The organism is Allobosea sp. TAF32, from assembly GCF_052113585.1.
Classification (GTDB): Bacteria; Pseudomonadota; Alphaproteobacteria; order Rhizobiales; family Beijerinckiaceae; genus Allobosea.
Genome location: NZ_JBFRDM010000011.1, coordinates 110,762 through 159,420 on the forward strand (window position 1 = coordinate 110,762; position 48,659 = coordinate 159,420).

Sequence of the window (48,659 nt, forward strand, 5' to 3'; positions counted from 1 at the left end):
GCGGCCATGTCGAGGGCTTCCGGCGGGTCGTCAAAAACGGCGCGGGCTACGAGCTGATCCCGGCCTGATCGCCGTCAGCCGCGCAGTCCGGCCGCCTGCAGCAGGCGTCCCGCCGCGGCTCGCGCCTCCTCGGTGATCGAGGCGCCGGCCAGCATCCGCGCGATCTCCTCGCGCCGGGACTGCTCGGCAAGCGCCGTGACGCGCGTTACGGTGCGCGCGGCTTCGCCCTCAGCCGATTTGGCGATCAGGAAATGCTGCCCGGCCTTGGCCGCAACCTGCGGCGCATGCGTGACCGAGATCACCTGCACTTGGCCCGCGAGCCGCGCCAGCCGCTCGCCGATCGCATCGGCGACAGCCCCGCCGACGCCCGTGTCGATCTCATCGAAGACCAGCGTCGGGGCCGAGCCGCGCTCCGCCAGCACCACCTTCAGCGCCAGCATGAAGCGCGAGAGCTCGCCGCCCGAGGCAACCTTCATCATCGGCCCAGGCCGTGTGCCCGGATTGGTCTCGACCCAGAACTCGACCCGGTCGAAGCCCTCCGGCCCGCGCGCGGCCTCGTCGCTCTCGACCCGGGTGATGAAGCGCGCCCGCTCGAGCTTGAGCGGCGGCAATTCGGCCTTCACGGCGGCATCGAGCCGCGCCGCAGCGGCTTTGCGCGCCTCCGACAAGGCCTGCGCCCGCGCGACGAAAGCACCTTCCGCCTCGTTCAGATCAGCCTCCAGCCGCGCCAGCGACGATTCGCTCTCGTCGAGCGCCGCGAGATCGCTCGCCATCGTGGCGGCCAGGACTGGCAGGCCATCGACCGGCACGTCGTATTTGCGTCCGGCCGCGCGCAACGCGAAGAGCCGTTCCTCGATGCGCTCCTGCTCGCGCGGATCGTATTCGGCAGCGCGCATCGCGGCAGAAAGCGTCTCCCCCGCCTCCTCCAGCGCGACGATGGCCGTGTTGAGCGCGGCGATCGAGGGATCGACCAGCTCAGGCGCCTGCCCGGCCCGGCGCTCCAGCCGGCGCAGCACTGCTGCGAGCGTCGCGACCGGCGATGCCTGGCCGCCGACGGCCTCATGCGCATCGATCAGGTCGCGCGCGACCTTCTCGGCCTGCATCATCGACTGGCGCGTGGCGGCGAGCGCATCTTCCTCGCCCGGTTGCGGCGCGAGCTTGCCGAGCTCCTCGACAGAATGGCGCAGGAAATCCGCTTCCTTGCGTGCGGCCTCGACGCGCATGCGCTGGGACTGCAACGCCTGCCTCGCCCGCTTCAGCGTCTCGCTGGCTTCGGCGACGGCTTCCGCCTGCCTCTCCAATCCGCCGAAGCCGTCGAGGATCGCGCGGTGCTGAGCCGGATCGGTCAGCGCGCGGTCATCATGCTGGCCGTGGATCTCGACGATCGCTGCGCCAACCATGCGCAGGATCTGCACCGAAACCGGCTGGTCGTTGATGAAGGCGCGTGTGCGCCCATCGGCATATTGCACCCGGCGGAGAATCAGGTCGCCATCGGTGTCGATTTCCTGGGCATGGGCCAGCTTGCGCGCGGCGTGGTCGAGCGGCAGATCGAAAACGGCACTGACCTGCCCCTGCGCCTCGCCATGGCGGACGAGCGAACCGTCGCCCCGCCCACCGAGCGCCAGCGCGAAGCCGTCGAGCAGAATGGATTTGCCGGCGCCGGTCTCGCCCGTGAGGACGCTCAAGCCCTCACGGAAGCCGAGATCGAGCCGGTCGATCAGAACGATGTCACGAATGGAGAGCTGCGCCAGCATCGATGCTCAGCTCGGTCTGCGGTGCCGGCAGGGTCGCCCGAGGCCCGTCATGCCGGCCTCGTCAGCGACCGCCGAACCCGAGGAGGCCGCCGACCGTGCGCTGGAAGCCGTCGAAGGCGCGGCTGATATAGGAGCCGCGATCCTCCCGCGGTTCCAGGCCGCCGCTCTGCAGCAGCTTGTAGGCGTCCTTGTACCAGGGGCTGTCCGGGAAGTTGTGACCCAGCACGGCGGCGGCGGTCTGGGCCTCGTTGGTGATGCCCATCGCCATATAGGCTTCGGTCAGGCGCATCAGCGCCTCCTCGACATGGCGCGTCGTCTGATACTTGATGATCACCTCGCGGAAGCGGTTCACCGCGCCGGTGTAGTTGCGCTTCTCGAGATAGTAGCGCCCCGCATTCATCTCCTTGCCGGCAAGCTGGTCGCGCGCCACCAGGAGCTTCTCCTTGGCGTCCAGCACGTATTCCGACTTCGGATAATTGGCGATGAGCTGTTCGAAAGCCTGGATCGCCTGAACCGTCCGCTCCTGGTCACGGGTCGTGTCCGGGATTTGGTTATAATACGACATCGCCATGATGTACTGCGCATAGGCAGCATCGGGGCTGGCCGGGTTCTGGGCGATGAAGCGCTTGGAGGCGGTGATCGCCTCCTCCCACTTCGAGGCCTGGAAATTGGTGTAGGCCGTCATCAGCAGGCCCTTGCGGGCGTAGGGCGAGAACGGCGCCGCCTTGTCGATACCCTCGAACTTCTTGGTCGCGCCTTCGCTGTCGCCGTTCTGCAGGCGTGCGAGGCCTTCGTTGTAGAGCTTGTCGGCGGGCTCGGGCGGCGTGAGGTCCGGCTTGTAGACCTCGGGCTTGTCGAAGGGATTGAGTGACGACAGCGTATCGCAGCCGCCGAGCAGCATGGCGGCCCCCAGCGCCAGGGCGATGCCCTTGCGCGGATACTGGCCGCGATGGATTGCCGGAAGGCTATGCCGCGTCACGCTCACGTCGTCCGTCCTCTTTCGATCGTCCCTGCTGGCGGGAAGCATGCCTTACCTCAGACGCTTCCACCGCGCCACTGCCGAAAACCGGTCAGGGCACGATTCCGCCACCCTGCGGCATCTGGGACAAAAACCCGGCGAAGGAAAGGCGAAAAGCGCCGGCCTGCGACTTTTCAGTGCAGATCTGGCGCGTAGGCAGCCGGTGCGGCTGCGGCCATCTGCACGGCGCGCGGTGTGGCGAAAACCGGCTGGGCCTCGATGATCGCGAAATTGGCGCGGTCGGCGAAGAGCGCCTCGAGAATGCGGACATTCATGCGATGGCCGCCGCAATAGGAGCGGAACTCGCCGATGATCGGATAGCCGGCAAGCGCGAGATCGCCGATCGCGTCGAGCACCTTGTGGCGCACGAATTCGTCGCTGTAGCGCAGCCCCTCGGGGTTGATGACCTTGTCCTCGCCGATCGCCACGGTGTTCTCGAGCGAGGCGCCCTGCGCGAAGCCGGCCTTCCAGAGCTGCTCGACATCGCGCATGAAGCCGAAGGTGCGGGCCTTCGAGATCTCGCGGGCATAGGTCTCGGCGTCGAGATCGAAGATCTTGCGCTGGCGGCCGATCACGGCGCTGTCGAAATCGATTTCGACATCGAGGCGGAAGCCCTGCTCGGCCGGCATCAGTTCGGCGAAGGCGCGGCCGTTCTCGATCCGCACCGGCTGGAGAACCTTGAGGTAGCGGCGCGGCGCGGTGAGAGCGACCGTCCCGGTCGTCTGGATCGCGGTGACGAAGGCGGTGGCGCTGCCGTCCATGATCGGCATTTCCGGACCGTCGATCTCGATCAGGACGTTGTCGAGGCCGAGGCCAGCGCAGGCCGACATCAGATGCTCGATCGTCGAGACCGAGGCCGGGCCACGATCGCCGATCACGGTGCACAGCTCGGTGGCGCTGACCTTGGTGTGCTTGGCGTGGATGAGCTGGGGCGGCATGCCCTCGATGCCGGTCCGCAGGAAGACGACGCCAGAATTCGCGCTGGAAGGCTTCAGGCAGATGCTCGCGGGGGCTCCGGAATGCACGCCGATTCCGGTCAGGGTCACTGCTGCCCGCAAAGTGGTCTGCCGATCGAAGCTCATTCCGCTATCCAATCCTGATCATCGAACCGCACCGAACCTGCTTAAGGCAGGGGCCGCCGCCGACGATGTCTTCCGAGGTTGCCGTCAGGTCAGACCTAACGCGCTATCCTCTTGATGCAGCTGCAACATAAGCTTTTCGAGCAACCTCTCAAAATCACGCTTTCTTTCGCTGTGTTACAACCGAAAGCCCGCGGACAGGCGTATATAACACGCTGAAAGATAACGATTTTCTAACAAGGAAAATCCCGCCGCGGAAGGCCGCGGCGGGATTTGTTGCAGAACCGTCAAGAACGGCTGGAGCTCAGTTCGCCTGGCGACGCAGGAATGCGGGAATCTCCAGGTGGTCTTCCTCGCTGTTGCGAGTCGGCGCGACTCGGCCATGCGGGTCGAGCTGGCCCTGGGCCGGCCGCGAGGCCGGCTGCGGAGCCGGACGGCGCATATACTCGGCATGAGCAGCGCTCGGCGCGGCCGCCTGCGGCATCGGGGCCTGCGGCGCTTGACGCACCGGGGCCGGTGCCGGCGCCGGCTCGGCATATTCCTCGTCTTTACGGCCGAAGCCGACCGAGGCCAGCCGCTGCATCAGCGACATCCGCTTCTGCTCGATGGCATTCGGCGGCAGCGGGGCCGGCTGGGCGCCGCGCTGGGCGTTGAGCTGAGCCTGCCCGGGAACCGGCAGGTCCTCGACGCGAGGCATGCGGGTCGGGCGGACGGCGCGCTCCGGCATCGGCGGAATGAAGCTGTCGTCGAGATGCAGGCTCGGCTCGGCATGCCGGACCGGCTCCGGAGCCGGGGCGACCATCACCGGACGGGGCTGGACGGGCTCGATATGAACGCCCTGCGCGATCGGGGCGGGCGGCGCCTGCTCCATGGCCGGGGCGATGCGGGTTGTGTCGATCGCCGGGATCGATGCCGGAGCCATCTGGGCGACGGGGCGCGGAGCAGCGGTGGGGTTGCTGCGCAGGCGCGCTTCCTGCTTCAGGCGTTCGGCGACCTGGGCGATGCGGGCTTCGGTCTCGTCGACCTCGCCATGCTGCGAGATCGGCTTGTCGATGCCGGTCGCGACCACCGAGACGCGGACCGTGCCCTCGAGCGATTCGTCGAAGGTGGCGCCAACGATGATGTTTGCCTCGGAATCGACCTCCTCGCGGATGCGGGTGGCGGCCTCGTCGACCTCGTAGAGCTTCATGTCGCGGCCGCCGGTGATCGAGATCAGCAGGCCGCGCGCGCCCTTCATCGAGACGTCGTCGAGCAGCGGGTTGTTGATCGCGGCCTGGGCAGCGGTCAGCGCGCGCTTCTCGCCCTGCGATTCGCCGGTGCCCATCATCGCCTTGCCCATGCCGCGCATCACGGCGCGAACGTCGGCGAAGTCGAGGTTGATCAGGCCGGGGCGGACCATCAGGTCGGTGATGCAGGCGACGCCGGAATAGAGCACCTGGTCGGCCATGCCGAAGGCGTCGGCGAAGCCGGTGGTCTCGTTGGCGACGCGGAACAAGTTCTGGTTCGGGATGACGATCAGGGTATCGACCGCCTCGTTCAGCTCGCCGATGCCCGCCTCGGCCATGCGCATGCGGCGCTGGCCTTCGAACTGGAACGGCTTGGTGACGACGCCGACGGTCAGGATGCCCATGTCGCGGGCGACGCGGGCGATGGCCGGAGCGGCGCCGGTGCCGGTGCCGCCGCCCATGCCGGCGGTGATGAAGACCATGTGTGCGCCCGCCAGGTGATCACGGATCTCGTCGATGACCTCCTCGGCCGCCGCGCGGCCGACTTCCGGCTGCGAGCCGGCGCCGAGGCCTTCCGTGACCTGCAGGCCCATCTGGATGATGCGCGGGGCGCGCGAGAGCGCCAGAGCCTGGGCATCGGTGTTGGCGCAGACGAAATCGACCCCGTCGAGGCCGGCCTCGATCATGTTGTTCACGGCGTTGCCGCCGGCTCCGCCGACGCCGAAGACCGTGATCCGGGGCTTCAGTTCCCGGATGTCCGGGGCTTGCAGATTCATCGCCATGGTTGCCTCTTTTGATCCTGTGTCCGGCGCCTGGCGGGAGCCGTCCCGATTGCTACGTTTGACGCCGTGGCCCGCCCCTTCGAACGAGCCGAACTCACTAGAAACTGTCCTTCAGCCACCGCCCGACACGCGAGAAGTAGCCATCCGTCCCGGTCGCGAAATAGCGCGCGCCGGCAGTACGCGGCTCGAAATGCTCGACATGGGCGACCTGCGGGTAGACCAGCAGGCCGACCGCCGCCGAGAAGGCCGGGCCCTTGCCCGCTTCCGGCAACCCTTTGATCCCGAGGGGGCGGCCCGTCCGAACCTGGCCGCCGAGAATGCGGCGGGCCACTTCCGGCAAGCCGGTGAGCTGGCAGGCGCCGCCGGTCAGCACGACGCGCCGCCCGGCCTGGGCCGAGAAGCCGGCATTGGTCAGCCGGTCGCGCACCAGTTCGAGGATCTCTTCGACGCGCGGCTTGATGATCCGCACGAGATGCGATTTGGCGAGGTGGTTCGGCATGTCGCGCTCGTCGTCGTCGACCTGCGGCACCGCGATCATGTCGCGCTCGTCGGAAGCGCTGGAGATGCAGGAGCCGTGCAGCGTCTTCAGCCGCTCGGCCGCCGAGACACGGGTGGAGAGGCCGCGCGCCACGTCCATGGTGATGTGGTTGCCGCCGACCGCGATCGCGTCGGCATGGACGAGATGTCCGCCGGAGAAGACGCCGAGGCTGGTGGTGCCGCCGCCGAGATCGACCACGACCACGCCCATCTCGGCCTCGTCGTCGACCAGAACCGAGAGGCCGGAGGCGTAGGGCGTCGCCACCACGGCCTCGACCTCGAGATGGCAGCGCTCGACCGCCAGCATGACGTTGCGCGCCGCCGCCGCCTCGCTGGCGACGACATGCATGTCGACCGAGAGCTTGCCGCCGATCAGCCCGCGCGGATCGAGCACGCCCGGCACGCCGTCGAGCGCATAGCCCGTCGGCAGCGCATGGAGAACGGCCTTGCCGGGGCGGATCGCATGGGTCGCGGCGGTGGCGAGCACGCGCTTGACGTCGCTGTCGCCGACCGACCCCGAGCGCAGATCGACGCTCGCGGCATAATGCTGCGAGCCGATGCGCCCGCCGGTCAGGTTGACGATGACCGACTGCACCTCGACTTTGGCCATGCGCTCGGCCGCGTCGACCGCGGCGCGGATCGCGCGCTCGGCGCTTTCGAGATCGATGATCGCGCCGCCCTTGAGGCCGAGTGAACGCTGATGCCCGATGCCGATGATGCGGGCGACATGGGTGCGCCCGCGCAGCCGCTCATTCGCCTCGGCCGGGTTCAATTCGGCGATCAGGCAGACGACCTTGCTCGTGCCGATGTCGAGAATCGACAAGGTCGCGCTCTTGCGCGACGACAGCGGACGCATGCGGGGGGTCAAACCCTGGGAGGTGACGTGGTTCATGCTTCGCCTCCCTTCTTCTTGGTCTTGCTCTTCAGCTGGTCGGCGCGGGCCGCAGCGGCTTCCTCGGAGAGGCGCATCACCACCCGGTCCGGCTGGCGCAGATCGATGGCGAGCACGTCCTTCTCGAGAACACGGAAGTCGCTTTCCAGCGAGACGAGGCGCTGCAGAGCCGCTTCCGGCTTGGTTTCCGGCAGGCGCACATCCATCCCGTTGTCGAGCTTGAGGTTCCAGCGGCGCCCGGAGATCAGGGTCGCGGCGCGGATATGCTGGGCGAAGGGACCCGCCTGGTTGCGCAGCGCCAGATATTCGCCGGCGCGGTTGTTGGCGTCCTTGCCGACGACCAGCGGCAGATAGGCGAAGCGGCCGTCATCCATCTTGTCGATCACCGTGCCGTCGGCCGCGATCACGAAAAGCTCCCCCTTGACCTGCCACAGCGCATAGGGATCGCGCTCGGTCAGCGCGATCGAGACTTCGCCCGGATAGAGCTTGCGCACCGCCGCCTCGCGAATCAGCGGCGTCGCCTCGAGCTGCTTGCGGGCTTCGTCGGCGTCGAAGAACACCAGCGAGGTCTTCGAATCGATGCCCGCGGCGACCAGCACCTCCTGCTCCGAGAGACCCGACAGGCCGGAGATGGTCACGCGGTCGATGCCGAAGCCGAGCACGCGGGCCAGCATGTGGCGCGGCTCGCCGTAATTGTCCTGGAGGTTCTGCCAGTGGCCACCCATGACAAAGCCGGCGCCGAGGCTGAGCGTCAGGAATCCCAGCGCGAGCCAGGTGCCGAGGCTGCTCGGCAGCCGCTGCGACAGCGGCACGGCGATGGCACTGCGGCGCGAGCGACGCATCCAGCGGCCCTGCCGCTCGCCGACGAGCAGCTGCGGCCCGGCATGCCGGACCGGCAGGCGCGCAGCCGGCACCGTTGCCGGGCTACGTCGCGTTGCGGAAACGGGTTTCGCCGTCATCGCTTTCACCGATCGAGGGAGGCGTCTGCCACCATCCATTTGACGAGCTCACCGAAATTCAGACCCGCATGGGCAGCCAGTTCGGGCACCAGGCTGGTTTCGGTCATCCCGGGCTGCGTGTTGACCTCCAGCCAGACGAGCGTGTCGGTCTCGTCGTCGTAGCGGAAGTCAGATCGGCTGACGCCCCGGCATCCGATTGCTTGATGCGCCGTTAACGCACACTCTTCGATCTGCTGGTAAATTTTCGGTAAAATTTGAGCCGGACAGATGTGGATCGAGCCGCCTTTCGCGTACTTCGCATCGTAGTCGTAGAAGTCGCCGGTCGCTGCCTTGATCTCGGTCACGCCGAGCGACCGCTCGCCCATCACGGCGCAGGTCAGCTCCCGTCCGGCGATGAAGGTTTCAGCCAGCATCATCTCGCCGCAGGGCCAGTCCGGCCGGGCGATTTCCTGCGGCGGATGTTCCCTGCCCTTCTTCACGATCACGACGCCGACTGAAGACCCTTCGTCGATCGGCTTGAGCACATAGGGCGGCGGCAGGACGTGGGCTTTCGCAGCCGCGAAGCGCGAGACGTTGACGCCGGCAGCGACCGGCACGCCCGCCGCCTTCACCACCGTCTTCGCCCGGTCCTTGCGGATCGCGAGCGCGGAAGCGAGCACGCCCGAATGGGTATAGGGAATGCGCAGGATCTCCAGCACGCCCTGAATCGTGCCGTCCTCGCCGAAGCGCCCATGCAGGGCGTTGAAGGCGACGTCCGGCTTCAGCTTCGCCAGGACTTCGGCGATGTCGCGCTGCACGTCGATGCGGGTGACGTGGAAGCCCTGTCCTTCCAGAGCCCGCGCGCAGGCCGCACCGCTGTTGAGGCTGACCTCCCGTTCAACGGACCATCCCCCCATCAGCACTGCAACGTGTTTGCTCATGCCGGCCCTCGTTCGACGCGATGGCCATACCTCAGCCGGAGATGGTTAACAGCGCGTTAACCATCAGCTCGCGGTCGTTAACGGGTTCGAAATCAACCGATTTTGGCAAGCAACTGTCGCAACTGTGCACGCTCGTCCGAAGAGAGTGCACTCACCAGTCGCTCCTCGGCCGCGACATGCGAAACGACGATTCGGTCCGCCAGCGCGAAGCCGGTGGCGGTCAGCACGATGCGCAACGCCCTGCGATCATCCGGGTCGGCCTGCCGCTCGATCAAACCGCGCTTCTGCAGCCGGTCGAGCCGGTTCGTCATCGCCGAAGTCGAGATCATCATATCCTGCGCGAGTTCGGATGGCGAAAGCGCCTGCCCCTTGCCTTGCCGCCGCAGGGTCAGCAGCACGTCGAAGCCGGCGAGATCGAGATCATCCGCTGCGACATTGGCGGCGACGCCCTCGCGGACCCGGTCGGCCGCCCGCCAGAGATCGCCACATACCGCCATGACGCTCGTGTCGAGGTCGGGTCGCTCCCGCCGCCACTGCGCCAAGATCGAATCCATCGGCCCGCCCTGAACGCCGGCTCGCTCCTGACTCATTCCTGCTCCTTGCAAATAATTCGATGCAAGATAATTCGATATCAAATTATCTTGCATCAAATCAGACTAGCATCCGCGCCTTGACGAGCCAAGGACGAGGCGCAGTAGGAGGCCGCCATGCCGCTGAACAAGGTCCTGCTGACCACGATTCTCGTGCCCTGCATCTGGGGCACCACCTACATCATCTTCACCCAGACGCTGCCGGTGGATCACCCGCTGCTCGTCGGCGCGTTGAGGGCTCTGCCCGCCGGCCTCCTGCTGATGGCGCTCGGCCCGGGCCTGCCGCCGCGGGACAAGCTCTTGCCGCTCGCAGCCCTCGGCCTCGCCAATATCGGCGTGTTCTTCGCTCTGCTCTTCGTCAGCGCCGCACGCCTGCCCGGTGGCCTCGCCGCCACGGTCGGCTCGACCCAGCCTCTGATCGTCGGCCTGCTGGCTTGGCCGCTGCTCGGCCGGCGCCCGGGCCGCGGGCAGATCATCGCGGCGCTCGCCGGCCTCGTCGGCGTCGCGTTGCTGGTGCTGGACCCGCATGCGAAACCCGATGCCATCGGCATCATCGCCGGGCTCGCCAGCGCCGCCTCGATGGCGACCGGAACCGTTCTGATCGAGCGCTGGGGCAAGATGGGTTCGCCGCTGGCGATCGCGGCCTGGCAGCTCACGCTCGGCGGGCTGATCCTGCTGCCGGTCGCACTGCTGGTCGAGGGCCTGCCGCCCCTGCCGACCGCCCTGAACGGGCTCGGGCTCGGCTATCTCGTCCTGATCGGCACCGCCCTCACCTATTGGCTCTGGGTCAGGGGCATCACCACGCTCGGTGCCAGCGTCGCGTTTCTTGGGCTGCTCAGCCCGACGGTCGCGACCATCCTCGGCGCCGTCCTGCTCGGCCAATGGCTGGGCGGTGTCCAGCTCCTCGGCATCGCGATCATCCTGAGTTCGACGATCACGGGAATGCTGCTCTCGCGCCGCGCTGCGGCCAAAACAGCCGCTACGCCGCAACCCCGAGCCGCTTGATCTCCCACTGGAGCTCGAAGCCGGAATTCTCCTTGACCCGGCGGCGAACCTCCTCGCCGAGCCCCTCGACATCGGCGGCCGTGGCGCCGCCGGCGTTGATCAGGAAGTTGCAGTGCATCTCCGAGACCTGGGCGCCGCCGACGCGCAGCCCGCGGCAGCCGGCGGCATCGATCAGCTTCCAGGCCTTGCCGCCATCCGGATTCTTGAAGGTCGAGCCGCCCGTGCGCTCCTTGATCGGCTGGGCCGCCTCGCGCGCCTGCGTCACCCGGTCCATCTCGGCCTGGATCACCGCCTGATCGCCCGGCCGCCCCTGGAACAGGGCGGAAGTGAAGATGATGTCGCGGGTCGATGCCGCGCTGTTGCGATAAGTGAAGCCCATCTCGGCGTGGGACAAGGTGACGATCTCGCCCTTGCGGGTGACGCCGCGCGCCTCGACCAGCACATCGGTGGTCTCGCCGCCATGAGCACCGGCATTCATGCGCAGCGCCCCGCCGATCGAGCCGGGAATACCGCGATAGAAGGCGAGCCCGTCGAGCGAGGCATCGGCCGCCGCACGCGCCACCTTGACGTCCGGCACCGCCGTTCCCGCCCGCAGCCGGTCACCGCTCTCCAGCTTGATCTCGCCGAAACCCTTGCCGCCGAGCCTGACCACGACGCCGGGAATGCCGCCATCGCGCACGATCAGGTTCGAGCCGAGGCCGACCACGGTGACTGGAACGTCGTCCGGCAGCTTCGAGAGCAGATAGGCGAGATCCTCGTCATCGGCCGGCGTGAACAGGATCTGCGCGGCGCCGCCGACGCGGAACCATGTCAGCCCCGCGAGGTCCTGATTGGCGAGAAGCCGGCCCCGCAGATCGGGGGCCGAGGCGCGGATGTCGGAGGAGAGGTCTTCGAAAGCCATGGTGTCGCTTTAGAGCATGATGTTCCGGGACGGAACAGGTCGTCATGCTCGGGCTTGACCAGAGCATCTCTCGCGGAAGGAGGCTCCCTCACTCTTCTATTCGAGATTCTCGGGTCTGCGCGTCGCTTCGCCCGAGAATGACGGCGGAGAATGCGGGGCGAAGTTACCCGCTAAGCGCCTCGAGCTCTCCCGGCAGCGCATAGGCCCATTGCGTGATGTTACCGGCGCCGAGGCAGACGACGTAATCGCCCGGGCCCGCCAACTCCGCCACCATGCCGGCGAGCTTCTCCGGCCCCTCCAGCGCCATCGCATGGCGATGGCCGCGCGCCTTGATGCCGGCGACGAGCGAATCGCGGTCCGCGCCGGGGATCGGTGCCTCGCCGGCCGCATAGGTATCGGCCACGATCACCGTGTCGGCATCGTTGAAGCAGGCGGCGAAATCGTCGAACAGGCTGGCAAGCCGGGTGTAGCGATGCGGCTGCACCACGGCGACGACCTTGCCCTTGGTCGAGGCGCGGGCAGCCTTGAGCACGGCGGCGATCTCGACCGGGTGATGGCCGTAATCGTCGAAGATCAGCGCGCCGTTCCACTCGCCGGTCTTGGTGAAGCGCCGCTTCACGCCGCCGAAGCCGGCGAGCGCCTCGCGGATGCGCTCGACGGGAATACCGAGGTCATAGGCGACGGCGATGGCGGCAGTGGCATTCAACGCATTGTGGTGGCCCGGCATCGGCATGACGAGATCGCGGATCACCTCGTCGCGTCCGTTCTTGCGGTCGCGGACCAGAAGGGTGAAGCGCGCCTGCCCGCCCGAGAGGTCGATGTCGAGCAGGCGGAAATCGGCCTGCGGGTTTTCGCCATAGGTGATGACGCGCCGGTCGGTGATCTGGCCGACGAGGCCCTGCACCGTCGGATGGTCGATGCACATCACCGCGAAGCCGTAGAAGGGCAGGTTCTCGACGAAGGAGCGGAACGCCGCCTTGATCGCGTCGAAGGTGCCGAAATGGTCGAGATGCTCGGGATCGATATTGGTGACGACCGCGACGTCCGCCGGCAGCTTCAGGAAGGTGCCGTCCGACTCGTCGGCCTCGACCACCATCCAGTCGCTCTCGCCCATGCGGGCATTGGTGCCGTAGGCGTTGATGATGCCGCCATTGATGACGGTCGGGTCGAGCTCGCCCTTCTCCAGCAGCGTCGCGACCAGCGAGGTCGTCGTCGTCTTGCCATGGGTGCCGGCGATGGCGACGCAGGTCTTGAGCCGCATCAGCTCGGCCAGCATCTCGGCGCGGCGCACCACCGGCAGGCGCTTCTCGCGGGCGGCCAGCAATTCGGGATTGTCGCCCTTGATCGCGGTCGAGATCACGACGACCTCGGCCTCACCGAGATTCTCGGCCTTGTGGCCGACGAAGGTGGTGATGCCCTTCTCGGCAAGGCGCTTGACGTTGGCACCATCAGACGCATCCGAGCCCTGCACCTTGTAGCCGAGATTGTGCAGGACTTCGGCGATGCCGGACATGCCGATGCCGCCAATGCCGACGAAATGGATGGAGCCGAGCTTCGGCGGCAGCTTCATGGTGGGCGAATCCTGTCAGTTCGAAGAATGGGCCGTGGCGATCACGAGATCGGCCAGGCGGTCGGCAGCGTCGGGGATACCCGCGCTCTTCGCGTTTGCGGCCATGCTCGTCAAGTGCGCGGGCCGCGCGATGAGCTGCGACAACTCGCTGGCGAGGCGCCGCGGCGTGAGTTCCGGCTGGAGAATACGGATCGCTCCACCCGCCTCTTCGAGGAAGGCGGCGTTGGCAGCCTGGTCCTGATCGAGCGAGCCCGGCAGCGGCACCAGAATGGCGGGCCGGCCGATCACCGACAGCTCGGCGACGGTGGAAGCGCCGGAACGGGCGATGACCAGCTGCGACGCGGCCATCTGCGCGGGCAAGTCCTTGAAGAAGGGCGCGATCGTCGCCTTTACGCCAAGCTTGTCATAGATGCCGCGCACCCGTTCCTCGTCCTCGGCACGCGCCTGCTGGACGATGGTCAGCCGCGCCCGCTCGGCGTCGCTGAGGAGCTGGATCGCAGCCGGCACGATGTCGGCCATGATGCGGGCGCCCTGGCTGCCGCCGAAGACGAGGAGCCTGATCTTGCCCTCGCCCGGCCAGTCATACTCGCGGCCGGCGACCTCGATCACGGCGGGGCGGACGGGGTTGCCGACATGGCGGCATTTCGCCTGCTGCACCGGGGTCAATCCGCCGACCTTGGCGAAACCCGTGGCGATGACGTCGGCGCGTCCGGCGAGGAAGCGGTTGGCGCGGCCGATCACAGCGTTCTGCTCGTGGATCAGCGTGCGCACGCCTGCAAGGGAGGCACCGAGCACCGGAGGGACGGTCGGATAGCCGCCGAAACCGACGACGACATCGGGTCGGACCTCCCTGATGATCCGCCGTGCCGCAAAGGTGCCCTTGGCGATGTGGAACAGCGCCATTGCCTTCTGCAGCGGTGAGCGGCCGGATGGGGTCGCCGCCGGCACGGCATGGACCGCTTCGGCCGGAAAATTGCCGGCATATTCGGCGGCGCGCGTATCGGTCATCAGCACGACGCGCAGGCCCTTGGCGTGTAGCGCGTGGCTCAGTGCCTCGGCCGGAAAGAGATGGCCGCCGGTCCCGCCGGCCGCCAGCATGATGAGCTTGCCCGTGGCCATGCTCAGCGCCCGTAGGAGCCGAAATCGACCGAGCGCGGTCGCCGCCGCGTCAGCGCCAGCAGGAAGCCGGTACCGACCGCGAGCGAAAGCAGCGACGAGCCGCCATATGAGATGAAGGGCAGCGTCATGCCCTTGGCCGGCATCATGTGCAGATTGACCATCATGTTGATCGCAGCCTGGATGCCGAAGAGCAGGGCGAGCCCGGTCACGGCCAGGCGGATGAACGGATCCTCCGCTTTCTGCGCCACGAAGAGCGAGCGCAGTACGATGACCGCGAAGAGCATGACCAGCAGCATGCAGACGACCACGCCGAACTCTTCGGCGGTGACCGCGAAGATGAAGTCGGTATGCGCGTCGGGCAGGATGCGCTTCACCGTGCCCTCGCCCGGCCCCTTCCCGAGCCAGCCGCCCTGCGCGAAGCTCTCCAGCGCCGTATCGACCTGGAAAGTATCGCCCGAACCCTTGTCCATGAAGCGCTCGATGCGGGCGCGCACATGCGGCACCAGTTCGTAGGCGACGAGGATACCGACGGCGCCGACGCCGCCGAGCCCGATCACCCAGAACCAGTGCAGTCCGGCGACGAAGAACAGCCCCGCCCAGACCAGGCTGACCAGCATGGTCTGGCCGAAGTCGGGCTGCAGCACCAGCGGCACTATCGTGACCGGCAGCAGCAGCAGCGCCAGGATCGTGCCCGGCAGGTCCGGCCGGCGCGTGCCTTCGGCGAAGGCCCAGGCAGCCATCACGACGAAGGCGGGCTTCAGGAACTCGGACGGCTGCACAGAGCCCAACGGCCCGAGCGTCAGCCAGCGCTTGGCGCCCTTCACCTCGACGCCGAAATAGAGCGTCGCCACGACCATGGCGAGCGAGACCACGTAGATGATCAGCGCCGCGCGCCGCACCTGCCGGGGCGTCATCAGCGAGACGCCGAGGAAAATCACCATCGCGACGGCGAGATAGGCGGCCTGACGGTTGACGAAATGAAAGGTCGAGAGCCCCAGCCTCTCGGCCACCGGCGGTCCGCCGGCCATCAGCAGCACGACGCCCGACACCATCAGGGCGACGAGCGCGGTGAGGATCAGGCGGTCGATCGACCACCACCAGCGGCCGCTGAGAGAAGGTTCCGCGCGCGAGACCATGACGGGCATCCCATCGACAAATTCTGCGCGACTCTGGCCGCGCCTGCGTGACGAATCACTCTGTCAATGAATGGTTAACCGTTTGATTCCGATGCGTCGGATCAGCAGTTTCTGGGCGCCGCCGTCCACATCATCGCACAGCCGCGGAACGGAACGCCGCCGCCATGCCGTTGAGCAGCGCAGCGGCCCGCGGCCGGCTCACAGCCGAGTGCAGGATGATCGGCCGTGTCGGCAACGGCGGCAGCTTGAAGCGCGCGCCGACATCGACCAGCCCTGCGGGAACGGCGCAATGCGCGAGCGGCGCGAGACCGAGGCCGGCGCTCGCAGCCGCGGCCACCGAAGCCGCCCCCTCCCCGACGAATGCCTCCCGCCAGGGCAGGCCCGCGACGGCAAGCGCCTCGACCGCCATCGCCCGGAGATTGCACGGCTGCCGCTGCACCGCGAGCGGCAGCGGCTCGCCTTGGAACGGCGAGAATGTCGGCGCAGCGAACCAGCCGAACCGCGACTCGGCCAGGGTTTCCCCGTCGCGCCGGCTGGCGTCATGGCGCAGGACGATGACCGCATCGAGCTCGCCGGCATCGAACATCTCAAGCAGCCCACGGGAGAGCCCCGTCCGCAGCGACAGCGTCACGCCGCCGCCCTGCTGGCCGGCGACTTGGATCGCCCGCGTCAGCTCGGGGCCGACGAGATGATGCGTGACGCCGAGGCTCAACGAGACGCTCTCCTGCATCAACGCCTCGGTGGCGCGCCGATGGGCGGCGAGGACATCCCGCGCCGGTCCGAGGAAACGTTCGCCCGCAGGAGTCAGGCCGATGCGGCGCGGCGTGCGTTCGAGCAGGCGCTGGCCGATCTGCGCCTCCAGCCGCTTCAGCCGCAGCGAGACCGCGGCCTGCGTCGTGTTCAGCGCAGCGGCGGCCTTGGTGAAGGAGCGCAGATCGGCGGCGAGCACGAAGGTCTCGATGGCCTCGGGGTCGAGTGGGCGGCGGATATCCATAACAGAACGATATCATTGATATCCGGATCACAACAATTCCGATAAGGTGAAAATTGGCGTCTGGTCGTGGGATCACCTCCCGGGATCAAGAGCCGATGACCAGAACCGCCCTCACCGCCCCGCCCGCGCCAAGCGGAGAGCCGGCACAGACCAGCATCTCCATCTGGGCCGTCCTCACGGTCGCCGTGGGGACGCAGACCGCCGGCTCCGTGGTCTCGCAGGGCGTCTACATCCTCGTCCCCTTCTGGCGCGATGCCTTCGGCGTCTCGCTCGCCTCGGCCTCACTGGCGGTCACGCTGATGAATGGCACGCAGATCGCGACGATCTACGCGATCGGCCGCGCCATAGACCGCTATGGCGAGCGCATCGTCGTGAGCCTCGCCATGTTGGGCATGGCGGCCGCGATGGCCGCTGCTTCCTTCGCGACGGAGCTGACTGGTCTTCTGATCAGCATGGTCTTTCTCGGCGGCACCTATGCGGCCGTGCAGCCGGGTGGCACCCGCGCCATCATGCGCTGGTTCCCGCCGCGCCATCGCGCCCTGGCGACCGGCTTCCGGCAGGCCGCCGTCCCGCTCGGCACGATGATCGCGGCGGCGCTCCTGCCCCTCATTGCCGCGCAAGCCGGCCTGTCTGCCGCCGCATGGTTCAGCGCAGGCGTTTCCGTCCTCGGCAGCCTGCTGTTCCTGCTGTTCTATCGTGAGGGTGGGCAGGCCGCGCCGGGAGCAAAGCGCGAGGAGCCATTGCGGCTCGGCGCCCTGGTCCGCACCGTCGGAAAGAACCCGCAATTCTGGCCGGTGCTCGGGCTGGGCATCGCGATGTCGGCCTTCCAGTTCACCTTCACCGCCCACGCCATCGGTTACATGGCGGGCTCGCTCGGCTTCGGCATGGTCGGCGCCGCCGGCTTGTTCGCGCTCGCGCAGTTGGCCGGCATTCCCGGCCGCGTCGGACTGCCCTGGCTGAGCGACCGGCTCTGGCCCGGACACCGTCCGCGCTCCTTCGCAGCCATCGCCCTGATCGGGGCCGGGACCGCCGCCGTCTTTGCCCTCCTGCCGCTGGGCTCGCCGGCATGGCTGGCGGCGACGATACTCGTCGGCTTCGGCCTGTTCGGCATCGGCTGGTTCCCGATCTACCTGCTCCAGATCGCGGAAATGGCGCCGCCGAATTCCATCGCCTCGACCGTCAGCTTCGCCTCGACGCTCTGCCTCATCGTGATGGCTGCCGGCCCCTGGCTCTTCGGCCTGGTCGTCGACCAGTTCGGCTACTCCTGGGCCTGGGCGCTGCTGATCGCCCCCGTCGTCGTCACCGCCATTCCGCTCGCGGCGCATGGCAACCGGGCGGACAAATAGACCGCCCTCACCCCTTGCCCACCGCCGCCGCGAAGATGCGGGCGATACCGGCAAGCCGTTGCGCGTAGATCTCGCAGCTGGGCGGCGTCCCTGTCTTCGCGCCGGCTGCGGCGAACATGATCCCGGCAATCCAATCATCGACGGAGACGGGGGCGCTGGACATCACGATCTCGCCTTGGGCTTCCGCTTCCTGGAGCAGCAGGCGCGCATATCGGGCGAAGATCTGCTCGAAGGCCTGCAGCTCGCGCGTGGCGATGGTGTTCATCACCGCCTTCAGCTCGACGAGATGTTCGCCCGTGCCGAAGCTGGCATAGGCCTGCCCGTGATGAGCCTGAAGCAGGGCCGCAAGCCGTTGCGCAAACGCACCCTTCGTCGCGACAACCTCACGGCAACGTGCCTCGACGCGGCGTCCGAGCAGGTGCAGCATTGCCCGGAAGACATCGTCCTTGCCCTTGAAATGCAGGTAGAGCGTCGCCTTGGCGAGTCCGGCCTCCTTGGCGATGTCGTCCATCGAGCTGCGCTTGTAGCCGTAGCGGGCGAACAGCCGCAGCGCCGCATCGGCAATCTGGTCGACGCGCGCATTCGCGTCATCGACAGGGATGGAGCTGGAACTTTCGCTTCTGTCCGGCATTGCAGCGTCAGTAGTCTTGACAAAATCCAAACTGCGCGCAATCATCCTAATTAGACTCAAATCGTCTAATTAGTCCAGTCGCGCGACCCAGGGCTACGGATGCATCGCCCGCCATCTGATATGTCAGATCAGGCCTTCGAGGGCGAGCCCTCGATCCGCACCATGGTGCCGCGCTGCGTCATGCCAGCATTCGGAGGCAGCCATGGTCTCTCTCAAGGTCAACGGGACGACGCATAGCGTCGACGTCGACGACGACACGCCCCTGCTCTGGGCGATCCGCGACAATATCGGCCTCACCGGCACCAAATTCGGCTGCGGCGTCGCCCAATGCGGCGCCTGCACGGTCTATATCGACGGCCAGCCGCTGCGTTCCTGCGTGACGCCGGTGTCAGCCGTCGGCACCAGCGAGATCACCACCATCGAGGGCCTCGCCGGCAAGGAAGCGGATGCCGTCCAGGCCGCCTGGATCGCCCGCGACGTGCCGCAATGCGGCTATTGCCAATCCGGCCAGGTGATGAGCGCCATCGCCCTGCTCAAGGAAAACCGCAAGCCGACGGACCGCGACATCGACCTCGCGATGAACGGCAATATCTGCCGCTGCGCCACCTATGTCCGCATCCGCGCCGCGATCCATGACGCGGCCCGCGCGCTGGAGATCTGAGCCATGACCGCGCATGATCCCAAGCTCTCCCGCCGCGCCTTGCTGGCAGGCGCGGGCGCCCTCGTCATCGGCTTCAACCTGCCGCGCAATGCCCGCGCCCAGTCCGGCGCCGCCTCCGGCTTCAGGCCCGGCGGCAACGCAGCCTTTGCCCCCAACGCCTTCATCCGCGTCGCGCCGGACGACACCGTCACGGTGATCGTCAAGCATATCGAGTTCGGCCAGGGGCCGTTCACTGGCCTCGCCACCCTCGCCGCCGAGGAGATGGACGCCGCCTGGAGCCAGATGCGCGCCGAGCACGCGCCGGCTGACGTCAAGCTCTACGCCAATCTCGCGCTGGGCGTTCAAGGCACCGGCGGCTCGACCGCGATCGCCAATAGCTGGGAGCAGATGCGCAAGGCGGGTGCCGCCGCCCGCGCCATGCTGGTCCAGGCCGCGGCCGATGCCTGGAAGGTTCCGGTCTCCGAGATCAAGGTCGAGGCCGGCGTGATCAGCCACGCCTCGGGCAAGCAGGGCCGCTTCGGCGAATTCGCCGAGGCCGCCGCGAAGTTGCCTGTGCCCGAGAACCCGCCGCTGAAAGCCGCCTCGGCCTACCGGCTGATCGGCAAGGAGGGCGCGGTGAAGCGGCTCGACACCGCCGATAAGACGCGCGGCAAGGCGCAGTTCACCATCGACATCCACACGCCGAACATGCTGACGGTGGTGGTCGCTCGCTCGCCGCGCTTCGGCGGCAAGGTCGCGAGCTTCGACGCCTCGCAGGCGCTCAAGGTCAAGGGCGTCGTCGACGTCAAGCAGATCGGCTCCGGCGTCGCGGTCTATGCCAACGGGACATGGCCGGCATTGAAGGGACGCGAAGCCCTCAAGGTCACCTGGGACGACAGCGAGGCGGAGAAGCGCGGCAGCGCCGAGCTGATCGCCGAATACCGCCGCCTCGCCCGGCAGCCCGGCACTCTCGCCGGCAGCCATGGCGACGCCGAGGCCGCGCTCGCCAAGGCCGATCGCGTGATCGAGGCCGAGTTCGTCTTCCCCTATCTGGCGCATGCGCCGATGGAGCCACTCGACGGCTATCTGGAATGGGATGGCGAGAAGGCGCATGCCCGCTTCGGCAGTCAGTTCCAGACCACCGAGCACCAGACCATCGCCACCATCCTCGGCCTGCCGCCGGAGAAGGTGAACCTCGAGACCATGCTCGCCGGCGGCAGCTTCGGCCGGCGCGCGCAGGTCAGCCAGCACCTCGCCGCCGAGCTCGCCATGGCCGCCAAGGCGATCGGCCCGAACCGTCCGGTCAAGGTGGTCTGGACCCGCGAGGACGACCTCACCGGCGGCTATTACCGGCCGCTCTTCGTGCATCGCCTCAGGGGCGCGGTGAAGGACGGCAAGATCACCGCCTGGTCGAACACGCTGGTCGGCCAATCCTTCTTCCTCGGAACGCCCTTCGAGTCCTTCGTGGTCAAGAACGGAATCGACGCGACCTCGGTCGAGGGCGCCAACGAGATCTTCTACGAGGTGCCCGATTTCCGCTGCGAGGTGCACAACCCCAAGGTCGGCGTGCCCACGCTATGGTGGCGCTCCGTGGGCCACACCCATACCGGCTATGCCGTCGAGTGCTTCGTCGACGAGTTGCTGCAGGCTGCAGGGCAGGATCCGCTGCAGGGGCGTCTCGCCATGATGGGCGACAGGCACCCCCGCGCCGCAGCCGTGCTGAAGGCCGTCGGCGAGATGGCGGGCTGGAAGGGCTCCGCGCCGGTCGATGGCCGCGCCCGCGGCGTCGCGGTAGTCGAGAGCTTCAGCTCCTACGTCGCCCAGATCGCCGAAGTCTCGATCGGGCCGGAGGGCGAGCCGAAGGTCCACAAGGTCTGGTGCGCGGTGGATTGCGGCGTCGCCGTCAATCCCGACATCATCCGCGCCCAGATGGAGGGCGGCATCGGCTTCGGCCTCGGCCACGCCCTCTACGGCCAGATCACCCTCGACGGCGGCCGGCCGGTCCAGACCAATTTCCATGAATACCGCTCGTTGCGCATCAACGAGATGCCGGACGTCGAGGTCAGGATCATCGCCTCGAACGAGAAGCCGACCGGTGTCGGCGAGCCCGGCGTGCCGCCGATCGGCCCCGCCGTCGCGAACGCGCTCGCCGCGCTCGGCCACGGCCGGCCCCGCCAGCTGCCGATGCAGGGAGGTTCCGTCTGATGAGCAGGAACCTGATCCTCGCCGCGGCGGCGGCCGTTGCCGTCTGCCTCACTGGCAGCGCCATGACGCGGGCGCAGAACGCCGGGCAGGCCCAGCCGGGCGGCGCCAGCTTGCGACCTGCTTCGAGCTTCTCCGCCATCGCCAACCAGCGCGACCGCTCGGTCGCGCTCTTCAACGAGATGGGCAAGGTGCTCACGCATCCGCGCTGCATGAACTGCCATCCGGCGACGGAGCGGCCCCGACAAGGCGATGCACGCAAGCTGCACGAGCCGGTGGTCGTACGCGGCAAGGACGGCCACGGCGCGACCGGCCTCCATTGCGCGACCTGCCATGGCAAGGAGAACTTCGACCCGGCCGGGGTTCCGGGCGACGGACATTGGGCCCTCGCCCCGGCCTCGATGGCCTGGGAAGGCAAGACGCTCGGTCAGATCTGCGAGCAGTTGAAGGACCAGAACCGCAACGGCAGCCGCGACACCGCAGCGCTGATCAAACATGTCACCACCGACAGCCTCGTGCTCTGGGGCTGGAATCCCGGAAAGGGGCGCACGCCCGCGCCCGGCACGGCGGCCGAGTTCGGCGCGCTGATGCAGGCCTGGGCCGATAGCGGCGCCGCCTGCCCGGCGTCGTGAATTGTTGGATCAGCCCTTCGGGCTGGCCGGATTTCCTGCAGTCCCGAACGGCACGAAGCCCGGCAGCTCCGCGACCAGCTTGCGGAACGCGTCGCCGCGCACCTCGAAATTCGGGAACTGGTCGAAGGAGGCGCAGGCCGGCGAGAGCAGCACCGCGATCTCGCCCTCGCCCGGCTTCGCCAACGCGTCGCGGGTGGCATCCGCCACGGCCTGGTCGAGCGTGACGCTGCGCTCATAGGCGACGCGCCCGTCATCGTCGAAGGTCACGGCGAAGAGATCGCTCGCCGCGCCGATCAGATACGCCCTGGCGATGTTGGGGAAGTAGCGGCGCAAGGATTCGATGCCGCCCTCCTTGGCCTTGCCGCCGAGGATCCAGAAGATGTCGTGGAAGGAGGTCAGCGCCTTCTCGGTCGAATCCGCATTGGTCGCCTTGGAATCGTTGATGAAGACAACGCGGCCGAGGCGGCCGAGTTCCTCCATGCGATGCGCCAGTCCGGGATAGGTCTTGAAGCCAGCGGCGATTTCTTCTGCAGAAAGGCCCAGCGCGGAGCAGGCGGCGAAGGCCGCAGCCGCGTTCTGCGCGTTGTGCGAGCCGCGCAACGAGCCGATGCCGGCGAGATTGGCGACGACTCGCGGCTTGCCATCCTTGACCTCGACGATCCGAGTATCGAGCCGGCCCTGATTGGCGGTAACCCCGGCGAAGACGCCCTCGTCGAGCGGCTGCTCGCCGCTGATCTTCACGAGCGGCCGCCCCCCGGCGGCGCGCCGGCGCGCCATCTGCTTCGAGGCCTCGTCATCCACGCCGACCACGGCGATATCGGCGGCGGCGACCAGCCGTTCCTTGATCGCCGCATAGTTCTCCAGCGAGCCGTGCCGGTCGAGATGATCAGGCGTCAGGTTCATCTGGATGCCGACGGTCGGCGCCAGCGTCGGCGCGAGGTCGATCTGGTAGCTCGAGCATTCGATGACGTGGATGCGGTTCGCAGCCGGCGGCTCGAGCGCCAGCACGGCCGTACCGATATTCCCGCCCATCTGCACGTCCCGGCCGGCCTCCTTCAGCACATGGGCGATCAGCGCGGTCGTGGTCGACTTGCCGTTGGTGCCGGTAATGCAGACGACCGGCGAGCCCGGCGCGATCTTCGCCCGCTCGCGGAAGAACAGCTCGACATCGCCGATGATCGCGACGCCTGCAGCCTTGGCCTTCTCTACCGTCCAATGCGGCTCGGGATGGGACAGCGGCACACCCGGCGAGAGCACGAAGGCGGCGAAGCCCGACCAGTCGGCACTTGCCAGATCGATGACGGCGATGCCTTCCGCCGCCGCCTTGTCGCGGCTGCCCTGATTGTCGTCCCAGGCGGCGACGTCGGCGCCGCCCGCCTTCAGCGCACGCGCCGTGGCGAGGCCGGAGCCGCCGAGGCCAAAGAGGGCGACCTTGCGCCCGGCGAAGACCGTGACGGGCGTCATGCTCACGCTCTCAGCGCAGCTTGAGCGTGGACAGGCCGACCAGCGCCAGCACCACTGAGATGATCCAGAAGCGGATCACCACCTGCGGCTCCGTCCAGCCCAGCTTCTCGAAATGGTGGTGGATCGGCGCCATCAGGAAGACGCGCTTGCCAGTGCGCTTGAACACGGCGACCTGAATGATCACCGAGAGCGCCTCGACGACGAAGAGACCGCCGACGATGGCCAGCACGATCTCATGCTTGGTCGCGACCGCGATGGTGCCGAGCAGGCCGCCCAGGCCGAGCGAACCGGTGTCGCCCATGAAGATCTGGGCCGGCGGCGCGTTGAACCAGAGGAAGCCGAGACCGGCGCCGATCACTGCGCCGCAGACGACGGCGAGCTCGCCTGCACCAGGGATGTGATGGATCTGCAGGTAGTTGGCGAAGATCGCGTTGCCGACGAGATAGGAGATGAAGCCGAAGGTGCCGGCCGCGATCATCACCGGCACGATGGCGAGGCCGTCGAGCCCGTCGGTCAGGTTCACCGAATTGCCGGCGCCGACGACGACGAAGGCCGTGACCAGCGGGAACAGGATGCCGAGCGGGATGATCGCTTCCTTGAGGAAGGGCATCGCGAAACCCGAGCCGATCGCCGCGGGCTGCGTCTGCATGATGGCATAACAGGCGATCAGCGCGACCACGACCTCGATCGAGATGCGCGCCTTGCCCGAAAAGCCCTTATGCGACTGCTTGGTGACCTTGAGATAGTCGTCATAGAAGCCGATGGCGCCATAAGCCGCGGTTACGCCGAGCACGATCCAGACATAGGGGTTGCGCAGATTGCCCCAGAGCAGCACGGCAGCGAACAGGCCCGACATGATCATCAGCCCGCCCATGGTCGGCGTGCCGCGCTTGGCGAGATGCGTCTCCGGCCCGTCGGTGCGGATCGGCTGGCCCTTGCCTTGCTTGATCCTGAGCCAGGAGATCGCCGCCGGGCCGAAGAAGAAGACGAAGAGCAGGGCCGTCGCCGTCGCCCCGCCTGCGCGGAAGGTGATGTAGCGAAAGACGTTCAGGATCGGGAAGGTGCCGGAGAGTTCGGCGAGCCAGACGAGCATGCTTGGGCGTTCTCTTAAGGGTCAGTCTTCGGCAGGCACGGCAGGAAAGCGCGCGAGGATCGCCTTGACGATCGGCCCCATGCGCGAGCCGAGCGACCCCTTGACCGTGATGACATCGCCGGCGCGGATCGCATCGAGCACGAGCGGCTCCAGTTCGCCCGCCCCGGGGGCATAAGCCCCCCGCATGGGCGAAGGCAAGCTTTCATAGAGCCCTTTCATCAGCGGCCCGCAGGCAAAGACCTTGTCGATCCTGTTGGCGACGAGCGGTTCGGACAGGCCCTTGTGCAGCTCCGCGCCGGTCGATCCGAGCTCCAGCATGTCGCCGAGCACGGCAATGCGGCGCCCCCTGCCCTCGACCGGCAGGCGGCCGAGATTTTCGATCGCAGCGCGCATCGAGGCGGGGTTGCCGTTGTAGCTCTCGTCGAGCAGCGTGAGCGCGCCGCCCGGCGCATGCAGGATCTGCCGCGCCCCTCGCCCGGCCGGGGGCTTCAGGTCGCCGAGCGCCAGCGCCGCAAGAGCAAGGTCGGCACCCAGTGCATGGACGACCGCGAGCACCCCGAGCGAGTTCAGCACGATATGCTTGCCCGGGCTGCCGAGGCGGTAGGTAACAGGCTCGCCGAAGACACGGGCCTCGACCGTCGACATGTCCGGCTTCAGCGCGCAGGAGACGAGCTTCACATCGGCATCGGGGCTTTCGCCGAAAGTGATGATCCGCCCGGCCGGGCCGGACTTGGCGATGTCGCGCAGCAATTCGGACTGCGGGATGTCGGCATTGACGATCGCAGTGCCGCCCTTCTCCAGCTCCCAGAAGACACCGGCTTTCTCTTCCGCGATCCCTTCCACCGAGGCGAAAGCGGCGAGATGCACCGGCTGGATCGTGGTGATGATCGCAACCTGCGGGCGCACCATCCGCGCCAGCGGCACGATCTCGCCGGGGCTGTTCATCCCGATCTCGTAGACCGCATATGCCACGTCGCTGGGAGTGCGACACAATGTGAGCGGCACGCCCCAATGGTTGTTGTAGGAGGCGATCGGCGCATGCGTCCTGCCTTGCCGCGACAGCACGAGGCGCAGCGCCTCCTTGGTGCCGGTCTTGCCGACCGAGCCGGTGACAGCGATGACCTTCGCCTTCAGCTCGGCGCGCCGCGCCGTACCGGCCTGCTCCATCGCCCTGAGCACGTCGGGCACCACGGCGAGCGCGCCGGCGCCCGCGAATTCCGCCGCATGCGCCTCGTCGATCACGGCCAGCGCGGCGCCCTTCTGCAGCGCGGCCTTCACGAAGTCATGCCCGTCCCGCGCCTCGCCCTTGATGGCAAAGAAGACATCGCCCGGCTCGAGCGTGCGGGTGTCGATCGAAGCGCCTGTCACGGCCGGCGGGACCGCTCCCTCGGCACGCGCGCCCAGCGCCGCGATCAGCTTGTCTCCGGTCCAGAGCGGGGCGCTCATCCTGCAATCTCCGATAGCGCTTTCCGGACGACGTCGTGATCCGAGAAGGGCAATGTGCGGTCGCCTATGATCTGGCCGGTTTCATGGCCTTTTCCGGCGACGACCAGCAAATCCCCAGGCATCAGCATGCACACCGCGCTTCTGATCGCCTCCTCGCGGTCGCCGATCTCCAGGAGCTTCGGCGAAGCGGCCATGATCTCGGCCCGGATCGTCGCCGGGTCCTCGCTGCGCGGATTGTCGTCGGTGACGATGGCGATGTCGGCCTTCTCGGCCGCGATCGCGCCCATCAGCGGGCGCTTGCCCTTGTCGCGGTCGCCGCCGCAGCCGAAGACGCAGATCAGCCGCCCGGTCGCATAGGGGCGCAGCGTCGTCAGCACGGCCGCGAGCGCATCGGGCTTATGGGCGTAGTCGACGACGACAAGCCCGCCATTGGCCTCTCCAACGCGCTCCAACCGCCCGGCTACGCCCGTGAGCCCGGAAATCGCCTTGAGCGATGCGGCCTTGTCCTCACCGGTCGCGATGGCAAGCCCTGCGGCGACCAGTGCGTTGCCCGCCATGAAATCGCCGACCAGCGGCAGGGCGACGGAGAGTTCCTGCCCGTCGAAGCCGACCGTCAGGCGCTGCGAGAAGCCGTCGCGCTCATTGGCCAGCAGCGTGAGCGTCTCGCCCTTGCGGCCGATGCCGATGATCGGATGCCCGGCGGTGGCTGCAGCCTGCGCCGCCTCCTCCGCAAAGGGCTCGTCGCGATTGATCACAACGGGCGCGCCCTCCGGCAACAGCGTCCAGAGCCGGAGCTTCGCGGCGAGGTAGTCCTCGAGGCTGGGATGATAATCGAGATGGTCCCGCCCGAGATTGAGGAAGGCGCCGGCCTTCAGCCGCACGCCGTCGAGACGACGCTGGTCGAGCCCGTGCGAGGAAGCTTCCATCGCGAGATGCGTGATGCCCTCTCCAGCCAGCCTATCGAGCGAGGCATGCAGCGAGAGCGGGTCGGGCGTGGTCAGCGAACCGTAATCGGCCCCTTTGGCCGTCACGACACCAATCGTGCCGACGCTCGCGGCCTCATGGCCAAGCGCCTGGAAGATCTGCCGGGTGAAATCCGCGACGGAGGATTTGCCGCTCGTCCCTGTCACGGCGACGATGGTCTCAGGCTGGCGCGGATGGATCTTGGCAGYGGCCAGCGCCAGTGCGAGCCGCGGATCGTCGACCTCAGCGAAGGCGACGCCCGCCGGCAGGTCGGCCGGGCGCGGGCCGCCGGAAATCACGGCGACTGCGCCGTGCCCCACCGCATCCATGATGAAGCGTGCGCCATCCGCCTTCGCGCCGGCGAGCGCGACGAAGACGTCGTCCCCCGTGACCTTGCGGCTGTCGAAGGCGACGCCATGCACCTGCTGGCTGGCGGCGTCGGCGTCGAAAGTCTCGGGGAAGAGGTCTCCGAGGCTGTATCCGGTCATCGTCATGGTCACCGTTATAGGCTGAGTTCAGCGCGAACCCCAGGCCCCGAGCTTGGCCATCAGCGGGAAGGGCGATGGCGGCGGGTCGAAGCGCGGGGACAGGCCGAGGATCGGCGCCGCACGCTCGATCACCTTGCCGGTCGTGACGCCGGCGTTCCACGCGGCGGTCGAATAGCCGCCACTCTCGGCATAGCCCTTCGGCTCGTCATAGATCGCGAGGAAGAGATATTTTGGCTTGTCGGAGGGGGCGATCGCCGTGAAGGTCGTGAAGTTCTTGTTCTTGGCATAGCGGCCGTTGACGACCTTTTCGGCCGTGCCGGTCTTGCCGCCAACGAAATAGCCGGGGATATCGGCCTTGCGTGCCGAGCCCTTCTCGCCGTTGAGCCTCATGATGAAGCGCATCGCCTCCGAGGTCTCCGGCTTGATCACGCGCGTCGCCACCTTGCGCGCATCCTCCTCGGAGCGCTTCAGGAAGGTCGGCTTCATCAGATAGCCGCCATTGACCAGCGCCGCGACGGCGGCGAGCGCCTGCAGCGGCGCCACCGCGAGACCGTGGCCGAAGGCGATGGTCGCGGTATTGATCTCGCCCCAGCGCTGCGGAACGATCGGGGCGGCGCTTTCCGGCAGCTCCGTCGTCATCCGGTCGAGCTGCATCATCTTCTTGAGAAAGGCCTTGTGGCCCTCGACGCCGACGGCCAGCGCCATCTTGATCGAGCCCATGTTGGACGAGTGCAGGAAGACCTCTGGCACCGTCAGATTGCGGCCGGTGCCATGGTATTCCTTGATGACCTGGCGGCCGAACCGCATCATGCCGCCGGCGGTCGAAAAGCTCGAATTGATGTTGACCTTGCCGGAGTCGAGCGCCATCGCGATGGTCAGCGCCTTGAAGGTCGAGCCCATCTCGTAGACGCCGACATTCATCCGGTTGATCCGGTCCTTCTCCAGTGCATCGACCGGGTTGTTCGGGTCGAAATCCGGCAGCGACGCCAGCGCGATCACCTCGCCGGTGTTCACGTCCATGATCGCGCCGGCCGCCGCGATGGCCTTGAAGCGCTCCATGCCTTTGAAAAGCTCGTCGCGCAGCAGGTGCTGGACGCGCAGGTCGATCGAGAGTTGAACCGGCTTGAGATCATTCGCCTCGGTCGCGAGGCCGGCACCGTTGAGGTCCTGCAGACCCTGCGAGTCGATGTATTTCTCGATACCGGCGATGCCGACATTGTCGACACTCGCGAAGCCCAGCACATGCGCCGCCGCCGTGCCGTTGGGATAGACGCGCTTGTTCTCCGGCACGAAGCCGACGCCGGGGATGCCGAGCCGGTGCACCTCGGCCTGCTGGCGCGGCGTGATCTCGCGCTTGACCCAGACGAAGCCCTTCTTGGTGCCGAGCTTGTCGCGCAGATCCTTGGCGTCGAGATCCGGCAGCACGGCCGTCAGCAGCTCGGTCGCCTCGTCCTTGTCGAGGATCTTGCGCGGTTCGGCGAAGACCGAGACCGTGCGGATGTCGGTGGCCATCACCTCGCCGTTGCGGTCGGTGATGTCCGGCCRCGCGGCGGAGATGGCGTTCGAGGTGGCGCGGCGCAGGCCCACCTGCTCGTTCGGCAGCGTCGCCAGCATGACGAGCCGGCCGGTGATGGCGATGAACAGGGCGGAGAAACCGAGGATGACGAGGCCGACGCGCGGCTGGCTCTTCTCCCCGCTCATGCGGAAAACGTCGCGCAACCAGGCCAGGCGCCCGCGCTTGACCGCGCCCTCGGCGGCCTCGTGCTGTTGCTCCATCGGCGCCTCGTTCTGCTTCGGCTCGGTCATGGCATCGGTCCCGGCGTCGTGGCGCTCGTCGTGCCGCCCGTCCTGGCGCTCCTCGGCGTTTCGGTGGGGAGGCCCAGGCCGAGATCCTCGAGCTTGCGGCCGATGGTATCGACCTTCGGCCCGCGATTGGGGATGTCGGAAGGCTTGACGACCTGCGTCACGACGAAGGGCTGCAGGTCGAGATGCCGCTCGGCCAGCGCCTGGACCCGGTCGGGCCTGTTCAGGAACTGCCATTCCGCCTTGAGCACCTGGATGGCGTCGCGCTCGCGCTGAGTTTTGCTCTTGAGCTTCTGGAGGTGTTCGGCCGCCAGCGTCGTCTCGTATTTGATCGAATAGGCATAGACCGCCGAGGAGACCAGCGCACCGATGGCGATGACATGCAGGAGCTTGATCACGCTCAGGATCTCCGGCGCGGCTGCGGATCGGGAACGGTCGAAAGCGCGACGAGCCCGGCATCGGCGCCGCGTGCCGGCGCCTCGTTGCGCTCGGCGGCGCGCAGCTTGGCCGAGCGCGCCCGCGGATTGGTCCGCATCTCCGCCTCGGACGGCGCAACCGCGCCCTTGGCGATCAGCCGGAAGGTCGGCTGCGCCGCCGCCACGGCCGGAGCATGGCGGGAGCCCGACGGCACGCGGCCAGAGCGCTCGGCGAAGAACTGCTTGACGATCCGGTCTTCCAGCGAATGGAAGGTTACGACGACCAGCCGGCCGCCGGGCTTCAGCACGGCCTCGGCCGCATGCAGCGCCCTGACCAGCTCGCCGAGTTCGTCGTTGACGGCGATGCGCAGCGCCTGAAAGACGCGCGTCGCCGGATGCGCCCCACCCGGTTCCCCGCGCACGATGCCGGCGACAAGGTCTGCGAACTGCTTGGTGGTGGTGAGCGGAGCCTTGCGGCGAGCCTCGACGACGGCGCGAGCGACGGCGCGCGAGCGACGCTCCTCGCCATAATGGTAGAAGATGTTGGCGAGGAGCCCTTCCTCAGACTGATTGATGATGTCGGCAGCGCTCTGCCCCTGCCCGCTCATCCGCATGTCGAGCGGTCCGTCGAAACGGAACGAGAAGCCGCGCTCCGCCTGGTCGATCTGCATCGACGAGACGCCGATATCGAGCACGACGCCGTCGAGCGGCACCATTTTGAAGCGCTGCGCCTCCTCCGCGAGCTCGCCGAAGCAGGCCTGCGACAGCGTCAGCCGCCCGGCCATCGCCGCGACGAGGTCGGCCCCACCGGCGATTGCCGTCGGGTCGCGGTCGAGCCCAAGCAGGATCGCATCCGGCGCCGCATCGAGGATCGCCTTGGTGTAGCCGCCCGCGCCGAAGGTTCCGTCGAGATAGCGCCCGCCCGGCCGCGGCGCGAGGGCCTCCAGCACCTCGGCGAGCAGGACCGGCACGTGACGGGCCGCTCCGCCCGCGGCCGCGTCCGAATGACCGGTCATGGACTTGTTCCTCCGGCCGGCCCGGCGAGGCCGCCCAGCGTGCGCTTGACGTCGCGCAGGCGCGTCCGCGCTGCCTCGAGATGGGCGCGGAAACGCTCCGGCTCCCAGATCTGGAATTTGTGGCCGTGGCCGACGAAGGTCACGGTGTCGCCGATCCCGGCATGCGCCTTCAGCGCCTCGCTCAGCACCATCCGCCCCTCCGTATCGACCTTCAGCACCTCGGAGGTGCCGTTGAGCGCCGTCGAAAGCAGCTCCCACTCGTCCGAGAACGGCGAGAAGCGGGCCAGAATGTCGTCGATCGTGGCCCGCAGCGCGTTGCCGCCGGCGTCGAGCGCCGGCAGATCGAGCGCCTGATGGACATAGAGCCCCTCGTAGCCGTCCTTCGCAAGGACCGCCCGGAAACTCGATGGAATGGAAACGCGCCCCTTGGCGTCGAGTCGATTGGTGAAGTTCGAGACGAAGCGGTCCGTCAACGCCGCCTCCCGGCTTGCACCTCATGGCGCCGCAGCGCGGCGTGGCGGGCGGCGAAAAGACCCCCCGCCGAAGCGGGCAAGGCGCCTCCGACAGCCAAAATCCGCGCGGCACACGGACCTTGACCCTTGGATTGCCTGCCGGCTTCGACGGGATGATTTGGGATAGCATGGGCAATAATGGGCGTCAATGGAATCACAGGCGCGGAAGCACCCCTGCGAGGACTCCCCGCCATCACAGCTCGTTAAGGTTAAGTATCCGTAAGCGCGCAGAAATTGGCTTCGCCGAGCCGAGCGGCCCGGCGACGCGCGACATCGCCGCACCGAAAAATGTTTGCGGAAAAACGCAGTCATTTGGGCCAGCCGCGAAGCAGCACCGATCCGGAATCCATCAAAGGCTCCGCCCTGCGATGGATTCCGGGTCAAGCCCGGAATGACCGAGCACTGCCAGTGAAAGGCGGAATGCTCAAACGTCGCGGGACGCCGCCAGCAGCGCGTCACGGATGAGGCCGAGCTGGTCGCGCAGTTGCTCGGCGCCCTGCGCCGTCGCGCCCAGAGCCTGCCCGATCAGACCCTGCACGCAGCGCCCCCTCTCCCGCATCTTCTCGCCTTTCTCGGCGAGCCGGACGCGAACCTGGCGCTCGTCGCGCTCGTCACGCTCGCGCCGGATAATGCCGGCGGCGTCGAGCCGTTTGAGCAGCGGCGTCAGCGTGCCGGAATCCAGCATCAGCTTCTCGCCGAGTTCCTTGACGGTGAGCCCATCCCGCTCCCACAGCGCGAGCATCACCAGATACTGCGGATAGGTCAGCCCGAGCTCGGCCAGGATCGGCCGGTAGGCCCGGTTGAAGGCATGGCCGACCTGATAGACGGCAAAGCAGAGCTGCTGCTCCAGCCGGGGCATCTTTTGTTCAGCCTCATCCCGATCAGCCATCTCGCCCTCGCCCTTTCACATTGAGGCAAACCCGAATTTGCTCGTGCGATCAACCGTCGCGAGGTTCGCGCAAATTAATTGTTGACAATCTAATTGTACACAATCTAAATAGCAAGCGTCAGTTCACCGCAGAGAAGGAGCTTTCCGATGAAAATCCTCTACACCGCCCATGGTTCCGCCACTGGCGGCCGCGAAGGCCAGGCCGCAACCGATACCGGCAACGTCAAGCTCGTCCTGAACACCCCGAAGGAGCTTGGCGGCGGCGGCGGCGACGGCACCAACCCCGAGCAGCTCTTCTCGATGGGCTATTCGGCCTGCTTCCTCGGTGCGCTCAAATTCGTCGCCGGCAAGGAAGGCGTGAAGATCCCCGAGGACGCCCGTGTCAGCGCCGATGTCGGAATCGGCCCGCGCGATGACGGCACCGGCTTCGGCATTGCGGCCAAGCTGACGATCTCGGTCCCGGGCGTCGACAAGGCGGTGGTCGAGAGCCTCGTCCAGAAGGCCCATATCGTCTGCCCGTATTCCCACGCCACCCGCGGCAACATCGACGTCGAGCTGCAGGTGGCCTGAGCGGCCGCATGTGTCGAAATGCGAAAGGGCCGGGATCGCTCCCGGCCCTTTTCGTATCTGGAGGTGCCAGTCGGCCTGTAAGCCGGGTTCTGGATGGCCGGAGGATCGCTCCCCCGACGTGACGGCCATTCCTCTGGGACGCGCATCGCTGCGCGCCTCGAGCAACCAACCCGGACGACGGGGCACAGAAACCTGCCCCTCCCCGCTTGCGCGGAAAGCATCGTCCCTATTCGGTTTTGCTCCCGGTGGGGCTTGCCATGCCGTCCCCGTTGCCGGGTCCGCGGTGCGCTCTTACCGCACCTTTTCACCCTTACCTCGCCAAGAAAGCCGAAGCTCTCAGCGCGAGGCGGTTCGATCTCTGTGGCGCTTTCCCTGGGGTCGCCCCCGCCGGACGTTATCCGGCACCGTGTTTCCGTGGAGCCCGGACTTTCCTCCCCCGCGAGCGGGAGCGGCCGTCCGGCCGACTGGCGAGGGGGAGATGCGCGCTGGCGCGGCCGGCGTCAAGCGCAGCCGCAACAAAGCTGTCAGTTGCGCGCCGAGATCGTGCGCACCTTCGCGCAATAGGTGCGGTTGGCGCCGCTCATATGCGTGGTCATATGGCCGCTCTGATATTTCATGATGGTGCGGCAGGTGTCGCCGCCGGCAAGCCTGTAGGCCATCGCGAGATACTTCATGCCGTAGCGCGCATTGGTCTCGGCATCGAGCAGGCCGCTCGCACTGCCCGAATAGCCCATGCCGCGCGCCGTCTGGTGGCGGATCTGCATCAAGCCGAAATTGCCGGCATGCGCTGCCCGCGGATTGTAGCGGCTCTCGACCCGGATCACGGCATCGGCGAGCGAGAACGGCACGCCATTGGCCGCGGCATGGCGCGCGACGATGGCCTTAATGCCCTCGGACCCGGCCGGCGCAGCCAATGCTCGGATCGCACGCGGCTCCGCCTCGGCAGCCGCGACTTCGGGATGGGCGGCACGCGCCGCTTCGGCCTTGGCCATCCGCGCCGCCTTGCGCTCGGCCCTGCTGCCCGGCTTCGTAGTGGCCGCTTCGGTCTGCGTCTCCCCGGCCTTCTCGCGGGCGATCTCAGCCTCGCGTACGATGAAGGCTCTGGCATCCGTTTCCGCGTTCACGAGTTCCTCCGCCGAAGCCAAGCCGGAGAGGCTAATCAGGCACACAGCCGCGAGACCACCAGAGATATATCGCATGTTGAACTGAACCCACCTTACGCCACGACTGGCTAATGGGGGCGTTCAATTGATGGTCGAATGTGTCGATAATCTGTCTCCAAACGAAGAAAAACGCACAATTAAATACGTAAACAGGAATTTATTCTATATTTATCTATTCAGTATTGATATGTATTGAGACGCTCGAAAAACTTAGCCGGCCCGCACCCACAAGAACGAATCAAGCAGGCCCCCGCGCCGCCCCATTCCCGCCCAATTTCCCGCTCGCGGAACTTTTTCGGCGCGGCAGCGGGCCGCAGCGGCTCCTCTTGCATTGGCAGCGGCGCTCCCCACATCATTCGCCCTTCGGATTCACCAGGGTCATCGTGTTCATGGCTTCCTCCTTTTGGGGTGCACTCGGCGGCGGCGGGCTCGGGCTCGTTCTCGGCGGCCCCCTCGGCGCCTTGCTCGGCGCGGTTGCGGGCCATGTGCTGGTCGACCGTGAAGGGGCACCTTTCGGCCCGGCACCGCGCGAACTCGTCTTCACCACCGGCCTCGTCGCACTTGCCGCCAAGATGGCGCGCTCGGACGGCGTCGTGACCTGCGACGAGGTCACGGCCTTTCGCCGCATCGTCGAGGTTCCTCCTGACCAGCAGCAGCGCATCGAGCACCTGTTCGATCTTGCGAAGCAGACCAGCGCCGGCTTCGAGGCCTATGCCTCGCAGATCGCCGGCGCCTTCAAGGACGAACCCGCCCTGCTGGAGGACGTCCTCGACGGGCTCTTCCTGATCGCGGCCGCCGACGGAGCGATCCATGAGGCTGAGCATGCCTATCTCTGCTCGGTCGCCGGCATCTTCGGTATCGAGGAGCGCGATTTCGCCCGCATCGAGGCGCGCCATGTCCGCCGCGCCGACGATCCCTATCTCGTCCTCGGGGCCAGCCGCGAGATGGACGACGCCGAGCTGAAGCGCCATTACCGCCGCCTTGTCGCCGAGACCCATCCCGACCGCGAGATCGCGCGCGGCCTCCCCGAGGAGGCGATCGCCATTGCGACGAAGCGCCTCTCGGCCATCAACGCCGCCTGGGACACGATCCGGAAAGAACGCGGCATGAGCCGCAATCTCACGCCTGAACCCGCATGAGCCTGCCCGCATGAACGATATCGTGAAGCCGGACGCGGCGACCCCGGACAGCCGTTTCGCCGCCAAGGTGTTCCCTTCGCCCAATCACGGCGAGCGCAAGCAGCGAGACGGCGAGAATTCCGACGCCCTTCCCGGCCGCCGGCCGGACATGCTGATCCTGCACTACACCGGCATGCCCGTCGCGGGCGAAGCGCTGCAATGGCTGTGCAACCCGGTCTCGCAGGTCTCGTCGCATTACTTCGTCTTCGAGAACGGCCATACGCTCCAGCTCGTGCCGGAGGGTCGCCGCGCCTGGCATGCGGGCGCCTCGCACTGGGCCGGCGAGACCGACATCAACTCCAGCTCGATCGGGATCGAGATCGCCAATCCCGGCCATCCCGGCGGCCTGCCCGATTTCCCGGAAGAGCAGATCGCCGCGACTCTGAACCTCTGCCGCGACATCTGCGAGCGCTGGTCGATACCGCCCGAGCGCGTGCTCGCCCATTCCGATATCGCGCCCGGCCGCAAGATCGACCCCGGCGAGAAATTCCCCTGGCGGCGCTTTGCCGAGGCCGGCGTCGGCCTTTGGAGCGAACCTGCCCCGATCCGCGGCGGGCGGTTCTTCGCCCGCGGAGAGAGCGGCCAGCCGGTCGAGGCTCTGCAGGCGATGTTCGCCATGCTCGGCTATGGCGTCGCGGTCGACGGCCTCTTCGACGAGAAGCTCGAAGCGGTCGTCGCCGCCTTCCAGCGCCACTGGCGGCCGGAAAAGGTCGATGGCGTCGCCGATTCCTCGACGATCACGACCTTGCGGGACCTGCTCGCGGCAACGCAGGGCGCCCGCACCGCCTGAGCGGTCGCCAGCCCAAAGATTGCAGGAAGTTAACTCGCCCACCGTCCCGCTTTCTGGCAAAGTCGGCGCCAACTGCGCTCGCGCGCCGTGGGATGGGGAAGCGACCTTGCGCAAATGGCTGATTGGAACGGGGCTCGTCGTGCTCGCTGCAGCCGGCGGGTACTGGGCGTTGCGCCCGGCCGGCGGGGCCGCCAATGAACCACCCTATCGCACCGCTGCGCTCGATCGTGGCCGCATCACGGCCGCCGTGCGCGCCACCGGCACGCTGACGCCGGTCACCACTGTCCTCGTCGGCTCCCAGCTTTCCGGCCAGATCGTCGAGATCCTTGTCGACTACAATTCGCAGGTGAAGGCCGGGCAGATCGTCGCCCGCCTCAACAGCGACCAGATCAAGACGCGACGCGACGCAGCGCAGTCGGACCTCGAGCAGGCCAGGGCCGATCTCATCGTCAAGCGCGCTCAGCTGGACCGCGCGCGCACCGCCCGCACCAAGGCCGATTCGATCGTCCGCGATCTCGAAGCGCAGCGCGACCGCACCACCGCCCAGCTCGCCGACGCCAAGCGCACCTTCGAGCGCCAGGAGCAACTCTTCAACCGCAATACCGGCGCGCAGCAGAACCTCGACACCGCCCGCACCCAGGTCGAGATCCAGACCGCGACGCTCGCCTCGAACGAGGCCCAGCTCGCCTCGGCTCGCGCCGAGCTCAAGGGGCTGGACGCCGACATCCAGCTCGCCGAAGGCCAGGTCCAGTCCGGCACCGCCCTGATCGGCAGCCGGGAGGCCAAGCTCAAGGACGTCCTGATCGATCTCGAGCGCACGGACATCCGCTCGCCGGTCGATGGCGTCGTGGTGCAGCGCCAGGTCGATCTCGGCCAGACGGTCGCCGCCTCGCTCTCGACGCCGACGCTGTTCCAGATCGCGCAGGACCTGCGCACCATCGACATCTACTCCAATATCGACGAAGCCGATGTCGGCCGGCTGAGGCCAGGTCAGCCGGTCTCCTTCACCGTCAACGCCTATCCGAACCGCACCTTCCAGGGACGGGTCGAGATGGTCCGCCTCGGCGCTCAGACGATCCAGAACGTCGTCACCTATACCGGCGTCGTGCGCGTCGAAAACCGCGACATGGCGCTGCTGCCGGGCATGACCGCCAATCTCCAGGTCGTGACCGAGGACCGGTCCGAAGCGCTGCGCGTGCCCAATGCGGCTCTGCGTTTCCGCCCCGCCGGCGCTGTGCTCACGCCATCCACCCCCTCCGGCGCCGAGCCCGCTTCCGATGGCGCGGCAAGCGAGCGCGGCCCGCGCGCCGGAGCGGCCTTGCGCGAGCGGATCGAGACCGAGCTGCAGCCGACAATAGAGCAGAAGCAGGCCATCGCCGAAATTCTGAAGGAGCGCCGCGGCAACCGCGAGGCGATGGCTGGCCTCTCCCCGGAGGAGCGCCGCGCCGCCTTCCGCACGGCGCGCAACGAGCTCGCCGCGAAGATCGGCGCGGTTCTCGATCCCGAGCGCCGCGCCAAGTTCGAGGCGATCATGCAGGAAGGCCGCGCCGCCCCGCGCCAGGGCGTTCCGGGTCGGGTCTATGTGCTCGACGATGCCGGGCAGCCCAAGCCGGTGCCGGTCATGCTCGGCCCGACCGACGGCGCCTTCACCGAGCTGCTCGGTGGCGAGGTCAAGGAAGGCACGCAGGTCGTGACCGGCGGCGGCCCGCGCGCCACGGCGGCGCCCGAACCGCCCGCCTCCCGCCCGCGCGGGCCGCGGCTGTTCTGAGGGCGCCGCCATGCCCCTGATCGAAACCCGCGACCTCTCCCGTGTCTACGATCTCGATTCCGGCCGCGTCACCGCCCTGGACCGGGTCTCTCTCGCGATCGAGGCCGGCGACCTCGTCGCCGTGATGGGGCCGTCCGGCTCGGGTAAATCGACCTTCATGAACCTGATCGGCTGCCTCGACCGGCCGAGCGCGGGCCATTACGTGCTGGACGGCGTCGCCGTCGAGACGCTGTCGAGCGACGGCCTCGCCGAGCTGCGCAACCGCAAGCTCGGCTTCGTCTTCCAGCAGTTCAACCTGCTGCCGCGCATCGATGCCTGCGCCAATGTCGAGCTGCCGATGGTCTATGCCGGCGTGGCGCGGGCCGAGCGGCGCCGGCGCGCGCTCGCGGCGATCGGGCGCGTCGGGCTCGCCGAGCGCGCCCATCATCGCCCGATGCAGCTCTCCGGCGGCCAGCAGCAGCGCGTCGCCATTGCGCGCGCGCTGGTCAACCAGCCGCGCCTCCTGCTCGCCGACGAGCCGACCGGCGCGCTCGACAGCCGCACTGCGCTCGAAATCCTAGCGCTCTTCCAGGATCTGAACCGCGAGGGCGTCACCGTCGTCCTCGTGACGCATGACGCTGAAGTCGCCCGCCATGCGCGCCGGCTGATCCGCTTCCGCGACGGGCATCTGCTCAGCGATCTCAGGCAGGAGCCGGCCGACGCTCGCGCTGCGCTGGAAGCGCTCGATACTGGCCTCGTCTTGCCCGAGGTGGATGTGCCGGAGGCCGCGGCATGAGTCTCGTCGAAGCCCTCCGCTCAGCCCTCTCCGCCATCGGCGCCAATGCGTTGCGCTCGGCGCTGACCATGCTCGGCATCATCATCGGCGTCGCCGCCGTCATCGCCATGGTCGCGATCGGCTCGGGCGCGCGCGAGCGCGTCACCAGCCAGATCAAGTCGCTCGGCGCCAATCTCGCCATCATCCAGTCCGGCAACGTCACCCAGGGCGGCGTCAGGCTCGGCGCCGGTGCCTCCTCGACCCTGACCGACGAGGACGCCGCCGCGATTCTGAAGGAGGTCGAGGGCACCACCGCCGCCGCGCCGATCATCGTCACCCGCGCCCAGGCGGTCTATGCCGGCACGAACTGGTCGACGCAGATCACCGCGACCAATCTCGACTTCTTCGCCGCCCGCGAATGGGAGCTTGCCGACGGCCGGCTGTTCGAGCCCGAGGAGCTGCGCAAGGGCGAGATCGTCGCCGTGATCGGCCAGACCGTGGCGCGCAATCTCTTCGGCGAGGAGAACCCGCTCGACCAGCAGTTCCGCATCCGCAACGTGCCCTTCAAGGTCATCGGCGTGATGGCGCCCAAGGGCCAGTCGGCGCTCGGACAGGACCAGGACGACGTCATCTTCGTGCCGCTCGACACCGGCCGGCGCCGCATCGTCGGCCGCAACTATGCCCGCGACCGCTCGGTGCAGAGCATCATGGTGAAATTCGCGAGCGAAGAGGCGATCAATCCCGGCATCGCCGACGTCACGGCCCTGCTGCGCCAGCGCCACCGGCTGATGGAGGATCAGGACGACGATTTCATCGTCCGCAATCTCACCGAGATCGCCAACACCGCGACGGCGGCCGCAACGACCCTGTCCTGGCTGCTTGCGGCGGTGGCCGCCGTATCGCTGCTGGTCGGCGGCATCGGCATCATGAACATCATGCTGGTCTCGGTCACCGAGCGCACCCGCGAGATCGGTCTCAGGCTTGCTGTCGGCGCCCGCCAGAGCGCGGTGCTGATCCAGTTCCTGATCGAAGCGACGACTCTCGCGACCATCGGCGGCGCGGCCGGCGTCGCGCTCGGCATCGCGGCGGCGCTCACCATCGCCAATATCGCCGGCTGGCCCTCGGTGATCTCGATCGAGACGATCCTGATCGCGGTCGGCGTCTCCGGGCTGATCGGCGTCTTCTTCGGTTTCTATCCGGCGCAGCGCGCCGCGAGGCTCGATCCGATCGAGGCGTTGCGGCGCGAATGAAAATCCGGCATCCGCGCGGCAGCGCAAAGGTCCCTTAACGGACCGGGCCTAGGGTTGCCCCATCGGCACAGGAGGGCGCCTTGAACAGCCAGCAGCTCGTCGCGGCGACCCGTCCCCTCTATGATCGCGCCGTGGCGACGGCGGCCATCGGCGCCTGGGAATGCAACCTCGCCAATGAGTCGCTGAGCTGGACCGACGGTGTCTACGACCTCTTCGGCCTGAAGCACGGCTCGGCCATCTACCGGAGCGCGACCCTGGATCTCTACGAGGACCAGTCGCGCCGCGAGATGAATCAGCTGCGCAGCACCGCCATCCGCACCGGCCAGGGCTTCGCGCTCGACTGCCGGATCAGGGCAGCGACGGGCGAGAAGCGCTGGATGCGCCTCGTCGTCGGCGTCGGCCATCAGCATGGCCGCCCGCTCCGCATCTTCGGCTCCAAGCAGGACGTCACCGCCGAAAAGGGGCTCTGGACCGAGCTTGCCGGCATGGCGCGCAGCGAGCCGCTCACCGGCCACTCCGTGCCCCACAGTTTCTCCGACGCGCTGCGGCAGATCAGGCACGATCCCCGTTCCGGTCCCGACCGCCTGGCCCTCGCGATCTTCCAGATCGACCGTTTCCAGAACCTGACCGAAGATTTCGGCAAGGCGGCAACCGACACGCTCACACGCTGCATCGCCGAGCGGCTGAAGCGGCACTTCCCCGATGCCCTGGCGATCGATCCGGCTGGGCCTGGCGCCTTCGCCCTTCTGCTGCAGATGCCGGGTGACCGGCGCTATCTGGGCACCGTGCTCGACGGCACGCGCCGGTTGCTCTGCCGCCCGGTCTCGCACGGCGCGCTGGTGCTCGATTTCAGGCTATCGATCGGGGCGGCGCTGGTGACGACGGACGGCTATCGCCAGCAGCAGGAAATCCTCGCCGAGGCGGAAGCCGCGCTCCATGTCGCCAACATGGCAGGCGGCGACTGCGTCCGCGTCTTCGACGGGCCGGTCACCGCGATACGCGCCAGGGCCGCCTTGGCCTGATCGGAGCTTCCTCGCCGCTCAGTTGGCGTCCGTCTCCGCCAATGCCCGGATGAACACGATCTGCCCGTCGATCGACCGGCCCATCTCGCGCCAGCCATGGCGGCGATAGAAGCGCTCGGCCCGCGTGCCCGATCCCGTCGTCAGCCATGCCTGTGCATGCCCCGCCGCCGTCAATTCGGCGAGCGCCGCGTCGAGCAGCGCCCGGCCATGGCCGCGCCTCTCATGCGCGGGATCGACGAACAGAGCCCAGATCAGCCCGCTCTGATGATTGGCGCAGGTAAAGGCCACGACCTCGCCTGCCTCCTCCGCGACGAAGAAGATGGCGTGCTCGCGATACCAGTCGACCTCCTCGGCCGTCACCAGCGACGGATCGCTGAGGACGTCCTCGCGCACGCCCATGCGGATCGCATGGATGCGCGCATGGTCGGCAAGGGTCGCTTTCCGGATCACCGAGCCCCGGCCTCAGCGCTTGCGGACGAATTCGGTACGCAGCACGAGGCCCTTGATCGCGTCGTGGCGGCAGTCGATCTCTTCAGGATTGTCGGTCAGCCGGATCGAGCGGATCACCGTGCCCTGCTTCAGGGTCTGGCCGGCACCCTTGACCTTCAAATCCTTGATCAGCACGACGGAATCGCCATCCGCCAGAACATTACCGGCGGAATCACGCACTTCGACGCGCGCCGCGGCGGCAGAAGCTGCCGCCACCTCGGAAGCAGGGCGCCACTCGCCCGCCGCCTCGTCATAGACGTAATTGTCGTTGTCGTCGGTCATGACCGCTCAGTCCGCCATAGGGGTGCCGGACAGCCCGGCCCAGCTCGGTTATACGAGCAGGGCCGGAAATTCAACAAACGCCATCTGTAGAAATCGACGACCGCCGGCCTGGCCGCCCCTCCCTACTCCGCAGCCTGCAGCCGATAGGCGGCGGTATCGTAGTTGAGAATCGGCGCGAGCCACCGCTCGACCTCTTCGATGCTCATGCCCTTGCGCGCGGCATAGTCCTCGGCCTGATCGCGCTCGACCTTGGCGACGCCGAAATAATAGGCGTCGGGATGGGCGAGATAGAGCCCGGAGACTGAGGAGCCCGGCCACATCGCATAGCTCTCGGTCAGCTTGACGCCGACGCGCCGCTCCGCCTGCAGCAGCTCGAACAGCGTCGCCTTCTCGGTGTGGTCGGGCTGGGCCGGATAGCCCGGCGCCGGGCGGATGCCGCGATATTCCTCGCGGATCAGATCCTCGTTGGTGAAGGCTTCGTCCGGCGCATAGCCCCAGAATTCCTTGCGCACGAGCTGGTGCATGCGCTCGGCGAAGGCTTCCGCGAAACGGTCGGCCAGCGCTTTGACCATGATCGAGCGGTAGTCGTCATTGTCGCGCGCGAATTTCTCGGAAATGCGCTCCTCCTCCGCGCCCGCCGTGACGACGAAGGCTCCGATGTAATCGGGAGCTCCACCCTCCGGCGCGACGAAGTCGGAGATGCACATGTTCGGCTTGCCGTCGCGCTTCGAGAGCTGCTGGCGCAGGCCGTGGAAGGTCGCGAGCGTCTCCTGCCGGCTCTCGCCGGTATAGAGGCGGATGTCATCGCCGACGGCGTTCGCCGGCCAGAAGCCGATCACCGCCTTCGGGTTGAACCAGCGCTCCTCGACGACTCGCTTCAGCATCGCCTGCGCATCCTCCCAGAGCGCGCGCGCCGCCTCGCCCTGCTTCTCATCCTGCAGGATCGCGGGGAAGCGGCCCTTCAGCTCCCAGGTCTGGAAGAAAGGCGTCCAGTCGATCACCGGCACGAGATCGGCGATGTCGTAAGTCCGGAAGACGCGCGTGCCGAGGAAGCTCGGCTTCGGCGGCACGTAACTCGCCCAGTCCGGCCTGAAGGCGTTGGCGCGGGCTTTGGCCAGCGGCAGGCGCTGCTTGTCGGCCTCCGAGCGGCGATGCGCGTCGGCAACCTTGGCGTACTCGGCCTTGAGCCCGTCGACATACGCCGGCTTCTGGTCCTGCGAGAGCAGGCTTGAGACCACGCCAACCGCGCGCGAGGCGTCGGTGACATAGACCGTCTGCCCCTTCTCGTACGCCGGATGGATCTTCACCGCCGTATGGACGCGGCTGGTGGTCGCCCCGCCGATCAACAGCGGGATGTCGAAGCCCTCGCGCTCCATCTCGGAGGCGACGGTGACCATCTCGTCGAGCGAGGGCGTGATCAGCCCGGAGAGGCCGATGATGTCGACATTCTCCTTGCGCGCGGTATCCAGGATCTTCTGCGTCGGCACCATCACGCCGAGGTCGATGACCTCGTAATTATTGCACTGGAGCACGACCCCGACGATGTTCTTGCCGATGTCGTGGACATCGCCCTTCACCGTCGCCATCAGCACCTTGCCGGCGGCCGAGCGCTCGGAGCCGCCATTGAGACGCTTCTCCTCCTCCATATAGGGCATGAGATAGGCCACGGCCTGCTTCATCACGCGAGCGGACTTCACCACCTGCGGCAGGAACATCTTGCCGGCGCCGAACAGGTCTCCGACGACGTTCATGCCGGCCATCAGCGGTCCTTCGATGACGTGCAGCGGCTTGTCGGCTTTCAGCCGCGCCTCTTCTGTATCGACATCGATGAACTCGGTGATGCCGGCGACCAGCGCATGCTCCAGCCGCTTCTCGACCGGCAGTTCGCGCCAGGCGAGATCCTTGCCGGATGCCGCGACGGAGCCGTCGCCCTTGAAGCGCGGCGCCGCTTCCAGCAGCCGCTCGGTCGAGTCCTTGCGGCGATTGAGGACGACATCCTCGCAGAGCTCGCGCAGCTCCGGGTCGAGATCGTCATAGGAGCCGAGCTGGCCGGCATTGACGATGCCCATATCCATACCCGCCTTGATGGCGTGGTAGAGGAACACGGAGTGCATGGCTTCACGCACCTTCTCATTCCCCCGGAAGGAGAAGGACAGGTTCGAGACGCCGCCCGAGATATGGGCATGCGGCAGTGTCTCGCGGATCGCCTTGGTCGCCTCGATGAAGTCGTTGCCGTAATTGTCGTGCTCCTCGATGCCCGTAGCCACCGCGAAGATGTTCGGGTCGAAGATGATGTCCTCGGGCGGGAAGCCGATCGTCTCGGTCAGCAGCTTGTAGGCGCGCGTGCAGATCTCGATCTTGCGGGCATAGGTGTCGGCCTGCCCCTTCTCATCGAAGGCCATGACGACGACAGCTGCGCCATAGTTGCGGCAGATGCGGGCATGGTCCAGGAAGGCGGCCTCGCCCTCCTTCATCGAGATCGAGTTGACGATCGGCTTGCCCTGGATCGTCTTCAGCCCGGCCTCGATGACGTGGAACTTCGAGGAATCGACCATGATGGGCACCCGGCTGATGTCCGGCTCCGAGGCGATCAGGTTGCAGAACTCGGTCATCGCCTTCTCGGAATCGAGCAGGCCCTCGTCCATGTTGATGTCGATGACCTGTGCCCCGTTGGCGACCTGGTCGCGCGCCACGTCGAGCGCGGCGGCATAGTCGCCATTGGTGATGAGCTTGCGGAACTTGGCCGAGCCCGTGACGTTGGTGCGCTCGCCGACGTTCACGAAGGGAATGGTCTCGTCGAGCGTGAAGGGCTCCAGACCGGCGAGACGCAGATAGGGCTTCGTCTCGGGAATCTGGCGCGGCTGTTTGCCTGCCACCGCCTGCGCGATCGCCTCGATATGGCCGGGCGTCGTGCCGCAGCAACCGCCGACGACATTGACGAAGCCGGCATCGGCGAACTCGGCCAGCATCTTGGCGGTCGCCTCCGGCCGTTCGTCATAGAGGCCGAATTCGTTGGGCAGGCCGGCATTCGGATAGGCGCAGATCAGCGTGTCCGCCACGCGCGACATATCCTTGATATGCGCCCGCATCTCGCGCGCGCCGAGCGCGCAGTTGAGGCCGACGGTCAGCGGCGCGGCATGGCGCACCGCGTTCCAGAACGCCTCGACCGTCTGCCCGGAGAGCGTGCGGCCAGAGAGATCGGTGATCGTGCCGGAGATCATCACCGGCAGGCGGATGCCCTTCTCGCGATAGACCTGCTCGATCGCGACGATCGCCGCCTTGGCGTTGAGCGTGTCGAAGATCGTCTCGATCAGCAGCAGCTCCGAGCCGCCATCGATCAGTCCCCTCACCTGCTCGGCATAGGAATCGCGCACCTGGTCGAAGGTCACCGCGCGGAAGCCGGGATTATTGACGTCGGGCGAGATCGAGAGCGTGCGGTTCGTCGGGCCGATGGCGCCGGCGACGAAGCGGCGGCAGCCGTCCTCCTTCTGCGCAATGGCGGCAGCCTCGCGGGCGATGCGCGAGCATTCGACGTTCAGCTCGTAGACATAGGCCTCCATGCCGTAATCGGCCTGGGCGATCGAGGTGCCTGAGAAAGTGTTGGTCTCGACGATATCGGCGCCAGCCCGGAAATAGGCGAGATGGATGTCGCGCAGCGCCTCGGGCTGGGTCAGCGCGATGATGTCGTTGTTGCCCTTGAGGTCGTGGTTGAAGCCCTTGAAGCGCCCGCCACGGAAATCCGCCTCGGAGAGTTTCAGATCCTGGATCTGCGTGCCCATCGCGCCGTCGAGCACGAGAATGCGCTCACGCGCGGCTTGGCGCAGCGAACGCTCGATCTCGGCGCCGTCGACGGGGGCTGGCTTGTAGTCGGACATCAGGCTTACTCCGCCGCCACGGCCTGCGCCGCCGGCTTCTCGGGCTTGAGGCCGACGAGATGGCAGATGGCGTAGACGAGGTCAGCCTTGTTCATCGTGTAGAAATGCAGGTCGGTGGCGCCGCGGTCGATCAGGTCGAGCACCTGCTCGGCGCAGACAGCCGCGGCCACCAGACGGCGCGTCGCAGGATCATCCTCCAGCCCCGCGAAGCGGTCGGCCAGCCATTGCGGCACGCTGGCGCCGGTCTTGCGGGCGAAATTCGCAGTCTGCTTGAAGTTCTGCACCGGCACGATGCCCGGCAGGATCGGGATCTCGATGCCCCGCGCGCGGACCTTGTCGAGATAGCGGAAATAGACGTCGTTATCGAAGAAGAACTGGGTGATCGCCCGCGTCGCGCCGGCATCGACCTTCTTCCAGAGCGCATCGATATCGGCATCGAGCGAGGCGGCTTCCGGATGCTTCTCCGGATAGGCCGAGACCGTGATCTCGAAATCGCCGATGCGCTTCAGGCCCGCGACGAGGTCCGAGGTCTGGTGATAGCCGTCCGGATGCGGCTCATAGGTGGTGCCGAGGCCGCCGGCCGGATCCCCGCGCAGCGCCACGACATGGCGCACGCCGGCATCCCAATAGGAGCGGATGACCTCGTCGACCTCGGCCTTCGAGGCCGAGACGCAGGTGAGATGCGCCGCCGGCTTCAGCGCGGTCTCCTCGACCATGCGCTTGACCGTGGCATGGGTGCGCTCGCGGGTCGAGCCGCCGGCGCCATAGGTCACCGAGACGAAGGCCGGCGAGAGCGGCTCGAGCCGGCGCACGCTCTCCCACAGCGCGACCTCCATCTCCGCCGTCTTGGGTGGGAAGAATTCGAAGGAGACGCGGGGACGGCGCGAGCCGTGCCGGCTGGGGCGAAAGGCATTCATCAGGCAACCTCGAGATTGATCGCACGGACCGGCAGATCGGACTGGATTCGCCGGTCGCGCCCGCGCCAGAGCATGACCGGCAACTGCCCGGAGCCGCCATCGGCCAGGGTGACTTCGCGGGAAAGATCGCAGGCGAGACCCGCCTCCGTGAACCAGCCGGCGATCTGCTGGCGGGAGAAGCCGAGCCGGCGATGGGCGTGCTCGGTCCGCAGGAATTCCATGTCGTGGGGGGCGAAGTCGACGACGATCAGCCGCCCGCCCGGAGCCAGCATCGCCGCGGCCTCGCGCACGGCCCGGCCGGGATCGTCGAGGAAATGCAGCACCTGATGGACGACGACGAGGTCGAAGGAATTGCGCGCGAAGGGCAGCGCATAGATATCGCCTTGGCGGAGCTCGACGCGCGACAGCCCCGCCCGCTCCAGATTGGCACGCGCCACCGCCAGCATCGCGTGGTTGGCGTCGACGCCCACGGCGCGGCCGTATTTCGGTGCGATTCGCTCCAGCATCCGGCCTGTGCCGGTGCCGAGATCAAGCATCGCGCCGGGGGTCCCCTCGCCGACGGCCTCTTCGACCGCCGCCTCGACGACATGGTCGGGCACATGCAGGCCGCGCAAACGGTCCCAGTCGCGCGCGACGCTCGCGAAATAGCTTTGTGCGGCCTCGGCGCGGTTAGCCCGCACGGCGGCCAGCCTCTCGCGGTCGGCCGCGAGGACCGGATCAGTGCGGTCGAGCCAGGCGGCAAGCGAAGCCGCGAAGGCCCCGCCCGGCCCGGTTTCGTCGAGCCGGAAAAAGGCCCAGGCGCCCTCGCGCGAGCGCCGGACCAACCCGGCCTCGGCTAGCAGCTTGAGATGGCGCGAGATGCGCGGCTGCGATTGGCCGAGGATATCGGTCAGGTCGGAAACCGAAAGCTCGCCCTCGGACAGGAGCGCCAGGATGCGCAGGCGCGTCTCCTCGCCCGCCGCCCTGAGGCCCGCGAGAAGCACGTCGGAAGACAATGCCGTCGGCTGTCGCACGCAAACGCCTCCCGAAGCTGCGAAAAAAGATATAAAGATATCTTTATGTCAGAAGCAGCGTTCGTGCAAGCGGATAGTCGTGCGGAAAACAGGACGGTGATCGAAACTCTCAAGAGGCACAGAGTTTGTCACTACCACGCGTATTCTGTCACCGCGGCGCGTTAAAATTGTCACTAGGGCGGATCGGCGCCTGTTCAACAAGCGAGACGTGCGGGATGACGACCGAGGAAGCGCTAGTCTTGTTGATTTCCGCCGATGAAAATCGGGGCATAGTGCTGCCGCGATTGTCGGTCGAGTTCCGCAATCTGCCTCTGGACGCCCGGCCCGAGCCGGGCGTCCAATTTGATTCTAAGGCATCCCCATCATAGCTTGCTGCCAAGGTTGCTGCTTCCCGTCGGCAGCCCGCTTTGCCGGTGCTGGACCCTTGGCGGTCCAATTCCTCCAGCCCCTCGCCAATTAGGTGAGGCGTGACGCCGCACGTGAGCAGGCCTCCGCAGAGCGGGAAGGTCCGTATTGGGCAGGACCGGACTTACCAAATTGGCCCTCTCCCGACATACGGAAGGTCTGCTTCCCGGCAAGGCATCGAACGCGCATTCGTAGGCGGGTTCATCCGGGGATCTCAAGCGCAGGTGCTGGAGATTCGCAGTCCCAGCAGCCCAGCGCCGCCCCCGGATGAACAACCTTCATAGCTTCGACAGCTAGCTACCGCAGCCCACGCAACTTGCGACATTCTGCGTCGAAGAAGGGGTTGTTCATGTTCTTGGGAACCAGAGCGAAGACGTATTTCCTGCCCTGAGCCTGAACTTCTCCTCCGGCAGCGAGCAGTGCGAGCGCGGCGACACCTAAAGTCAGCGTTTTAGCCGCTTTCGACGTCATCGCTGGAACCCAGTCCGACGAGAAAGGCGGTTTCGATACCTTTGGCCGGCGACCCTTTCGCCAGGGCCTCGTGCATCTGCGCTGCTTCATCGCCGAGAAGGTTCTGGAGAACCGGGAGGGCGGCTCGACGCTGAAGCAACAGGCGATGCTATTTCGCGCCTCCCATCACAGCGGTCCGCTCGAAATCGAGCTCACGCGCCGGAACATCCCGTTCGTCAAATTCGGCGGTCTCAAGTTCCTCGACCGCGCCCATATCCAGGATCTGTTGGCGCTGCTGCAGAAGGGCATTCTCCCACGCGCGCCCCTGGCTCAACGACCTTAGAGGTCGACATGCTCAGGCATCGCTTTCAACTGCTCCTTGGTCCAGGTGGTGACGGCGAGGACGTTTCCATCTGCATCGCGCATGAACTCRAGATCGCTGATCGGTACGCCGACGTGCTTGGCCCCAATGCCGAGGAAGCCGCCAACATCCATCACGACGTGGCTCCCGTGGACATGTGACACCGCTCCGATCTTTTCATCGCCCGGCCCGTAGATTGTGGCCCCTTCAAGGATAGGCGCGGTCAGCTGACTGCTGGCGAGACGAATATGGCTGGAATGGTCCATTGTGTGCTCCTCATGTTCGAAAACGAATCGAACGTGCGGGGGCTCAGCACGTTCCCCGCCGCACCCAACCACCCTTGCCCTAA

The 48,659-nt window shown here is 67.3% G+C and carries 44 protein-coding genes, 1 other RNA gene and 1 pseudogene (1 of these 46 cut by a window edge); 14 read left to right on the plus strand and 32 right to left on the minus strand.

Going from position 1 to position 48,659, the window contains the following annotated elements; translation table 11 throughout:
* Positions 1–68, plus strand: partial view of an AidB family quorum-quenching N-acyl homoserine lactonase gene (gene aidB, locus AB4Z16_RS23925; protein ID WP_441513826.1) — the 3' portion only. 751 nt of this gene lie to the left of the window's left edge; only the last 68 of its 819 coding nucleotides appear in the window; its start codon lies off the left edge, out of view; it ends in the stop codon at positions 66–68.
* Positions 69–74: 6 nt separating this feature from the next.
* On the opposite strand, the gene recN is transcribed toward aidB, so the two are convergent.
* From recN to AB4Z16_RS23965, 8 genes are all read right to left on the minus strand, one after another.
* Positions 75–1,754, minus strand: a complete 1,680-nt coding sequence (recN, locus tag AB4Z16_RS23930) for a DNA repair protein RecN (RefSeq protein WP_441513827.1) — start codon at positions 1,752–1,754, stop codon at positions 75–77.
* A gap of 61 nt (positions 1,755–1,815) precedes the next feature.
* Positions 1,816–2,739, minus strand: a complete 924-nt coding sequence (locus AB4Z16_RS23935; protein ID WP_441513828.1) for an outer membrane protein assembly factor BamD — start codon at positions 2,737–2,739, stop codon at positions 1,816–1,818.
* A gap of 167 nt (positions 2,740–2,906) precedes the next feature.
* Complete coding sequence (gene lpxC, locus AB4Z16_RS23940; RefSeq protein WP_441513829.1) at positions 2,907–3,854, minus strand: UDP-3-O-acyl-N-acetylglucosamine deacetylase; 948 nt, start codon at positions 3,852–3,854, stop codon at positions 2,907–2,909.
* A gap of 301 nt (positions 3,855–4,155) precedes the next feature.
* Entirely contained in the window at positions 4,156–5,859 is a 1,704-nt protein-coding gene (gene ftsZ, locus AB4Z16_RS23945) for a cell division protein FtsZ (RefSeq protein ID WP_441513830.1), read from the minus strand.
* A 97-nt stretch (positions 5,860–5,956) separates the two neighbouring features.
* Positions 5,957–7,288 carry a cell division protein FtsA gene (ftsA, locus tag AB4Z16_RS23950; protein WP_400506650.1) on the minus strand — a complete coding sequence of 444 codons (1,332 nt, stop codon included), beginning with the start codon at positions 7,286–7,288 and terminating at the stop codon, positions 5,957–5,959.
* Positions 7,285–8,247: a cell division protein FtsQ/DivIB gene (locus AB4Z16_RS23955; RefSeq protein WP_441513831.1), complete on the minus strand. Its 963-nt coding sequence runs from the start codon at positions 8,245–8,247 to the stop codon at positions 7,285–7,287. Before AB4Z16_RS23955 ends, ftsA begins: the two co-directional genes overlap by 4 nt.
* Positions 8,248–8,252: 5 nt before the next feature.
* Positions 8,253–9,167 (minus strand): D-alanine--D-alanine ligase, encoded by a 915-nt coding sequence (locus tag AB4Z16_RS23960; protein ID WP_441513832.1) that lies wholly within the window; start codon positions 9,165–9,167, stop codon positions 8,253–8,255.
* A 92-nt stretch (positions 9,168–9,259) separates the two neighbouring features.
* A complete protein-coding gene (locus tag AB4Z16_RS23965) occupies positions 9,260–9,757 on the minus strand; it encodes a MarR family winged helix-turn-helix transcriptional regulator (protein ID WP_441513833.1) in 498 nt (165 codons plus the stop codon).
* A 117-nt stretch (positions 9,758–9,874) separates the two neighbouring features.
* On the opposite strand from AB4Z16_RS23965, the gene AB4Z16_RS23970 reads away from it, so the two are divergent.
* Complete coding sequence (locus AB4Z16_RS23970; RefSeq protein ID WP_441513834.1) at positions 9,875–10,762, plus strand: EamA family transporter; 888 nt, start codon at positions 9,875–9,877, stop codon at positions 10,760–10,762.
* On the opposite strand, the gene murB is transcribed toward AB4Z16_RS23970, so the two are convergent.
* The 5 genes from murB to AB4Z16_RS23995 form a co-directional block, all read right to left on the minus strand.
* A complete protein-coding gene (gene murB / locus AB4Z16_RS23975) occupies positions 10,737–11,663 on the minus strand; it encodes a UDP-N-acetylmuramate dehydrogenase (protein WP_441513835.1) in 927 nt (308 codons plus the stop codon). The two genes, AB4Z16_RS23970 and murB, sit on opposite strands and share 26 nt — an antisense overlap.
* Before the next feature lie 163 nt (positions 11,664–11,826).
* Positions 11,827–13,233 carry a UDP-N-acetylmuramate--L-alanine ligase gene (gene murC / locus AB4Z16_RS23980; protein ID WP_441513836.1) on the minus strand — a complete coding sequence of 469 codons (1,407 nt, stop codon included), beginning with the start codon at positions 13,231–13,233 and terminating at the stop codon, positions 11,827–11,829.
* Between the two features lie 15 nt (positions 13,234–13,248).
* Entirely contained in the window at positions 13,249–14,352 is a 1,104-nt protein-coding gene (murG, locus tag AB4Z16_RS23985; RefSeq protein WP_441513837.1) for an undecaprenyldiphospho-muramoylpentapeptide beta-N-acetylglucosaminyltransferase, read from the minus strand.
* Positions 14,353–14,354: 2 nt separating this feature from the next.
* A complete protein-coding gene (locus tag AB4Z16_RS23990; protein WP_441513838.1) occupies positions 14,355–15,488 on the minus strand; it encodes an FtsW/RodA/SpoVE family cell cycle protein in 1,134 nt (377 codons plus the stop codon).
* 130 nt (positions 15,489–15,618) lie between these two features.
* Complete coding sequence (locus tag AB4Z16_RS23995; protein ID WP_441513839.1) at positions 15,619–16,482, minus strand: LysR family transcriptional regulator; 864 nt, start codon at positions 16,480–16,482, stop codon at positions 15,619–15,621.
* Between the two features lie 95 nt (positions 16,483–16,577).
* Here AB4Z16_RS23995 and AB4Z16_RS24000 point away from each other — a divergent pair, with 95 nt between their 5' ends.
* Positions 16,578–17,828 carry an MFS transporter gene (locus AB4Z16_RS24000; RefSeq protein WP_441513840.1) on the plus strand — a complete coding sequence of 417 codons (1,251 nt, stop codon included), beginning with the start codon at positions 16,578–16,580 and terminating at the stop codon, positions 17,826–17,828.
* Positions 17,829–17,835: 7 nt separating this feature from the next.
* Here AB4Z16_RS24000 and AB4Z16_RS24005 read toward each other — a convergent pair whose 3' ends face one another.
* A complete protein-coding gene (locus AB4Z16_RS24005) occupies positions 17,836–18,459 on the minus strand; it encodes a TetR/AcrR family transcriptional regulator (RefSeq protein WP_441513841.1) in 624 nt (207 codons plus the stop codon).
* 202 nt (positions 18,460–18,661) lie between these two features.
* Here AB4Z16_RS24005 and AB4Z16_RS24010 point away from each other — a divergent pair, with 202 nt between their 5' ends.
* From AB4Z16_RS24010 to AB4Z16_RS24020, 3 genes are read left to right on the plus strand one after another with little or no spacing between them, the layout of a single operon-like run.
* Positions 18,662–19,120 (plus strand): (2Fe-2S)-binding protein, encoded by a 459-nt coding sequence (locus tag AB4Z16_RS24010; RefSeq protein ID WP_441513842.1) that lies wholly within the window; start codon positions 18,662–18,664, stop codon positions 19,118–19,120.
* Positions 19,121–19,123: 3 nt separating this feature from the next.
* A complete protein-coding gene (locus AB4Z16_RS24015) occupies positions 19,124–21,304 on the plus strand; it encodes a xanthine dehydrogenase family protein molybdopterin-binding subunit (RefSeq protein WP_441513843.1) in 2,181 nt (726 codons plus the stop codon).
* The gene (locus AB4Z16_RS24020) at positions 21,304–21,933 is read left to right on the plus strand and encodes an Isoquinoline 1-oxidoreductase subunit (RefSeq protein ID WP_441513844.1); all 630 of its coding nucleotides are present in this window, start codon (positions 21,304–21,306) and stop codon (positions 21,931–21,933) included. Before AB4Z16_RS24015 ends, AB4Z16_RS24020 begins: the two co-directional genes overlap by 1 nt.
* Positions 21,934–21,942: 9 nt before the next feature.
* On the opposite strand, the gene murD is transcribed toward AB4Z16_RS24020, so the two are convergent.
* The 9 genes from murD to AB4Z16_RS24065 form a co-directional block, all read right to left on the minus strand.
* Positions 21,943–23,397 carry a UDP-N-acetylmuramoyl-L-alanine--D-glutamate ligase gene (murD, locus tag AB4Z16_RS24025; RefSeq protein WP_441513845.1) on the minus strand — a complete coding sequence of 485 codons (1,455 nt, stop codon included), beginning with the start codon at positions 23,395–23,397 and terminating at the stop codon, positions 21,943–21,945.
* A gap of 10 nt (positions 23,398–23,407) precedes the next feature.
* Positions 23,408–24,490 carry a phospho-N-acetylmuramoyl-pentapeptide-transferase gene (mraY, locus tag AB4Z16_RS24030; RefSeq protein WP_441513846.1) on the minus strand — a complete coding sequence of 361 codons (1,083 nt, stop codon included), beginning with the start codon at positions 24,488–24,490 and terminating at the stop codon, positions 23,408–23,410.
* A 21-nt stretch (positions 24,491–24,511) separates the two neighbouring features.
* Entirely contained in the window at positions 24,512–25,936 is a 1,425-nt protein-coding gene (locus AB4Z16_RS24035) for a UDP-N-acetylmuramoylalanyl-D-glutamyl-2,6-diaminopimelate--D-alanyl-D-alanine ligase (RefSeq protein WP_441513847.1), read from the minus strand.
* Complete coding sequence (locus AB4Z16_RS24040) at positions 25,933–27,387, minus strand: UDP-N-acetylmuramoyl-L-alanyl-D-glutamate--2,6-diaminopimelate ligase (protein WP_441513871.1); 1,455 nt, start codon at positions 27,385–27,387, stop codon at positions 25,933–25,935. The genes AB4Z16_RS24035 and AB4Z16_RS24040 overlap by 4 nt, the downstream gene beginning before the upstream one ends.
* Positions 27,388–27,414: 27 nt before the next feature.
* Complete coding sequence (locus AB4Z16_RS24045) at positions 27,415–29,163, minus strand: peptidoglycan D,D-transpeptidase FtsI family protein (RefSeq protein ID WP_441513872.1); 1,749 nt, start codon at positions 29,161–29,163, stop codon at positions 27,415–27,417.
* Positions 29,164–29,189: 26 nt separating this feature from the next.
* Positions 29,190–29,588 carry a cell division protein FtsL gene (gene ftsL / locus AB4Z16_RS24050; RefSeq protein ID WP_441513848.1) on the minus strand — a complete coding sequence of 133 codons (399 nt, stop codon included), beginning with the start codon at positions 29,586–29,588 and terminating at the stop codon, positions 29,190–29,192.
* A gap of 2 nt (positions 29,589–29,590) precedes the next feature.
* Positions 29,591–30,622 (minus strand): 16S rRNA (cytosine(1402)-N(4))-methyltransferase RsmH, encoded by a 1,032-nt coding sequence (gene rsmH / locus AB4Z16_RS24055; protein WP_441513849.1) that lies wholly within the window; start codon positions 30,620–30,622, stop codon positions 29,591–29,593.
* On the minus strand, positions 30,619–31,095 hold the full coding sequence (locus AB4Z16_RS24060; RefSeq protein ID WP_441513850.1) for a division/cell wall cluster transcriptional repressor MraZ: 477 nt from the start codon (positions 31,093–31,095) through the stop codon (positions 30,619–30,621). The genes rsmH and AB4Z16_RS24060 overlap by 4 nt, the downstream gene beginning before the upstream one ends.
* A 463-nt stretch (positions 31,096–31,558) precedes the next feature.
* Positions 31,559–32,023, minus strand: coding sequence for a MarR family winged helix-turn-helix transcriptional regulator (locus AB4Z16_RS24065; RefSeq protein WP_441513851.1), 465 nt, complete (start codon positions 32,021–32,023; stop codon positions 31,559–31,561).
* A gap of 147 nt (positions 32,024–32,170) precedes the next feature.
* Between AB4Z16_RS24065 and AB4Z16_RS24070 the strand changes: the two genes are divergently transcribed.
* Positions 32,171–32,593, plus strand: a complete 423-nt coding sequence (locus AB4Z16_RS24070; RefSeq protein ID WP_441513852.1) for an organic hydroperoxide resistance protein — start codon at positions 32,171–32,173, stop codon at positions 32,591–32,593.
* Positions 32,594–32,655: 62 nt separating this feature from the next.
* On the opposite strand, the gene rnpB is transcribed toward AB4Z16_RS24070, so the two are convergent.
* Both rnpB and AB4Z16_RS24080 read right to left on the minus strand, forming a co-directional pair.
* An RNA gene (gene rnpB / locus AB4Z16_RS24075) (RNase P RNA component class A) lies at positions 32,656–33,061 on the minus strand.
* A 56-nt stretch (positions 33,062–33,117) separates the two neighbouring features.
* Positions 33,118–33,717, minus strand: coding sequence for a lytic transglycosylase domain-containing protein (locus AB4Z16_RS24080; protein WP_441513853.1), 600 nt, complete (start codon positions 33,715–33,717; stop codon positions 33,118–33,120).
* Between the two features lie 428 nt (positions 33,718–34,145).
* Here AB4Z16_RS24080 and AB4Z16_RS24085 point away from each other — a divergent pair, with 428 nt between their 5' ends.
* The 6 genes from AB4Z16_RS24085 to AB4Z16_RS24110 all read left to right on the plus strand — a co-directional run bounded on the left by AB4Z16_RS24085 (position 34,146) and on the right by AB4Z16_RS24110 (position 40,518).
* A complete protein-coding gene (locus AB4Z16_RS24085) occupies positions 34,146–34,895 on the plus strand; it encodes a TerB family tellurite resistance protein (RefSeq protein ID WP_441513854.1) in 750 nt (249 codons plus the stop codon).
* A gap of 10 nt (positions 34,896–34,905) precedes the next feature.
* A complete protein-coding gene (locus tag AB4Z16_RS24090) occupies positions 34,906–35,724 on the plus strand; it encodes an N-acetylmuramoyl-L-alanine amidase (protein WP_441513855.1) in 819 nt (272 codons plus the stop codon).
* 106 nt (positions 35,725–35,830) lie between these two features.
* Positions 35,831–37,492: an efflux RND transporter periplasmic adaptor subunit gene (locus AB4Z16_RS24095; protein ID WP_441513856.1), complete on the plus strand. Its 1,662-nt coding sequence runs from the start codon at positions 35,831–35,833 to the stop codon at positions 37,490–37,492.
* Between the two features lie 10 nt (positions 37,493–37,502).
* A complete protein-coding gene (locus AB4Z16_RS24100) occupies positions 37,503–38,267 on the plus strand; it encodes an ABC transporter ATP-binding protein (protein WP_441513857.1) in 765 nt (254 codons plus the stop codon).
* Positions 38,264–39,496, plus strand: coding sequence for an ABC transporter permease (locus tag AB4Z16_RS24105; protein WP_441513858.1), 1,233 nt, complete (start codon positions 38,264–38,266; stop codon positions 39,494–39,496). Before AB4Z16_RS24100 ends, AB4Z16_RS24105 begins: the two co-directional genes overlap by 4 nt.
* Before the next feature lie 80 nt (positions 39,497–39,576).
* Positions 39,577–40,518, plus strand: coding sequence for a sensor domain-containing diguanylate cyclase (locus tag AB4Z16_RS24110; protein ID WP_441513859.1), 942 nt, complete (start codon positions 39,577–39,579; stop codon positions 40,516–40,518).
* 18 nt (positions 40,519–40,536) lie between these two features.
* Here AB4Z16_RS24110 and AB4Z16_RS24115 read toward each other — a convergent pair whose 3' ends face one another.
* The 6 genes from AB4Z16_RS24115 to AB4Z16_RS24140 form a co-directional block, all read right to left on the minus strand.
* On the minus strand, positions 40,537–40,968 hold the full coding sequence (locus AB4Z16_RS24115) for a GNAT family N-acetyltransferase (RefSeq protein WP_441513860.1): 432 nt from the start codon (positions 40,966–40,968) through the stop codon (positions 40,537–40,539).
* Positions 40,969–40,980: 12 nt separating this feature from the next.
* Entirely contained in the window at positions 40,981–41,289 is a 309-nt protein-coding gene (locus tag AB4Z16_RS24120; protein WP_441513861.1) for an alkylphosphonate utilization protein, read from the minus strand.
* Positions 41,290–41,411: 122 nt separating this feature from the next.
* Positions 41,412–45,164: a methionine synthase gene (metH, locus tag AB4Z16_RS24125; RefSeq protein ID WP_441513862.1), complete on the minus strand. Its 3,753-nt coding sequence runs from the start codon at positions 45,162–45,164 to the stop codon at positions 41,412–41,414.
* A gap of 5 nt (positions 45,165–45,169) precedes the next feature.
* Positions 45,170–46,081: a methylenetetrahydrofolate reductase [NAD(P)H] gene (gene metF / locus AB4Z16_RS24130; RefSeq protein ID WP_441513863.1), complete on the minus strand. Its 912-nt coding sequence runs from the start codon at positions 46,079–46,081 to the stop codon at positions 45,170–45,172.
* Positions 46,081–47,094: an ArsR/SmtB family transcription factor gene (locus AB4Z16_RS24135; protein ID WP_441513864.1), complete on the minus strand. Its 1,014-nt coding sequence runs from the start codon at positions 47,092–47,094 to the stop codon at positions 46,081–46,083. The genes metF and AB4Z16_RS24135 overlap by 1 nt, the downstream gene beginning before the upstream one ends.
* Before the next feature lie 702 nt (positions 47,095–47,796).
* Positions 47,797–47,970 carry a hypothetical protein gene (locus tag AB4Z16_RS24140; protein ID WP_441513865.1) on the minus strand — a complete coding sequence of 58 codons (174 nt, stop codon included), beginning with the start codon at positions 47,968–47,970 and terminating at the stop codon, positions 47,797–47,799.
* Between the two features lie 85 nt (positions 47,971–48,055).
* On the opposite strand from AB4Z16_RS24140, the pseudogene AB4Z16_RS24145 reads away from it, so the two are divergent.
* Positions 48,056–48,280: pseudogene (locus AB4Z16_RS24145) on the plus strand (3'-5' exonuclease); the annotation flags it as partial.
* An 8-nt stretch (positions 48,281–48,288) separates the two neighbouring features.
* Here the strand turns inward: AB4Z16_RS24145 and AB4Z16_RS24150 are convergent.
* Positions 48,289–48,576 carry a PRC-barrel domain containing protein gene (locus tag AB4Z16_RS24150; protein WP_441513866.1) on the minus strand — a complete coding sequence of 96 codons (288 nt, stop codon included), beginning with the start codon at positions 48,574–48,576 and terminating at the stop codon, positions 48,289–48,291.
* Positions 48,577–48,659: the final 83 nt, after the last annotated feature.

Coding starts and splice junctions, on each gene's coding strand:
- lpxC (WP_441513829.1), bottom strand. CDS start 3,854: ATGAGCTTCGATCGGCAGACCACTTTGCGGGCAGCAGTGACCCTGACC.
- AB4Z16_RS24020 (WP_441513844.1), top strand. CDS start 21,304: ATGAGCAGGAACCTGATCCTCGCCGCGGCGGCGGCCGTTGCCGTCTGC.
- ftsA (WP_400506650.1), bottom strand. CDS start 7,288: ATGAACCACGTCACCTCCCAGGGTTTGACCCCCCGCATGCGTCCGCTG.
- AB4Z16_RS23955 (WP_441513831.1), bottom strand. CDS start 8,247: ATGACGGCGAAACCCGTTTCCGCAACGCGACGTAGCCCGGCAACGGTG.
- AB4Z16_RS24010 (WP_441513842.1), top strand. CDS start 18,662: ATGGTCTCTCTCAAGGTCAACGGGACGACGCATAGCGTCGACGTCGAC.
- AB4Z16_RS24070 (WP_441513852.1), top strand. CDS start 32,171: ATGAAAATCCTCTACACCGCCCATGGTTCCGCCACTGGCGGCCGCGAA.
- AB4Z16_RS24085 (WP_441513854.1), top strand. CDS start 34,146: ATGGCTTCCTCCTTTTGGGGTGCACTCGGCGGCGGCGGGCTCGGGCTC.
- AB4Z16_RS24065 (WP_441513851.1), bottom strand. CDS start 32,023: ATGGCTGATCGGGATGAGGCTGAACAAAAGATGCCCCGGCTGGAGCAG.
- AB4Z16_RS23960 (WP_441513832.1), bottom strand. CDS start 9,167: ATGAGCAAACACGTTGCAGTGCTGATGGGGGGATGGTCCGTTGAACGG.
- AB4Z16_RS23995 (WP_441513839.1), bottom strand. CDS start 16,482: ATGGATATCCGCCGCCCACTCGACCCCGAGGCCATCGAGACCTTCGTG.
- rsmH (WP_441513849.1), bottom strand. CDS start 30,622: ATGACCGGTCATTCGGACGCGGCCGCGGGCGGAGCGGCCCGTCACGTG.
- AB4Z16_RS24120 (WP_441513861.1), bottom strand. CDS start 41,289: ATGACCGACGACAACGACAATTACGTCTATGACGAGGCGGCGGGCGAG.
- recN (WP_441513827.1), bottom strand. CDS start 1,754: ATGCTGGCGCAGCTCTCCATTCGTGACATCGTTCTGATCGACCGGCTC.
- AB4Z16_RS24005 (WP_441513841.1), bottom strand. CDS start 18,459: ATGCCGGACAGAAGCGAAAGTTCCAGCTCCATCCCTGTCGATGACGCG.
- AB4Z16_RS24035 (WP_441513847.1), bottom strand. CDS start 25,936: ATGAGCGCCCCGCTCTGGACCGGAGACAAGCTGATCGCGGCGCTGGGC.
- metF (WP_441513863.1), bottom strand. CDS start 46,081: ATGAATGCCTTTCGCCCCAGCCGGCACGGCTCGCGCCGTCCCCGCGTC.
- AB4Z16_RS23990 (WP_441513838.1), bottom strand. CDS start 15,488: ATGGTCTCGCGCGCGGAACCTTCTCTCAGCGGCCGCTGGTGGTGGTCG.
- murG (WP_441513837.1), bottom strand. CDS start 14,352: ATGGCCACGGGCAAGCTCATCATGCTGGCGGCCGGCGGGACCGGCGGC.
- AB4Z16_RS24140 (WP_441513865.1), bottom strand. CDS start 47,970: ATGACGTCGAAAGCGGCTAAAACGCTGACTTTAGGTGTCGCCGCGCTC.
- AB4Z16_RS24100 (WP_441513857.1), top strand. CDS start 37,503: ATGCCCCTGATCGAAACCCGCGACCTCTCCCGTGTCTACGATCTCGAT.
- AB4Z16_RS24000 (WP_441513840.1), top strand. CDS start 16,578: ATGACCAGAACCGCCCTCACCGCCCCGCCCGCGCCAAGCGGAGAGCCG.
- AB4Z16_RS24015 (WP_441513843.1), top strand. CDS start 19,124: ATGACCGCGCATGATCCCAAGCTCTCCCGCCGCGCCTTGCTGGCAGGC.
- AB4Z16_RS24105 (WP_441513858.1), top strand. CDS start 38,264: ATGAGTCTCGTCGAAGCCCTCCGCTCAGCCCTCTCCGCCATCGGCGCC.
- AB4Z16_RS23970 (WP_441513834.1), top strand. CDS start 9,875: ATGCCGCTGAACAAGGTCCTGCTGACCACGATTCTCGTGCCCTGCATC.
- AB4Z16_RS24090 (WP_441513855.1), top strand. CDS start 34,906: ATGAACGATATCGTGAAGCCGGACGCGGCGACCCCGGACAGCCGTTTC.
- murD (WP_441513845.1), bottom strand. CDS start 23,397: ATGACGCCCGTCACGGTCTTCGCCGGGCGCAAGGTCGCCCTCTTTGGC.
- murC (WP_441513836.1), bottom strand. CDS start 13,233: ATGAAGCTGCCGCCGAAGCTCGGCTCCATCCATTTCGTCGGCATTGGC.
- ftsZ (WP_441513830.1), bottom strand. CDS start 5,859: ATGGCGATGAATCTGCAAGCCCCGGACATCCGGGAACTGAAGCCCCGG.
- mraY (WP_441513846.1), bottom strand. CDS start 24,490: ATGCTCGTCTGGCTCGCCGAACTCTCCGGCACCTTCCCGATCCTGAAC.
- AB4Z16_RS23965 (WP_441513833.1), bottom strand. CDS start 9,757: ATGAGTCAGGAGCGAGCCGGCGTTCAGGGCGGGCCGATGGATTCGATC.
- metH (WP_441513862.1), bottom strand. CDS start 45,164: ATGTCCGACTACAAGCCAGCCCCCGTCGACGGCGCCGAGATCGAGCGT.
- murB (WP_441513835.1), bottom strand. CDS start 11,663: ATGGCTTTCGAAGACCTCTCCTCCGACATCCGCGCCTCGGCCCCCGAT.